Raw genomic sequence first — 46,605 nt, 5'->3', positions numbered from 1 at the left:
GGGGGGGGGGGGGGGGGGAGGTTATAACAAGCTCTATACCTAAAGAAAATATTCAAGTAACTTTCGTATCAAAAATTTAAAGCAAAGGGGATAAAATGGCGTTTGTTACAGAGCGTATTTCAAAAGAGGATATTGAAAAATATAGTTTATTGGAAATAATAAACAAAATACGCAAAAAATATGATGATGAAATTAGTCTATGGTTCCTAGAAAGACTAGATTGGTGTATAGATCGAGAAAATAACACTTGGCTAATTCGTATATCGCATGATTATTTAAGAGATATAGGAGATTATGCCTTAACTAAAACGATATGGCTATTGCATTATAAAAGTAACGATATAGAGCTGGACTTGAGGCGGATTTTTAATGATGAAACGATTGGCGATCCGTATAGAATTATTTATGAGCTTCACGATATAAAAACAGATGCCGAGAATACAATCAGCAATGAAATTATAGATATTTTGAAAAAAATTTTAAGCGTATATGGCGGTGGCGGAGTTGGACTAGAAAATTTTACTTTAAAAGAGAAATTAAAGGTAAGCTTTAATAGTCAATTTATAGCAAAGTAAGAATACGAGCCACAAGGCAAAACAAGCAAATGCCGAATTAAAGAAATAGTAGATGATTAAACCGCCTGCGATTAAGAAAACTATTTGCTTTATGCCGATCATCAATATGCAGTCGATTTAAAATTTTACCGTCGTAATAGGATAAATTTTAAAACCTCGTCCGCTTAAATCAGCGTCGGCTTTAGCTTGCGTGCCGAAAAGTCGGGCCTCTCGCCGCGAGCTAGAGCGATGAGCTCATCCGTCGCAATTAGATAAAAGCCCGCGAGATCTCTGCCGAAAAGCCTTTGGATTTCATCGCTTCTGCCGTCTAAAAAATCAAGCGCGAGCTTGGAATTTAGGAGCAAAAAATCGCTTCCGCTATCAAACGCGTCAAATAAAATTTCGCCCCCCAGCCGCAGCGCGCACTCCCGCTCCCGCTCGTATATCTGCGCTCCAAGCGGCGCGCCTTCGCAGCCAAAGTGCACGATCTGCGCGCCCAGTCTACTAGCTAGCTCCTCCGCGGCCTCGTCGTACCACACGGCGACGTTAAAGCCGCTAAAATTGTGCTTCGCGCCCGCTGCGTCAAATTCCGCCATGCTCTGTGCGCTTAAAATTTTATTGCTGCGCGCAGGCTTGTATTTTAAAATATCGCAAAACGCCCTGTATGCCGCGCGGTCGTCAAATTCCATCCCTACGGCGTCGCACTTCGTAAAATACGCCATCTGCGGCTCGATGATCTCTAAAACCCTCATACGCTCGCTCGGATGCGTCTGCATCAGGCGGTGCGCGAAGATAAAGGCGCTGTTGCCTAAAAACTCCTGCGAGCACGCGGGGATTTTCGTCGAGTAAAAATATGGCGCGAGGCTTTTGTAAAACTCGAAATCGGCGGCGTCCGCGATGCTTTCAAAGGCTTTAAATTTATCCAAAAATGCCCTCGGCTCGCAGCGCAGATCTTTAATCGCCTCTTTTTCGCTAAGAGGAGAGATGATTAGCTCGCTTCCAAAGTGCGCTATAAGCGTATCTAGCGGCTCTTTTACGCTTACCGTGGTGCTGCTGATTTTTACAAATTCCACTCCCTGTGCGCTGAAATAAGGATCGTGCGCGCAGATGTCGTCAAGCAGTGCCGCAAGATCGGCAAAGGGCGCGCTTTCATAAACATAGGGTTTGAAGTAGCTTGCGACGTCGCAGCGAGGATCAAAGCGAAAGAGCCTGATTAGCATTTTTCATCCTTTTTTTATGGCGAATGATACTAGAATTTGCCTTAATAATGAGTTTTTTAGGCTCAATTTTATAAAATTGCGCCTTAGATTAACGCAAAGGCCGGCTATGAAAATTTTATACACCCTAAATCACGCGCCGATAAATGCGCATTTTAGTAAAAACTCCAGCGATTTCGTCGTGCGCGAAGTGCCGCTTTACGAGCCTAGCAATGAGGGCGAGCACTGCATTTTGCTGCTACAAAAAAAGGGCATCAGCACGCACGAAGCGCTGCGGATTTTAAGCGAACATACGGGCGCTAAGATGCGCGAGTTCGGCTACGCGGGGCTTAAGGACAAACAGGGCCTTACGACGCAGCACGTTAGCATGCCCGCTAAATTTGAGCCTGCGCTGGGCGGATTTTCGCACGAAAGTCTTAAAATTTTAAGCGTGCAAAGGCACAAAAACAAGCTTAAAATCGGGCATCTAAAGGGCAACGACTTTTTCATCCGCCTAAAAAAGGTTCTACCGCCCGACGCCGTCAAGCTCGCAGCCGCGCTAGATACGCTAGGGCGCGAGGGCTTTGCGAACTACTTCGGCTATCAGCGCTTCGGCAAGTTCGGCGATAACGCAGCACAGGGCGAGGAGGTGCTGCGCGGACAGAGGCGGCTTAAAAACCCCAAAATGCGCGACTTTCTAATCAGCGCCTATCAGAGTGAGCTTTTTAATCGCTGGCTTAGCAAGCGGGTCGAAATTTCAAAATTTGCGGCGGAATTTAGCCTTGGCGAGTTTTCTAAAATTTACGGACTAAGCAAGGAGGAGGCGCGCGAGATCGCGGCTCAGCCGCAGTTTTTTAAGCTTTTAAGGGGCGAGATTTTAGGACATTTTCCGCACGGCGCGTTTTTTAGCTGCGACGATCTGGGCGCGGAGTGCGAGAGGTTTGCGAGGCGAGAAATCACGAGCGCAGGCCTTATCGTGGGGCGAGCTAAGCTGCGAGCTAGCGGGCTTGGCGGCAGATTTGAAGATGAAATTTTCGCGCCTGCTCGCGAGTTTGAGGCACAGATGAACGGCTCGCGCAGGTTTGCGTGGAGCTTTATGGAGCGCGTGCAGCACGCCTATGATACGCAAAATGCGCATTTTAGCTTTAGTTTTTATCTGCCGAAAGGCTCTTACGCGACGGTCGTTTTGGAAGAAATTTTGCACCGAGATATATTTGAGGGCGCCGCGACAGACGAGGATTGAGCCGCATCGCGCCGTGGATTATGGCTCACGTCGCGTCAAACCGCGCCGTAGAGTAGGGGGGGGTTCGCACCGCATCGCGGAGTGGGACTCCGTCACCCCGCGCCCCACGTTAAACCGCGCCGCGCCGCGCAGAATTTTGCGAAATATTAAAACCGACTGCGTGGATTTAAATTTATGCGGCAGATAAAATTTTATGAAATTTCGTGAAATTTTATCGCAGTAAGCGTGCCGTTTTGTCTAAGCCATAGAATTTAAAATTTTATTCTGCTCGGCCGTAGGTAAAATTTGCTAAATTTCACCTTTTTATAGTTGTCCAAATTTATTTTCGTCAATAACCAGCAAAATATTATTAAGCTTAAAATCGCTTAAGTCTTTTATCTACTATTGCCCATTTACAATATTTTCAAAAAAATTATTCTCTTCCCAAAAGTAGCATTCTAATATTTTTAAAATTCCATTTTCCAAAAGAACCATTGCTCCTCCAATGTTTTCATCAGAAAGCATCAAATTTACATTGCCGACAAAACCGTTGTTTTTGCTTTTTTCTAATATTTTTTTACACTCGAAATGGCAATAATATCCGGCTGTCGAAACCTCTCTTTTTGTAATTTCTGAATTTTCAAACTGCTTATAAAGCGCATAATCGCCTAAATCATCACTTATTAGCTTAATAATTTCAGCTTCGATATTTGCAATATCTGTAAAATTATCGAGGGATAAACATCGTTCCGATTTTTGGTTTTCCATTTTTTATAACTCCACGTACAGTAATTTCATAGCCTTTAATATTAACTTTATAGCCATTAGTAAAATTATTTGGCAACTTACCATTTGCCATATCTCTTTCAAGTTCTTTAATTATAGCATTATAAGCTTGTTGTTGATTGTCGTCAAAATTTATTTAAAAATCATCTAATTTATGCTATTTTTTGTTAAAGATGTGATTTAATTTATTAGCTTCTTTATCGTCGTCATCCTCCGGCGGCAATGGTGCAGAGGCGGGAGTTTATACTTGCTCACGCTGCAAAATTCTACTCCTTAAAATTCCGCAAGCCCTGAAATTTAAGCCAAAAAAGCTATAATTGCGCTCGGGTGTGGCGTGCGGTCGCTCCGCAAGGAGAGGAAAGTCCGAGCTGCGATAAGACAAGGTTGCGTCTAACGGACGCCGGGGGCAACCCTAGGGAAAGTACAACAGAAAGCAAACCGCCGCGCAAGCGGTAAGGGTGAAAGGGCGGGGTAAGAGCCCACCGCGCGCGTGGAGACACGGGCGGCAATGCAAACCCAACCTGCAGCAAGAACGGGTGGTTTCGTCTTATATTCGAACCGTTCGCTCGAACCGATTTGCAAAAATCGGTCTAGATAAATGACCGCTGTAACGGAACTCGGCTTATAACCACACCTCTTTTTACGCCGAATTTATTTACTTGGAATAAGGAAAAATTTTTGAAAAGCTTAATTTTATGCGGTACGTTTTGCGCCGTCGTTTTAGGGCTCGGAGGCTGCGCGAGTGCGGGTCCTGATAAGTCAGTAATCTTGCAAGGCGACGCTCACGATCGCGCCTGTGCGGAGGTTTATGAGCGCTACAAAGAGCTCGAAGCGGAGCTTTTAGCGGTCGAGGATCGATACGCAAACCCAAGCGTTGCAAACGATTATATACAGACTTACGACGAGTACGAGCGCACCATCGCTTACTACAATGAAAATTGCGCGACCGATAAATAGGCGGCGCAGACTGAGCGTGATTTAGTATAAACATGACTGCGGCGCAGCAGCGCAAAATGCTCAAAATTTTATAAAATCTCTAAAAACTATTGAAAATTTTATGCGAAACAAAAAGCATCTAAAATTTATTACGCACGTTTGGATCTAGCTATGCAAAGTCGCGGCGTGAAGCATAGCGTGGTGCCTATTCATGCCCGCATTTAGTTTGGCGCGTTAGCGCGTAATCATATGAGGGTGCCACATACTCGCGCATTGGCCAAGGAGCGCGCAATTTATTAATCGAATCGGCGCTAAGCCTTGAAGTCGCGAAGTCGCACCAAAAATTCCGTCGAGTGGAGTTGGTTGCTGTGCCCGTTTATGCGTCCACTAAAGCCTTGTAGCCTCAAAATCCGTCGCATAGATTTGATCGGCGCCTAGGCACTTGGATCGATCATAAAATCAGGTATCAAAAATCCTATTACTCAGTTTTGATCTGCTGCGCGATTTTCGAGGCGTATAAGGGTGGTAAAACGAGATCGTTAGGGTAGCTTTAAGGTGCAGTGCGATTTTTCCGCTTGCGTATGCGGTTTTGAGGCGCTTGGTAATTTCAGTTTACTCGCAGAGTTTTAAGATGTGCGGTTTTTCGAGACTATAGCAGCGAGATTTTTTGGGTTTTTAGCGCGAAGGTATTTGGCGAATTTGCAGTGCTATGGCTTTGATTTTTGTCGAGAAATTTTAGAATTTTACGATTTCGCAAGAGAATTTTGTGTGTTTTGGCGCCGCGTCGAACTTAAAATTTCATCTTGCCGCCGCGTAAGATTGCGCGTCTAATCTTTTCGTATTTTTAAATACGGCATCCGTTTTGAGATTCGCGTCCGTTTTTGAAATTTTACTCCGAATAAACGCCGAATTCACAAAATGAGTCGCCCGGTAGATAATGTTAAAAAGCCTGCAAGCCTGCAATGCAAAAGCTAAAGCCTCATGAGAGTTTGCCGATAATTTAGCCGCTCAGAATGCTACGACTTTAAAATTTCGCGAGTTAAATTTAAAATTTACGCCACTTGCTGCGGCTGATAAAATTTCGCGAGCTAAATTGCGCTGAAATTTTACGAACGGCGACAAAAAATATTCGGCGTAGAATTTTATTTGGCTTGTTTATACGGAGCAAGGGTTTGAGTTTGCAAGTAGCCGCGGTTTTTGCTTTACGCTCGCACCAACCGTCCAAAGCACCACCGCGTATTAGCGCGATGTTTATCTTGGCTACGCTTTAATGCGCGAGGTTTTGTGTCGCCGTAAAATACAAATTTATGAGCTTTCGGGATTGCAGATTAATTTTGCGTGCTTGCAGATAGTTTTTTAAATTTTGTCAAAATATGAAATTATATTCGCGCAACGCCCATAAATTTCTCAGCGCTAAACGGCTAATCCTGCTCGCAGCGCTGCTATTTGAAATTCATAGTATCCCGTAAGCCGCTTTTTAGAGTTTCGCCAAAATATGAAATTTAGCTCATGAATCATGAATTCTGCCTCTGAAATGTAGAATTTTGCCTGCAACCGCAAATTACGTACGCAATAATGCGGCGTCAAATTTTGTTTCGGTATAGCAGCGCTGAATTTCTTGGGCGAAAAGCGTATCGATTGATCTTGCTGCATCGTGACGAGGGTGTGAGTTTAATGCTTAAGCGGATTGAATTTGCTCGCGCGCCCATGAAATTTAGCCGATCAAATTTTATGCGCATCAGACAGCCTTTGAATTCTGCTCGCTCGAGTAACAAATCCATTAAGCTGAGTTTTAAATTCCGTCTATCTGCCTCAAATGGAAATTTTATCTGCAAAATAGGCGAAGTGCAAATTTAATTTGAATGCCACTCGCCTGCCTGCGAAATTTCGTCACGTTATAAGCTTGTTAAAGCACTCCAAGCCGCATTGTACGCTACGGTTTGCCCTCATTACAGCTCGCTAAAACGCTCAAAGTGGGCTTTTAGAGATTTTGCATTTTTGTTTAAAAGCTCCGCTTGTGCAGCGAGCTTATCCGCGTATGTTTGAAGCGCCGTCGCATACTTGGCATGCGTCTCAAAGTCCGATTTTAGCGCGTAAATTTCATCTTTTACCGATTTTATATTTTGCGCGAGCGCCTCGTCTTTTACGAAGGTGCGGATCGTGCCTAAAAGCGCCAGTAGCGTCGTGGGTGATGCCGCAAAAATGCCGATTTGCGCGCAGTATTCAAGCACCTGCGGCAGCTTCTCGCAGACGTAGACGAAAACCGCCTCACTCGGCACGAATAGCACCGCAAACTCCGTGCTAAGAGGCGGTATGATGTATTTTTCCGCGATATCTGCGGCATGCTTTTTCATATCAGCGGCGAGTTGCTTATCCGCACTAGCAAGCGCTGCGGCGTCGTTTGAGGCGGAGGCGGCGATAATTTTTTCATAGCTTTGAAGTGGGAATTTTGAGTCAATGCAAAGAATTTTTTCTTTTGCGATATGTAGCGCGCAATCTGCGATTCTGCCGTTTGGTAGGTGCTTTTGCAGCTCATAAAACGCGGCGTTTTGCCCGTAAATCATCGATAAAATTCTCTCTAATCGGTACTCGCCGAAGTTGCCGCGTAGTTTGACATTACCTAAAATCGAGTTTAGCCTTGCGATTTCGTCACGCACCTGAAGTGAAGTTTTATTTTGCTCGCTCATTCGCGCTAGATTTTCCGCTATGTCCTTAAAGCCACGATCCAGCGAGCTTAAATTCTCGCTAAGCGCGCTATTTTGGCGCTGCAAACCCTCGCCTAGGGATCTATTAAGATAATAGAGCTTATCGTTAAAGCCGTCGTTTAGGCTTTGATTTAGCTTGAAAAGCTCGGCGCTCGCTCTCGCACTTTGAGCCGTAAGTTTCTCGCCCAAAAACTCGCTAAGCGCGGAGTTTGCATCGCTTATGCGGCGGTTTTGCAGCACGAGCGCGATCAGCAGGGCAAGCACTAGCGCAGCAAAAAACGCAAACGCTGCGAGCAAAATCCCATCAGCGCCCATTTTCTTGCACACTTTGCGGATCTAAAATTTCATTTTTGTAGCGTAGATATTCGATATCGTTGTTAAGCGCACGATTTTCCTCAAGCAAAACTTCGTGCTTGGTACGAAGCGCGGCGATGTCGCGGCTGATGTAATAAATTTCGTTGCGGATGTAAATCGCCGGCACCGTCAGCAAAAACGCAAATCCGATCAGCAGATAAACGACTAAAAGCTGATAAAGCGTGAGATTTTTCTCCTTTTTTTTCTCGGCGTCGTAGTTGCGTAGTAGTTCGTCTTGTGCGCCAGCAAAACTGCCGTAGCTGCGCCCTGCAGCAAGGCTTGCATAATCATGCGCGCCCAGATCCGCGTAATTTTGATTTTGCGTGCCTGTAAAGCTTGCATCTGCAAACGCCGCGTAATCCGCCTTGCCGACAAAATTGGCACCTGTAAAATCGCCGTAACTCGCTCCACTGGAATTATCGCTGCCGCGAGCGGCTGAAAGATTTACGTCGCCGCGTCCTTTGAATTTTACTTTGTTGCTTTTATTAAATTTTGTTCCGCCGCTTTCGGAATTTAAATGGTTTTGGGTGCTTGTAAAGCCTGAACTTTCGAATCCCAAGCTAGTAAAATCGTCGTAACCGCCCGCTGCGCCCGCGTAGTTTCGTTTTACAGAAAGATCTGCGGCAAGCTTATCCTCTAGCTCCTCATCCGTCAGATCCTCCATAGCTCGTCTTTTCGCAAGCTCTATGCCCGCTAGATCAGATGTTCCTGCGAAGTCGTGCCCGTCATCGTCGTCGGCAAAATATTCATATTTATTCATCTAAAATCTCCATAAATTTAAAACCACGATCTTATCTTTACTCGCCGCCAAGGCGCCTGTGTCAGATAAAATTCTGCTCGAAGCCTGCAGCTAGCGTGTATCCAGCAAAGTGTGTACCCAGCAATGGGCCGTTAAGGTAAAATTTAAAAGCAAAGCTACGAGCAAAATTTTTCTTTGCAATTTTACCTCAGTAAATGGAATTTTATCTTAACTCGCCAAATTCTATCTCGGCCAGCAAAAGCAAAATTTTACTTTAGCAGGCTATTTTTGTTAATTTTGCTCACTCTTTGCACCGGCAGGCTCGTGGAATTTAGGTAAAGATCAATTCCGCCGTAGCGGGCAAAACTATGCTGCCTTTACTCATTTTTTTATACGCTGCCGGCTTGCAAAATTTATATCGGCAGCAGAGTTATCTGCTAAGTCCCGCTGTCTAGTTTAAAATTTTTACGTTGATAGTTTTCGCATTTACGGCGAAATTTCATTTACTTTATCCGCTATCTATCTGCAAAATTCTATATTGGCAAGCGGAATTTAACGGCTTTGTCTATTTTCGCCGCCTTTGCACCGCCTGCTTGGGAAATTCATTTTGACAGGTAAAAATCAAGTTCACTTTACTCGGCTTATCTTATAAAATTTTGTCAAATCGTCTGAAAAACCGCTTAAAATTTTACTGCGTCTTCGATGCGTCTTAAAACGCTAAGTGAAGGATATCACTTGCAAGATAGGCTCTATCGTCTAAAAGGTCAATGAAACTACTGCTCGCTTACAAAATTTCGTTAAAGCAAAGAACGAGATTTGGCATTATGCCGCTTGCTTTAGGCGCCAAATTTTAACTTTTGCTCGGTTTTATATCTATGTTGCCACTTAGTTTTTAAAATATGCAGCAACTAAATCTCATAAAATTATACGTTAAATATAGCGTAAAATTCAACGTTAAATTTTATGATTTAGACATTGCGCGTTCGAAATAACGCTGAAAATATCATAAATTCTAAAGCGAATCTTTGAAAGCTGAATTTCAAAATTCCGTAAAATTTTAAAATTTAATGCCTGCAAATCTATAAATTTTACAAAATTTCGTCAAAATTTAAAATTTATAGCAAGTAAAGGCGGTTATTTCAGTCGAAAAATTCTAAGCTTCGCGCTCGCTGCTCGCGAGTTTTGCGCAAGCTCTTGCGCGTCCGCTATTATAGGGTTTTTGGTTAGGATTTTGCCTAACGAATGCCCGCCGCCACATTCGCAGCGCATAAATTCTCTAGGACAGACGCAATCGCGCTCCCACACCCTAAATCGCTCCTTTACTATGCGGTCTTCAAGCGAATGGAATGAAATTATAGCGACAGTTACATTAGTTAGAATTGAATCGCGCGATTTTTGCTCAATGAACGCGAACAGGCGCTTTAGTTCGCCAAGCTCGTCGTTTACCTCGATGCGGATCGCCTGAAATGCTAGCGTAGCCGTGCTGATGCTGCGCCCTTTAACGGGCTTCGTTCCGATTAAATTTGCCAAAGCTTTGGCGCTTGTTAGTGGTGCGTTAGCCCGTGCAGTAGCTATTTTAGCAGCGATTGCGTTAGCGTTTGTTAGCTCGCCGTATTCGTGGAAAATGCGCGCCAGATCCGCTTGCGAGTAGCTGTTTACGACATACGCCGCATCTAGCGCTGCGCCTGCATCCATTCGCATATCCAGCGCGTCGCTTTTAGTGGAAAAGCCGCGGCAGTTTTTATCTAGCTGAAGCGACGAAACGCCGATGTCGGCTAATATCCCGCGAACTGCGCGGAGCTTTTGCTCGGGCAGAATTCCTAAAATTTCGCTAAATTTTGCTTTGTGGATTTCTATGCGATCTTTAAATTTACTGAGCCGCTCGCGCGAAAATTCTATCGCTTCGGCATCTCTGTCGCAAGCGATAAGCTTAAGGCGCGGATTAGCGGTCAAAATGCCCTCGCTATGCCCTCCGTAGCCTAACGTACAGTCGATAACATAGCCGTCCTCAATCTGCGAAAATGCGGTGATCGTTTGCGAAAAAAGTACCGGAATATGTGGAGCTTGCACTTAAATTTATCCTTTTGAAATTTCTAATCCTATATAATAGCGAAATTTTTTACAAAGGCGAGAGATGGACGAGTATTATTATGAAATTTTGCGCAAAATTTCGCTTTCGATGTTTAGAGATAGGCTTTTTGGGATCTTTCACGGCTCGATTTCAGCAAAAATTAAAGAAAATCAATTTTTGATCAACAAAAAAGACGCGATTTTTGATAGCCTGGATAGGGATGATTTTATAACGCTGTTTTCAAAAAAAGACTACCGCTGGCAGGATGCTAGCATCGATAGCGATATACATATAAATATTTACAAAAATATAAAAGAGGCGAAATTCGTAACCTACGCGACACCACCATATCTCGTCGCATATACGCTGGAGCATGATTTTATTTTGCCGCGAGATTACTTTGGGGTGAGCAAATTTAAGCGCATTGAAATTTACGATCCTAAGAACTACGACGATTGGCACGAGCGCGCGCCGTATGAAATTTGTAACTATATGATAAATGAAAATAGCGATATAATGGTGATCCGAGGCTATGGGGTTTTTGCCCATGCAAGGAGCGCGCAGCAAATGGCGAAAAAAATAGCGATTTTAGAAATGAGTTCGAAGCTACTTTTGCTAAGCTAAGATTAATGTATACCAAATCATTTACTAACGCGTTATAATTCGCCAAAAATGCCTATTTTTCAGCCTTTCATAAGGTTTTATCTGTATAATTACTAACAAAAAATTTCTTTAGTTAGCTATTTAAGGATTTAGATGATAGAATGGATGCAAAAGCATAAGAAGTCGCTTATACCGACGATCTGGATAAGCACGATAGCCTTCGTGGGCGCAGGCTTCGTCGGCTGGGGTGCATATGATATGAACGCTAACCGCGCAGGCTCAATCGCTAGAGTAGGGCAGATTTCCATAACCAATCAAGAATATAAGATAAAATCAACCGAGTTATACAATAGATTAAACGCTATGAGCGATGGGCAATTTACTCAAGAACAAGCCAAAAATATGCATCTAGATCAGATAGCAGTAGATCAGCTAATCGGCGAAGCGTATTTTCTAAATTTTGCTAAAGATTTAGGCATTCAGGCTAGTGATAAAGATGTGGCGGAATTTGTGTTAAACTCGCCGAATTTCCAAGAAAATGGCGCATTTAGTAAGGAACTTTACAACAACGTAGTAAAAAATTCCGGACTTACTAAAAAAGAATTTGAGCGCAATCTACAAAAGGTCCTAACTTTAGAAAAGCTCGGCAAAGCGCTAAAAATAACGCCTAGCCCTAAGATCGTAGAAGCATTTGCTGCATCGCAGCTGATGCAGGATAAGGTTTCTGCAGAGATAATCTACGCCGATGCTAACGTCACTTTTAACGATGACGAGCTAAAGAAATTTTGGGAAGGCGAGAAATCGCACTTTATGACCGAGAAAAAATATAATCTAGGGGCCTATTTCGTGGCGCCTAGTAAAGCCGACGTGAATGAGACGGAACTAAGTAAATTTTATGAAGAGCACAGAGGCGAGTATAGAAGCCTGGATGATAAACTATTGGATTTTGCAGAGGCTAAACCTAATGTCTTAAAAGATTACCGGATGGATCAGGTTAAAAAAGACGCTACAAAGGATTATCTGGAGATTAAAAAAGGCAAGCTTGATACTAATGAAACTATAGTTGCTACGGCTAGCAATTTTCCAATATCTGAGATTGAGGTTGCAAAGCCAGGAGATGTCATAAAGCCTTTCGAGTACAAAGGCGGATATTTGATTGCTAAACTAAACGGTGTAGAACAGCCTAGGCAGATGAGCTTTGAAGAAGCTAAGTCTTTGGCTTCTAAAGAATTTGAAACGAAGAAACGTAAAGAGCTACTTGAAAAAAGAGCCCAAGATGCGCTTAAAAATTTTAAAGGCGAAGATTTCGGCACCTTATCTCTAAGTAGTAAAAACAACACTAAGCTAAGCGATGACGAATTTTATAAATTTCTTATCGATATGTTTAATAAGCCTGCGAAAGAAGGGATAGTGATGTTTGATAATAAAGCCGTAGTGTATAAAATTTCACAGCAGAGCCTAGGTAGTAGTGAAGAGATAGATAAAGAAAAAACGATCGTAGCCGATAGAATAACCACGTTATTAAATTCTAATCTGCAAGATGATCTAACCAAAATGCTAGAAAAGCGCTATAAAACCGAAAGATATTTTAAAGGTAAAGACAGTGAGTGAGTATATTTTAGGTCTAGATATAGGCTCGACTAAAATTCGCGCGATAATCGCTAAAAATGACGGCATTTTTACGGTTTTAGGCGTTGGCGGAGCCGATACTTTAGGTATCAAAAAGGGTGTTATAACAAACATAGAGCAAGCTGCGGGCTCAATAAAACAGGCGGTAAAAGCGGCGGTAAAAGGCGCTGGCAGAAGCTACGATAAAGCCATTATATCGATCTCTGGCTCATATGCCAAAAGCGTTAAATCTCGCGGCGTCATAACCATGGAAAATGAGATCGGACTAGATGAAATCAAGCGCGCTATGCAGGTCGCAGAAGCCCAGGCTAATGTGCCTAGCGATAGCGTAATCTTGCATGTGCTTCCGTATGATTTCAGAGTTGATGAGCAGGAACACATCGAAGACCCCCTCGGTATGAGCGGCACGCGCCTAGAGGTATCTACGCATATCGTCATCGCGCCAGAAAGCTCAATTAAAAATTTGAAAAAATCCGTTGAGATGGCGGGAGTAAAGGTAGATAACATCGTCCTTTCAGGCTACGCATCATCCATATCTACGCTTAGTAAGGATGAAAAAGAGCTAGGTGTCGTACTGATCGATATGGGCGGCGCTACATGCGATATAGTCATCCACCTGGGGAATTCCTTGCGTTATAACGATGTTGTGATGTTTGGCTCCAATAACGTTACTAATGATCTATCGCGCGCTCTGCATACGCCGCTTCCGTATGCGGAAAACATAAAGATCACCTATAACGATCTGATTAATCAAGGCAATAGCGAAGTTGAGCTGCCTGCTTTGGGCGATAGCGAGTCGGAAAACCACATCATAAGCCTTGAGATCATCTCTCAAGTCATACTCGCTCGCGTTAAAGAGACCTTCGATATGATAGCCGATAAGATCGAAAGAAGCGGCTATAAAGACCGCATAGGCGCAGGTATAGTTATTACCGGCGGTATGGCGAAGCTAGACGACGTGCGCGATCTAGCGGCGATAGTTTTTGATAACACTTCCGTTAGGGTTGCAAGAGCAAAGAGCGTGGGCGGTCTACACGAGATTGCTGATGATATTTCAAATTCTTGCGCACTAGGACTTTGTATGTATGGCTTTGGCGAATTTACCCCTTACGAGATGGACTCTAACGGCAAACTCCGCTACAAAGACGAAGTTATAAACAAGGCTCCGAAACGAAATGTGAACGAATATTATGAAAAAGAGGTCAGCAAGGCGATAGAAAAAGAGGGCGTCAGAGCGGATAGCGGTGCGGCTAAGAAGGAGGATCTAAATATCCAACTTCCCAAAAAAGACGGACAAAATTTTTTCAATAAAATTTGGTCGTCTATGAAAAATTGGTTTTAAAATTTAAGCTAAGGAGATACTCGTGAAAGGATATAGTATGGAAGAAAGAAAGGGCATCTACGGTGCTAAGATGAAGGTGATCGGCGTCGGCGGCGGCGGATGCAATATGATCAATCATATGATTCGCGAGGGTTTTACTAAAACAGACGTCGAACTAATGGTGGCCAACACCGATGCGCAGGCTTTAGAAAAATCGATCGCAAATACTAGAATTTTACTCGGCGAAAGCACCACCAAAGGTCTTGGCTGCGGTATGGATCCGGTACTTGCTAAGATGGCTGCGGAGGAGAACTACGACGATCTTAAAGACCGCTTGGACTATTCCGACATCGTTTTCGTTGGCTCCGGCCTAGGCGGCGGTACCGGTACCGGTGCTGCGCCTATAGTCGCTAAAGCTGCGAAAGAGAAAAAAGCGCTAACTATCGGCGTCGTTACCACCCCTTTCGGTTTTGAGGGTAAAAAGCGTATGCGACTAGCGCAGGAGGGCCTTGAAGAGCTTAAAAAAGAGTGCGATTCCATAATCGTTATCCCAAATCAAAATTTATTGAAGATCATCGATAAAAAAACCGGTCTAAAAGATGCCTTTAAGATCGTAGATAATGTCCTATTCCAAGCCGTAAACGGTATGATCTCCGTGATCTTAGAATCCGGCGATAGCGATATTAACGTCGATTACGCCGACGTTAAAAAGGTAATGACTCACCGAGGCCTAGCGCTGATGGGTATCGGCGTTAGCGAAGGCGACGGCGCGGCGGAGGAAGCGCTAAAAAGCGCGATCCAATCTCCGCTTTTGGATAATACCTCCATTCACGGCGCTATGGGCGTGTTAGTGCATTTTAAGATGTCGCCTGATTGCTCCTTGCTTGAGATCGAATCCGCGATGAATATCATCGAAGATACCGTGGATAAGGACGCCGACGTTACCTGGGGCACCACCACCGATCCTAAGATGGAAAACAACCGCGTCGAAGTTACTCTCATCGCCACCGGCTTTGAAAGGAGCGTCGAGGAAAAAAAGCAGGTCGCCAGCGATAACGTAGCCGATCGCAGAAAGGCGCTTTTAGAGAGCATGGGTCGAAATTCTATCTTTTCTAGACAAAAGGTAAGTAGCGGCGATTTTAACGGAGACGAAACCTACGACGAGCTCGACGAGCCCGCATTCCTACGCAACCAGATGGACTAAATGCGTAGACGAGATAGGCAGCTAAGCGAAGATGAGGCGTTAAAAATCATCGACGAGAGCGAGTACGCTACGCTTAGCTGCATAGACGATAGCGGCGAAATTTTTAGCGTGCCTATCTCGCCCGTACGCGATGCAGACGTTATTTACATCCACGGCGCGCCTGCCGGCACAAAGGCAAAACTCTTTCAAAACGGACGCGCGGTAACGGCGGTTTTTGTTAGCTATAACCGCGTTCCTACCCCAAGCGACGAAGAATACCGATCTATCGCAAACGACGCTGCCGCTTTAGGCTCTAGAGTTTATACGACGGAGTACCGCAGCGCGATCGCCGTTTGCGAAGCAAGTGAAATAGAAGATGACGAGCGTAAAATTTACGCCCTGCGGATACTATGCGAAAAATACACCCCAAACTACATGTCGCGCGTGGAGTTCGCCTCCAGAGCATCATTAAAGCGCATGAAAATTTACGAACTCAAAATAAAATCCGTAACCGCAAAGGCTAAAATTTTATAATGCGTCCAAATTTGCGCTTCCTGCGCTATGCCTTACTTTGCAGGAATCTCTTCTTTTATATGTTTTTGTCCTTTTTGTCGACCGCCCTACTTTACCTGCGATCGACATTCGCTTGGGTTTAGTGCGGTACCTCTTTTCAACGCCGCTATTTGATTTCAGCTATGATGGGCTTTAAAGGAGCGAGATTGAAATTTTTTGTAACCGCCGTGAATACGGAGGTAGGAAAGACATTCGTTACGGCTTCGCTTCTGCGGGCGTTTTTACAAAGCGGTCGCACAGCAATCGCGTTAAAGCCCGTGCAGACGGGATGCGAGATGAGCGGCGGTAGGCTTGTCGCGCCGGATGTAAGCGAGTATGCTAAAGTAAGCGCAGATAGCGACATTGCGCCGATTTATGCGTTTAAATTTCCCGCTTCGCCGCATTACAGCGCGAGTTTGGAGCGCCGCGAGATCAAGACGGATGAAATTTTAAAATTTATCGACGCTCATTCAGCGCAGTGCGAAATCACGCTGATCGAAGGCGCGGGCGGTATTTTCGTGCCGCTAAACTCGCACGAGAGCTTTTTGGACGTGATGAGAGCGGTAGATGCGCCGATCGTTTTGGTCTGTAAAAACGAGCTGGGCGCGATAAACAGCGCACTTTGCAGCGTCTATGTCCTGCACTCGCACGGGCTTAAAATCGCGGCACTGGTTCTAAATTTTACCGACCAAAAGGACGAAATTTGCGTATCAAACGCAGCGTATCTGAAAAGCAAGCTCAAAGGCATACCCGTAATATCGCTACGCAAATCCCAAAAGGACGACTTTACAGCGGCAGCGCGCTCTTTTGAAAATTTTATCGCCTCGCTAAATTTTAAAGATCCGTCGCAGATGGACGCGAGTGCGGCAAATTTAAACGAAACCGCTGCGGTAGCCTTGGATACGGCGCAAAGCGGTCAGAAGGGTGCAAATTTAGATGGAAATTCTAAAAATAGCGATGCTCGCTGCGCTTTGGTCGCAGCGCAGGTCTGCGAACAAGACGGCGAAATTAAAAGCAGCCGCGTCGCGCCGCCGCTCATGAGCACTTCAAACACGGGCCCCATTGATCTAAACTTCGATGCGAAGCATCTTTGGCACCCCTACACTTCCGCGACGCACCCGCTTAAGGCGCACGGCGTGCTCCGCGCCGAAGGCAATAAAATTTACACGACGCAAGGCGCGCTGATCGACGGGATGAGCTCTTGGTGGTGCGCCGTTCAAGGATACGGCAGCGAGGCGCTAAATGCCGCGGCGACCGCGCAGATGAAGGAATTTTCTCATGTGATGTTCGGCGGGCTTACCCACGCGCCCGCGATAAATTTAGGCAAAAAGCTACTCTCGATGTTGCCGCAATTTGATCGCATCTTTTACGCGGACAGCGGCTCGGTAGCGGTCGAGGTCGCGCTAAAGGCCGCGATCTGCTATCAGCAAAACGTATCGCCTAAAAAGAATAAAATTTTAACTGTCAGAGGCGGGTATCATGGCGATACGTTCGGCGCGATGAGCGTTTGCGATCCGGTCACCGGCATGCATTCGCTATTTAGCGGTATCTTGGCGCGTCAAATTTTTGCACCGCGCCCGAGCTGCCGCTTCGACGCGCCGTTTGACCCATCTAGCACGGATGAAATTTCTAAAATTTTTAAAGAAAACAAAGATGAGATCGCAGCGATCATCATCGAGCCCGTCGTCCAGGGAGCCGGCGGGATGTGGTTTTACCATCCGAAATTTTTAGACCGTCTCCGCGAGCTGTGCGACGAAGCGGACGCGGTGCTCATCTTTGACGAGATCGCCACCGGCTTTTGGCGCACGGGCAGGGTATTTGCATACGAATACTGCGGCGCGGCGCCCGACATAATCTGCATAGGCAAGGCGCTAAGCGGCGGGTTTATGAGCTTTGCGGCTGTTTTGACGAACGAAAAGATCGCACACGGCGTGAGCAGAAACGGCGGCGTTTTGATGCACGGACCGACTTTTATGGCAAACCCTCTAGCTTGTGCCGTTTCGCTTAAAAATTTAGAAATTTTGTGCACGCAGGACACGGCGCAGAGGGTCGCGCAAATCCACTCCGACCTGCAAGAGGGCCTGAAGGAGTGCAGGAGCTTAGACGGCGTGGCGGACGTTCGCACCTTGGGCGCTATCGGCGTCGTAGAGATGAAGGAGGCGGTGGACGTAGAGGCGCTGCAGGAGTTTTTCGTAAAAAGGGGCGTTTGGATCAGACCGTTTGGCAAAAACATCTATCTCATGCCGCCGTTCATCACGCCCAGAAGCGATACGCAAGCGCTTTGCGAAGCGATACGCGATGCGGTAAAATTAAAAATTTATAAAGGATAAGATTGCAAATTTTAATCGTTTTTATCATATTTCTACTTTTGGTGGGCTATTTGGAATTTCGTAAAAAGACCGCTCTTGAGGGGTTTTTGGTCGCAGACAGAAAGGCTAGCGCTTTTGAGATTGCATTTTCGATAGTCGCTACCTGCGTGGGCGGCGCAGCTACGATCGGCGTGGTATCGAATATGCAAAAGTATGGATTTGCCGCGGTTTGGTGGCTTTTAAGCGGCGCGATCGGACTGATGATTTTAGCGATTTTTATTGCGAAAATTCTACGCGCGAGCAAAGCGCTGACATTCGCGCAGATTGCAGAAATTTTTATTGACAAAAGAGCCAGGCTCGTTAGCGCAGTCATCATTTGCGTAGCGTGGTGCGCTATCTTAGCGGCGCAGTTTAGCGCTAGCGCGCGCATACTCTCGACGTTTGATCTAAATTTCAACTCCTCACTGTTCATCGGAGGCGCGGTCATCATCGTTTATACGATTTTGGGCGGGCAAAGAGCGGTCATTAGAAGCGATGTATATCAATACGCTATCGTAATCGCGGCGTTTTTGGCGGTTTTGCTATGGCTAAATTTTAATTCGCCGCAAGTATTTGAAAATGTAAATTTTACGCTCAAAAATGACGCCTTCGGATACGATAAGATCGGATATTATCTGCTGGTTATCGGTACTAGCTACGTGATCGATCCGATGCTGTTTTCTAGAATTTTAAGCGCAAAGGACGAGCGCGCGGCGATCCTAGGCTCTATCTTCGGTGCTGTTGGAATCGCAATCAGCAGCATAATGATCGCTTTTATAGGTTTTGGCGCGATGAGCCTTGCAGCCGACGGCACGAGCGGCGAAAATCTGCTTAACGTAAGCCTTTTTAACGCGCTGCCTGCATCGTTGGGCTCGGTTTTGATGCTGGGGCTATTGGCGGCGATCATATCCTCTGCGGACACCTGCTTGATCACGGCTTCTAGCATCTTCGCGCACGATATTTTGCGAAGCGAGGATCTAAAAATTTACCGCATCGCTACGCTAGGCTTCGGCGCGATCGCGCTACTTTTAGCAAGCTTCGGCGGCGAAATTTTAAACTATCTCTTCGCGGCGAGCAACATCTTCGTAAGCGGCGTGGCGACGGCGCTATTTTTCGCCATCATCTTTCGCGGCAAGATCGATAAGGATCTCGTTTTGTGCGCTATGTGCTTAGGCGGCGCCTTGGGGCTAGCCGCCGCGATTAGCGGTATAAATGCCTTTGCCGTAGTGGGGATCATTACGGCGTGCATTTTATGCCTGGCGGCTAGGTTAAAATTTAACGCAGCCTCTTCAAGGCTCGATCCGAACTGCGTCTGCATACCCCAAACAAGCGAGTGCGAGAAAGAGTGAGCCCGCGGTGTGATAAAATTTCACGCGGGCGTATACGGCGCGTTTAATAAGATCGTTATCGCATAAGAGTGAAGGTACTAAAATTTATCCCGTTTTGCATTGCAAGATCGATGGTCTCTTTATGCACTGCAAACAAGATCATCTGCGTAGCGTCTAAATTTAAAAAGGGGCGAGAAATCTCCCGCCCCTGAAATTTTATATAGGATCTGAAATTTTATAGATGTGCGAGCTAGGGCTTACACATCTCTTAAAATTTAAAACATAATCTCAAACCCTGCATTGATAGCCCCGCCTCTTGTTTTGCCTATGTAGCCCTTGCCTCCTAGGCTAAGGATAAGGTTTTTGCTATCGTATTTATAGCCTGCTTCAAATACTCCGGTTGAACCTTTTAGGCTAGGCTTAGGAGCGTCAAGTCCCATGGTAGATGCTTTAGCATCTCCGCTAAACTCATACTCATATGCTCCTCCTACGTATAAGTTATGCTCGTCTTTTAAATTTATAGTATCTCTAAGACCCGCTCTTAGCCTATTAGATGTAACGCTATCAAAGTGATATCTCTCTCCCGAGCTTATAGAGGCATCTGCATCATCCGTGTAAGCATATAGCCATTTAGCGTAGATATCCAGCTTGTTTCTTTCGCTTAGATCAAAGATCTGACCTACTCCTATATGAGTAGCTATATAGGTTGAGCTGATATCAAACTTCTCATTATGAGCCAATACTCCTGGAGCTATGGCATAGGTCCAGTCGTTGCTATTGTAGTCGCTGCTTATCTTACCTACATGAAAGCTTGCATCTAAATAGGTGCCGCTAGTAAAGTTTTGCTTTAGCATCAAGCCTCCGCCTATATATTCGCTTATACCGTCTGCATGTAGACCGCTATCTAAGTAGCTATCGTAGTTTGCTCTTCCATATTCTACGAATACTCCGCTTAGTATCTCTCCTGCGGAATTCGGAGTTAAGCTAGCAAGTCCTGCCGCTACTCCATAGCCTTTGGAATTTACGTGTGAGCCCGTCTCATGTCTTAAAGAGTAAGCTTCGCTTATAGCAAAAGGAAATAGCTCTAAGTGGCCATCAGGTATTAGCTTATCTAGGTAGTTGGTAATCAACTCGCTTCCGCTCTTTAAGCTAGCTAAGCTTGCAGCTCTGGTTTCTGCAAAGGATTTGGTATTAGAATTTACGCGCGCGCTAGGAGCCGAGGAAGCATCAAATCCTAAATTTAAATAATTGCCGCTTTGATAAATTTTAGGGCTATAGCTTAGACTTACCCCTACATTTAGCGTTGCATGCATATTGGCTGCGTTAGGAGCTATAAGGCTGCCGCTTCCTTGCTTATTGATTAGATGAATCTCGCTGCTTGGACTTAACGGACCGCTTACTCCGCTTATATAAGCCGTGATATTGCTTACGTTGCTTAGATCGGTATTGGCAGTAGGGTCGCTTAGGGTAAGTACGCTATCGCCTGCTCTAATAGAGTTAGGAAGAAAGAAGTTTAGCCTGTCAAAACCGCTAATATTTTTAGCGCTTAAGGAATTTACTGCCGCAGGAGAGCTATTGCTAGCTCCTATGTTAAGGGTGTTGCCGCCACCGCTTGCGCTTATTACGCCTACATTATGACCGCTGATGAAATTTAACGTATTGTTTGCGCCTGCTGCGTGGATATTTCTACCGTTAAAATTCTTATCCTCCCCCGCTTTGCCTATATTTATGTTATTTCCGTTAAGACCGCCAGCACCTAGATACTTCTGCAGCTCATCCGCATCGAAATCCCCATTTATGCTCTCGTTAGTTTTAATAAGCTTTTGGATATAAAGCTCCCGCTCATCCTCGCTTATATGCATACCGCCTATGTTTCTGCTAAAGGTATTGGCATCTTTTATGACATAGTTTTTATTTAGTTGAGTTACGTAGCCCTTGTCTTTAAAGCGCGGATCATATCCGGTAAATTTACCGCCTCCGCTTTTATAGGCAAGTGTGTATTTCTTATTATCGCCATCTGGATAGCTTGCATTGTTTAAAGCGTTAAATTCGCTTGCGGAATTCACAAATATATCGGTACCGCTTAGATCAGTATTGCCAGAACCCGTCAAGCTTAAAGCTCTTTTGGTACTTGATGAAGCATCATTTTCAATCTCGCTAAGAGAAGCTAAATTGAATTCCAATTTATTGAAATTTGCAAAATTCCCTGCATTTAGGCCATTGCCTGAGTTTGAAGATAGGATATTTAAGCTGTTGCCCGAATTGCTAGCGTTTGCGCTAGATACGCCGTATATCGTGCCTGCTACGCTACCGCTTCTGAAATTTACTACGTTGTTGCTGCCACTAGTAGCTTCCGCCGCGTAGACGTTGCCAGCAACTTGCGTGTTGCCGTTTAAATTTACAGTGTTGGAGGAGGCGGTGCCGCTAGCCTTTCCGCCGTATACGCTTCCGCCTACGTTTACCGAGTTGAGAGTGATAGTGTTGGAAATCGCGCTGTTTCCCTTACCGCCTACCGCCATTGCTCCTACGCTGCCGTTATTTATAGTTACGATATTGGATTTGGCTTCTCCGTTGCTAGTATTGCCGCCGTAAATGCTATTGCGGATTATCGTAGCATTCGTAGTTACGCTATTATCGTGGATGTTTCCGCCGCCGCTACTGCTATAGTGATGCCCGCATTTACATACCCCACGTCTATTCCGCTTGCTTCGAAAGTTACGTGGTTATTATAAATTTCTTGCGGGGTAGCGGAATTTGAGTACCCGCCGTCGATCTCGCCTATGCTGCTTCCGCCTCTAATCTTAGTGTGGTTATCGTGGATGCTATTGCTTCCGTCGGTAGCATCGTCTCTGCCCGAGCTTATATTTTTGCCGCCTAGATTGCCTGCACCATCTTTTACGATTACGGTGTTGCCTTTATTACCGAATAGCTCAGTGGCGCCCGCAGCTTTGTTAGAATTTTGATTTTGCATTAGCTCGCTTTGATCGAAGTTGGGGTCTATCCAAGAGCGAGTTAGAGTGCCTTTTTGTATGATTAAATTCTTATTGTTTTCGACCTCGATCGTAGTGCCGGTGATTTGATAGTGGTCTTTGTCGGTAATCGTATAAATTTGATTATCTTGCACGGTTTGTGCGGCTCTGGTGATCGTGCCGCCGCCTGAATTATGTATCAGATAGTACTTTCCTTCGCCAAGATCTGATTTTATACCCTCTATCTTTGTGCCGTTTAAATTCGTATTGCCGCTAGTGGTTAGAGTAAGAGGCGCATCGGCTTGGGTAGTGGAATATAGATCGTGAAAATTTATAGAGCCGAAATTTTTAATGTCCTTGGCTTTTTTCACACCGCCGCCGACCCAATTTTCTATATGCAAAGTATTAGTTTTATCCGTAGGCTTATTGCTGCCGTAGATTGTACCGCTTATAGTGCCGCCTCTAAAATTTACGTTGCTATTCTCGACGCTGCCGCTTGTAGCGTAGCCTGCATAAACGTCTCCTGCTATCGTCGTTCTTTCTTTATTGATATAAACGACTGCGTTTTTGACACTTCCTGCACGTGCGCCATAGACATTGCCTCCGATGTGTACGCCTTTGTTGGAGTCTGATGCTCCTAGAGTAACTCTATCACCATCCGATTCGCCCGTGATGCCGCTTGCTGCAGCGACATCGCCTTTTACGGTACCTTTGTAGAGATCAACTACGCTTCGCGAGCTCGAGGCGCCGCCCAAAGAGCCTGTGACGCTGCCTACGATTGCATCGTCGTTATTGATCTCTACGCGATTTGCACTCATTACGCTAGCGCTATTTGCTTGGCCGCCTACTACTTGGTAATTTTGCGCTTTTAGTCTTGCATTTATAGTGACGGAGTTTGCGGTGGAATTTCCGCTTCCGCCCGCTGCGCCCCAAATTCTACCGTTTCCGTTTAGAGTGATAGTATTTGTGCTGCCATAATAAGGCACCGTTATATTGACGCTATTGTAGCTACTTTTTCCCGCGGAGGATTGAGCGCCGAATATATCGAAGTTCCCTCTAAACGTACCGCCTTTGATAGTTATTCTATTTGATACGGCATCACCGCCGCCGCTTACTATACCGCCCACGATTACATTCGTAACGGAGCCGTTGCCGATAGTGCCTCCGTCGATCGTTACGGCGTTGGAGGAGGCTTTTTTATCCGCTCCACTTCTGCCGCCGATGATATTGTAATGTCTATTTGAGCTACCGCCGAAGTTATCGGCATTTCCCGTAATTTCGGCGCCGTATTTTACAAAAACCTGATTTCGCGTCGCTTCGCCTTCGTTGCCCGTTTTAGACGCCGCTATGCCTTGTCCGCCCACGACCAAATTTACCTTAGAGCCATTTTCTAAGCTCACGTAATTATCCGATACACCCTTGGCCTCAGCACCTATTGCGATACCCACGTAAGCGTTTGTACCTCTAATCGTAAGTCTATTGTTGGAAGCAGAATTCAACTCGGTAAAGCCAGCGATCCCATCGCCGCTTCCTCCGCCGTAAATCACGCTGCTGGAGTAGTCCGTCCCGCCGCTTACAACGCCCGTAATCGTCGTAATATTGCCATTTGGGCTGGTGCTTCCGCTGCCGCTAGTATTGCCGCTAAATCCAGCCGAATAGAGGTTATTATGGGTATGGATAAGCGGCGGATTAGAATCTGCATTGCAAAGCGCTTGTGCGGGTGCTAGTGCGAGCACCGCTGCGAGGCTAAGCATAGAGGAGCAGATGGATTTTTTCATATATTGATCCTTTAAAATTCATAAAGTTTGCGATTATACATAAAAATAGATCAGTTTGCAATATGAAAATCACTGATCGGTTTTTGACAGAGGGGGCTGCGTTTGTAATTTCAAGTAGTAAAAATTTACTCTTTGTGCAGAATAAATTCTTGACTGCAAAATTTAACCCTTTTTTAGGGGGCATTTTGAGCGGATTGTAAGTGGTGAAAAAATCCCAGCAAGAGGATCTTTAGTAAAATTTGAAATAATAAAAATCTGAGCTAAGTTAATTCTGGCAATTCAAGCTGCGGTAAAATTTATGCAGGATAAATTTTAAACGAGCGGAATTTTATATAAGTGCCGTTTCGCCCGCGAAAAAGCTTTTTTGAAAAATTTAAACGAGTAAGATTGCGCGCTAAAATTTTACGTGATCCCTGCTGCAAGAGCTAAAGTATAGCGAGCAGGAGATAGAATTTACGCGATAAATCTTGCGTGATAAATTTTAAAATGAGCCGCAAATCCTACAAGAAGCTGTAAATTCCATCTAGCAAGAAATATCTTTTATCCGCAGCGCCGTGATAAAATGGATTAAAAGTTCCCTCGTATGCCTTTTCAAAAAAGCCTTCTTTGCTTAGCTTTATAAGCTCTGCATTGACGAAATCCAGTAGCTCTTTATTGCCTTTCTGAACGCCAATACCCATGAAATCGGGCTTGCCTAGAGTTTTAAGCGGCACTTCTACCTCGCTATCGACTACCGGATATGCCATTGCGATTAGATTATCGGTCGCGTAGGCGTCCACGTCGCCGTCTTTTAGCATGCGGTAGCACTCTCTGGCGATCTTACAAAATGTAAAATTTCCAAAACCTTCTTGTTTAAAAAATGCCTCGCCCGTACCGCCGCTTTCGAGTAAAATTCTCTTCTCTCGCAGATCGGCTAAGGATTTTATTCTATCGGCCTTGCGGGTTAAAACTCCAAGATTTACCGAAAAATACGGTGTTGAAAAATCGATCTGCTGCGCGCGTTCAGGCGTAATGGTAATCGTAGCGATGACGATATCTACGCGGTTGTTTACTAAAGCTGGAATTCTATCCTCGACCTTCATCGGCACAAGCTCGATTCTGCCGCCTTTTTCGCCGAAAAGATCATTTGCTATGGCCTGTGCCATTGTAACTTCAAAGCCCTCAAAAGTTCCATCGTTTAGCTCACTAAAAGGAGGCTGTCCGTCGTAAACACCGATGCGAACGACGCCTTTTGATCTGATCTGTTCCAGACTATCGGCAAAAGCAACGATAAATGGTAGCAACATTGCAAGAAGCAATTTCATGGCAAATCCTTAAATTTAATCTCTTTTCCGCCTTCAAACGAAGCGGGAAATTTTATTTATTAAAATTCTAAAAGCCGGACTTATAAATTTAAAGCAAGCTCTTAGAGCATATTATAAATTCCATCTAGCAGAAAATATTTCTTATCCGCTGTACCGCGATAAAATGGATCAAAACTCTGCTCGTAGGCCTTTTTGAAAAAGCCCTCTTTGCTTAGTTTAATGAGCTCTGCATTGACGAAATCAAGTAGTTCTTTATTGTCTTTCTGTACGCCGATGCCGATGAAATCGCTAGGGCCTAGGTTTTTAAACGGCACTTCTAAAGTATCATCGATGACGGAATATGCAAGCACGATGAGATTGTCGTTTATATAGCCATCCGCATCGCCATTTCGAATCATTTCGTAGCATTCCTTAGCCGAAGCGCAATGGCCTAAATTTTTAAATCCCTTGGTTTTGAAAAATTTCTCGGCTACTGTCGCGTCGCCTTCGAATACGATCTTTTTATCATGAAGCTGCGCGATATCGGTAAAAGCGTCGGCTTTGCGCGTTAATACGCCCAAATTTACGGAGAGATAGGGGAGGGAGAAATCGATTTTTCTTTTTCGTTCGTTGGTGATGCTAAATAGACCGATAACTAAATCAAGCTTGTTTGCCTCTAAAAATGGAATTCTATCATTTACGCTTAGTGGGATGAACTCGATTTTGCCCTCTTTTTTGCCGAAAATTTCTTTAGCAATAGCGTTTGCAAGATCGATCTCAAATCCTTCAAATTTGCCGCCATTAGACTCGCAAAGCGGCGGATGAGCATCTCGCACTCCGATGCGAATGACGCCGTTTTGTCTGATTTGATCTAGGCTATCGGCAAAAAGCGCCGCACAAAATAGAGCCGCTATAAAAAGTAGTTTCATTTTATGTCCTTAAAATGGGATTTCGCATATTATCCTCTTATAATAAATGATGTTTTAGTCGAAGGCGTTAGATAAAACACTGCTAAATTCCGTCCTAAAATATAGCATAGAGCCCATCTAGTAAGAAATATTTTTTATCTGCAGCGCCTTGATAAAATGGCTTGAAAGTTTCATCGTAAGAACGTTCGAAAAAGCCCTGCTTGCTAAGTGTAACAAGCTCTTTATTTATCAGATCAAGCAATTCGGTATTGCCTTTGCGCACCCCGATGCCTAAGAATTCCGGATTACCTAGATTTTGGATTGCTACTTCTAAGTTATCATCGATAATGGAATAAGCTAGCACGATGAGATTATCGTTAACGTAAGCATCGGCTTTGCCTTGCTTAAGCATATCATAGCATTCGGTAGTAATGGAGCAATGGATTAGATTGTGGATTTTATTTTTATACAAAAAATTTTCTGCCGTAGTCCCGCTACCCTCTACTAGGACCTTTTTGTTTAAAAGATCGTCTATACTTTTGATGCCGTCGCTTTTACGCGTCAAAACTCCCAAACTCATCGAAAAATATGGATAAGAAAAGTCGATTTGCCTTTTTCTATCTTGCGTTATAGTGATGGTCGCGACTGCAAGATCTACCTTATCGTTTTGTAATGCAGAGATCCTATCGCTGGCGTTTAAAGGGACGAACTCGACTCTACCGCGCTTATCGCCGAATATGCTCTTAGCTATAGCATCTGCAAGGTTGATTTCAAAGCCTTCGAAATTACCACTTTTTTCATCACTAAAAGGCGGCCTACCATCACGAACACCGATTTTAACGACTCCGGCAGATCTGATCTGCTCCAAACTGCCCGCAAAAACACTGCTGCAAAGTGCAAAAATAATGCAAAAAAGTAGCTTCATAAACTATCCTTTTCTTAAATTTAATATTATCCCTTAGATATTGCGTGATTTTACCCTAAAATAGTTAAACATAACTTCAATTACATAATACGGATTGCTAAATCGGCAGTAAGTGAATGAGATTAGAATTTAAGAAACGATAGATAAATTTTATGAAGTGAAATTTAGCCGTAGCGAAATGTGGCGCAGGAAAGTATAAGCTTTGATTAAAATTTATCTATCGTAATTTACGGTGCAGTTTTTGCTGTATCGGCATAGAATTTTAATTTGGAATTCATCCATCATACCTGCTTGCTTTTCGAGCTGGAATTTTTACGTCTTGCCTACGTGCCGCATATTTCGCAATAAAATTTTAAAATTTGCTTGGGTTGAAATGCTGTTTTGTGTTATAGAATTTTGCGGTATTTTAAAACTATTTTTCGCCGACTTCTACGATTTTGCTTAGCACGTATTGTTCTAGCTCGCGTCTAGGCACGTCATTTTTGAGCGCTTCGTTGTAGATATTCTCGACTATGCGGCTGTATTTTTCGTAAGGAAAGTAGAGGAAATGGTTCGCCCAAGCGCGTTTGATAAGCTCATGCGTTAGCTTTTTTCTAGCCCACGCTTTGAAGCAATCAAAGCCGATAAAAACCGCCGACGTCGCTATGATCGTAAATAAAATGGAGAAGTGAAAGTCGATCTTTTCAAACATCGCGTGCGTCAGCGTTATCAGAAACATAACGCAGACGAATGCGAAGCAGGCGAAGATCACGTAGGATTTGCCGTAGTTAAATTTAAAATTTAGCTTCGAAGGATCGACGAGCATGCCGTCGTTAAACTCGGCATTAGCTTCGAGCAGATCGCGGAAAAGCACGGGTTTATGCGAGACATGAAACATAATTTCTAAAAGCCTATCTTTAAAATTTGATTTATCCATCGGAGTTCCTTCGATTTTTGCGGCATTATATCTTAAATTAAATTGTTATAAGATAAAATGGTGCGAAATTTCAAGGAGCGATTATGTTTGAAATCAGCGGAATGAGCGGCGATGAGATAGTCTATATTAACGGCAAGCTTTGCAAGGCCAAAGAGGCCGCGATAAGCCCTTTTGATCGCGGTTTCGTGCTTGGAGACGGCATCTATGAAGTAGCGCCCGTGGTAAATTCTAAAATTTGCGACAGAGCGGATTTTTGGGAGCGCTTTGAGCGCAGCGCCGCGCAGATCGAGCTGAAAATTCCATATTCTCGCGAAAAATATGAGGAAATTTTATATGAGCTCATCGCGCAGGGCGGCGTGAGCGAGGGCGCTTTCTACACTCAGATCACAAGAGGCGCGGCGATGCGGGATTTTGATTACGTCCGCGGCATAGAGCCTAGCGTCTTTGCTTTCGTCTATCATACGCAAATTTTTGATAATCCGCTCGCAAAAGAGGGGATCGAGATCGTAAGCCTGCCCGAGATCCGCTGGCATAGGCGCGATATAAAATCGATCTCGCTTTTAGCTCAGTGCATCCTAAAGCACGAGGCTCACAAGGCGGGCGCTTATGAGTGCTTTTTGATCGAGGACGGGCTGGTTACTGAGTGTTCGAGCTCCAGCGCGTTTATCATCAAAGATGACGTTCTTATCACGCGGCCACTTTCAAACGACATACTGCCGGGCATCCGCCGCAAGGTGATCCTAGGCCTTGCCGAGCAGGCGGGGCTTCGTGTGGAACAGCGGGCGTTTGGAATGAGCGAGGTTTATGAGGCCGATGAAGCCTTCATCAGTGCGGCGACGCTGATGCTACTGCCGATCGTAAAAGCAGACGGCAGGCAGATCGGCGGCGGCACGGTCGGCAAATACGTACCGCGCCTGCGAGAGATGTATGCTGCGCGGCTAAAAGCCGAAGCGGGACTGTAATAGGGCGGTCGAATTTAGCCCGTTAAATTCAAACTTATGCGGGCTGATTAAATTTTGCTTTCTAGCTCCCCGGTTATGTGACTCAGCTCGCTTACTAATTCTAAAATCTCAGCCAGTTCGTATTGGTGAGCATATGTCGTTCCGGTAGTTGGAGGTATGCTAAATAGCTCTGTTTCGAAGCGGTTCGGCGCGCCGTTTAGAAATAGGTAAAATTTATTATCCATAAATGCCGCACTGATGCTAAATTTATAATAGTATCGCTTCAGCTCATTTAGTCGCTCCATCAACGTAGGCGTCAATAGATAGCGAGCTTCGACCTTGTCGCCGGTAAACACGCGAAATTCGCTATTAAAAACGACGTTGTCCATTAGCTCCTTCTCGCCTAAAATTTTTGTATTTAGCTCGCGGCTCGCCAAGATGGTTTTGGCATAAAATCTCTTGCCGAATTCGCATATCAGCACGCTGCCGTTAAAATCCATATACGCATCATATAAGCTCATTGCAAGCGAAGCTAGCTTCACATAGGTATTGTCTATGCCCAGATCGTAGTTCTTTTTGATTCTAATCGCCTCGCTAAGGCTAAATTTTACCCCATCCCATTCGCCTTTTATCTCATCTTCGCTGATAAAATCGGAGTTTGCAAAGATTCCCGCTCGCCTGAATTCCTTCGCGCTTATGCCGCGGCCTGGCGAATAAGTAAGCTGCGGATACGCCTGCGAGATCGCCGTGCGCACCAAAACTTTTTTGTAAAACAGTTTATATTCATAAGCGGCGTCCGCAATGCCGTCGTAAATGCAAGCAACATAAATAATCAAAAGCACCGCGTAGATAAGATAAACTTCGATCATCTTGTAATCCGTATCATCGTCTGTTTTAAATACCGCATCGATCGCAAACATCACAATAAATGGAAACAGATACAAAAATGCTATCTTGGCATAGATCATCACTACCTTGCAAATACACTTTTTTTGTTTGGCTCTACTTAGCGCTATCGCTCTTTCTAGCTGCATGCGTTTCCTTAAATTTTTTGATCCGAAATTCTATAAAATTCATTCTCTTGATAAAATTTTACCACGGCCTCGTCTGCGCTTGCGCTGCGCTGCAAATACCGCAGCAGGGGCTCTGAGCGCGTATATATCACCCCGAGCCCCGCAAGGCTCGTCGCACGCGAAAGCGCCACGTAGAGCTGCCCTTTGGCAAAGATCCTGTCGATGTCGCAGATGAGCTGCGGGATGCTCATGCCTTGGGATTTGTGGATTGTGATGGCGTATGCGAGCTTGAGCGGGAACTGATAATACCGCGCCAGTACGATCTGCTCGGCGTCCGCGCCGCTCGCGGCGATCTCGCTTAGTTCGTATGTTTGCAGCTGCACGCGGCTTAGCATGCCCGAGGGTTTTTTTACGACCACGCTTTCGATCTCGCCGCAGGAATCTTTTTCGATTTTTTCGACGACGCCTTGCTCGCCGTTAAAAAACTCGCCGCTTTTATTCGCGGTAAACAGCACCTTTGCGCCCTCTTTCAGCGTCAGACTTTGCGGCGTATTTAGCGAGGCGATCCATTTTTGAATTTTTTGCTCGCTCACGCCGCTTTGCAGCGCCTCATAAACGCCCTCAAAGCTGCTTTGCGGTGCATTAAGCTTGGCTAATCTGGCGCTATTTATCGCATCTACTTCGGCGTTTCGGCCCGAGATTATCGTGGCATCTGGTTCTGCTTGCGCGGCATCGATGAGCAAAGATCGCATCAGCTCCGCCGTCTGCTCGCTTGTGATGCCGAGCCGCAGCTCACAAAGCAGGCGGTATAGTGCCGCATCCGCGGTGCGCTTAGAGCCTATCATCTCGACGTAAAAAAACTCGCACTGCCTCCACGCGTACGATCCGAAGGCGTAATCCGAGTCGCTAAATAGGCTCGCGCGCGGCGCGCTCTCGCCCTCTTTGCGTACCGGCGGAAGCTGATAAAAATCGCCCGTAACGAGTAGCCGTCCGTTAAATTTAGAATTTGAAATTCTAAGATAGATCATCTCGAAAAGCTCGGCGCCGATCATCGAAATTTCATCGATTACGATGAGATCTGCGAGGGCTAAAATTTTTCGCAGCTCGCTTAGTTTGCCGCTTTGTTTGCGATCGAAGCTCTTTAGCTCCTCGTGGTTTTTGCAAATGCCGAAGCGGAAGAAGCTATGCACGGTCACGCCGCCGATCTCTACGGCGCTGATGCCGGTGCTGCCGAGCACGATGACGAGCTTGCCGCGAGCGCGGTAATCCTCGATGAGCTCTTTTATCACGTAGCTTTTGCCCACGCCTGCGCCGCCCGTGATGAAAATATTGCGATCTTTTAGCTTTTGGATGATGAAATTTATCAAGTTTTTTCCTGTTTTTTGGCAAAATTATAGCCAAAATTTTTTAAAAGGCATTGTTTGAAACGATTAGTATCTCTCATCTTCGCGGCTTTGGTTCTTGCAGGTTGCGGCGAAACCGTCGGCCCGCGCAAGTTTATCCCCGAAAATCCCGCGGTTTTAGATCTTGATTACGCTCAAAACAGCGAGCGGCTGCCCGCTCCTGCGTCGGTGCAAAACATAAGCGGAAGCGCGTTTAAGAGCCGCTATTTTAAAATTTGGTTTGACGATGCGCCGATTAAAGCCGAAATCGATACGTTTTGGGGGCTTAATTACGCCAAGGGGCGCCATTTTGACGCCGCAGGCAGGATATATAACGACGCGGTCTATCAGAGCATTCGCGCAAACGCCAATGAAGAGGCGTTCGGGCTAATCTCCGCGCCAGCTATAACGGTAAAAAATGCGTTGCTGCGAAATATCCCAAGCGATCTGCCGATTTTCGGCGATCCGAGCGAGCCGGGGGAGGGCGAGCCGTTTGATTATGCCGCAAATTCCGCCGTGAGCGTGGGCTATCCGCTGCTGCTGTCGCATTACAGCAGAGACGGCGCGTGGGCGTTCGTGCGCAACGACGGCGTGTGGGGCTGGATCAGAAGCGACGCGATAAAGCGCATCAGCCCGCAGCAGGCGGATATCTACGCAAATTCTAAATTTATAACGATCCTGCGCGAGGGCGCCGCCATTTATGACGAAAGCGGCGCTGAGCTTTTTAGGGCGCGCACTGGCACGATCCTGCCCTATGATTTTAGCGGAGAGCGCGATCTTGGCGGCACGCTCGGCGTGCGGAACGTATTTAGCGGCGAAATTTTAACCCAGTTTGGCGCCAAGAGATATTTAGTTAGCGCGGAGGATGCGAGGCTTTGGCCCGCGCCGCTTGATGAGCAAAACTCAAAGATCGTAGCCGCTAGCCTGCTCGGGCAGAAATACGGCTGGGGCGGGTATAAATTTCTTCGCGATTGCTCGCTTATGACGAAAGACTTTTTGGCAAATTTCGGGCTGTGGCTGCCGCGAAATTCCAAGGCGCAATCGGGCCGCGGCGAGCGTTTTTCGCTGGCAGGGATGAGCGCGGATGAAAAGCTTAGCTTTATCGGCAAAAACGGCGTAGCGTATAAAACCCTGCTGTATATGCCCGGCCATGTGATGCTTTATGTAGGGCGGGTGGACGGCGAGCCTGCGGTGCTGCACGATATCTGGGGGCTTCGCACGATGGACGGCGGGCGCGCGGTCATCGGGCGCACGGCGATTACGTCGCTTACTATCGGCTCGGATCGCGCGGACATCGCCGAGGATCGACTGTTGATCTCGCGTATCAGCGCGATGAGCGTGCTTTCGGGTGAGGATGACGGCGTTTTGGACGATCAGTTTGGCTCTGCGGATTTCGGTGCGAATTAAACGCTGTCTCGTAAAAAATAGAGAGCGGGCTATGGGCGATGGCCTCTGAAAAAAGCAACGACGAGAACCGGATGCATGTAAAAAGAGCGGACCGCGCGTTGCAAATATGAGTGCAAGCCGTCGCCGCTACAGAAAAACGATGTCTTGTTTGTGTATGCAGGCGCGAACTGCTCGTCGCTATCGAAAGCGGCGCGTTGCTTGCGTATATCTCTGCGAACTGCTCGCCGCTATGGATAGAAGCCCGCGAATATAAGCGCGCTCGCCGCCGTCTCTTGCAAATCGCTTCGTCTAAAACATCGTCTCTTGCGTATTTCTTACTAGCGATGCGTTTGCCGTTTCGTCGTGCCTACTAGGCGCATCGCTAAATTTTACATTTCGTGTCTTCATCGCCAATATACGCGCCCTTGCGCCGTCGGTAAAATTTTGCTTTAAAATTTCGTTTGAAATTTTAAAGGAGCTGTAGCGAGCCGGTAAAATTTCATTCGCTGTTAAAATTTCATTCGCTTGGCCCTTAAAATTTTAAGAAGCGCTTTTTCGCTAAATGTGCAGACGGCTCTAAACGCGCCCAGGCTTCAGAGCCGAAGCTATTTTTCGCCGCAAGCGGGAGCGTGCGTCATTTGCTGTCCAGGCCTAGGCCGTGCAGTATGTATCCAAACTCCGCGCCGCCTACGATGATGATTTGATTGTTCTCGTTGCAAAGCGAGGCTAATTTGCTTACTTTCTTCGGCAGCTCGACGACGTTTCCGCGCATATCTTTAACCGTCCTCGGCTCTCCCGCGGCGGCGTTTAGACAAAACGCTAGAAATAAAACGGCGACGAGCGCCAAATTTTTCCTTACGAGCATACTCTCTCCTTGGTGCCAAAATTTTATAAAACGTCTAGGGCTGCGGCATGCCTTAGGTTTTACTCTCCCCTTAGAAAAACAAAAAATATCTCGGCGTTTTGCGCTTATACTCTAAATACTCCTGTCCGTAGGCTTGCTCGCAGTAGCGCTCCTCGCCCAGGACCACGAGATGGTTGTATATGGCAAAGGGTACTATTGCTATGAGTAGCCACAGCGACGCCGAAGCGACGCAAACGCCAGCCATGCCGAGGAAATAAAAGAAATACATCGGATTGCGCGATAGGCGGTAGATGCCGCCTTGTGCGGCTCTGTCCGTAGGCGCTGCCGCATAGTCGTAAAACGCCTTGATGAAGCCCGCGAAAGCCGCTATATAGATCACCGCTTCGATCCAAAACCATGCGCTGCCCGTCTTAAGCGGCACGAACACCGACAAAATGAGCAGCACTACTTGCAGCAGCGAGCTTATGATCGCATTTCGCTTGTCCGCGAGCGTGTACCACGAGGTATCGGTGGCGCGCTTGCCGACCTTTTTGTAGATAAACATATACGCGAACTGTATCAGCACCATCGCAAATGAGGGTATCCAAGCGCCCGCTAGAACTGGCTCAAGCGTCGTAAAAAATGAAATTTCCATGACCGCCCCTTTGGCTTTAAATTTTATCTTGCAGCTTTGTTTTGCCCTTGTTTGCTTGCCGTTGCTTTGTCCTTTTTCACCCGCCGCGAGTTTAAATTTTACTCCGCCTCGCACTGCTTATTCGGCACGCTCTTTGCTCGGTACATTGTCCGCCGCAGATGTCGCTTGCTAAGGTAATGTGATAGTGACGCCGCTCATTCGGGTATCGACGCGCCGAGCACCGATGGGATCTGCACTTTATGCGGGCGGCATCCGCACTTCAACGCGCCAAAAATGCGATAGTGCCGCTTATTTTGACGATACGACGCCGCTCGCCAGTATGACTAGACGATTTGTATATCTGGTGTCGAGATAGGACAGGCAGTCTGCTCGGCACCGATGTGCGTCGCACGATGAAACATTCTGTACCGATGTACTCGCTGCCTACTACACGATGAAACTGTTCGGCACGGGTTGCCTGCTAGGTGTGGCGCTGATGCCGTTGCTTCGGTGCCGCGTGTTATTTACCCTCCGGGCTAAGTCCTTTTAAAATATAGCCAAATTCCGCGTCGCTTAGCTCGTAATTCATAAATTTTTTATAAAACGCCTTCGTTTCGGCCTTTATGTCGATATCCGCAAAAAGCTCCGGCTGGATGGTTTTCGCCGCCCATAAAATTTGAAGCACCGTATCCGCGCCGTATCGATCCCAGTTGAAAACCCCGCGCGGATTGCCGTAAACGCGCCCGTTTTTGACCGCATCCGTGCCGCTGTAGATCGGGCTGGATTTGATCTGAGCTACCGCATCTTCGTTGTGATCGCCGCCCACGATTATGATCTGCGGGTTGCTAGCGATGATCTCCTCGGCAGTGATGGTTTTCATCGGGCCTTTTGTGGCGGTGATCGCATTCGTTCCACCGGCTAGCTCTATCCACGAGTCGATCAGCGTGCCCTTGCCGTCGATCTTTAAAAGATCGGTTCCGCCTACGATGTGAAGGACGCGCGGGCGCTTATCGGGACTTAAATTTGCGGTGCGGCCGCTAACCAAAGCGATATTTTTATCGAGATTTGCGATCAGATCCTTCGCTCTTTGCGGTGCGTCGCCGCCTAGCATATCGCCGCACATCCTGATGCTGCGCCTCATCTGCTCGTAATCGCTAAAGCTCGCCTTTAAAACGGTAAAGCCCTGCTTAGCTAAATTTTCGCCTGCCAATGCGGTTGAGACGATGACTACGTCGGGGTTGCGGCTCATCAGCTCCTCTAAATTTACGTCGTTATTTTTTAGCAGCACGGGGATCTGCGCCAGGCGCGGATAAATTTTAAGAAACCATGCGTTTTTGCTGATGTTATCGGTGGTGGCGACGATCTTATCCGCTCCGCCCAGAGCCAGTAAAATTTGATTGTTCGAGTGCCAGAGTGCCGCGATACGCTCAACTTTTGCGGGGATTTTGACCTCAGCTCCGTCCATATCCTTGATAGTTCTAAGCTCTGCCGTGCTCGCAAAAAGCGCACTTGCTAAAAGCAGTAGTAAAAATTTTTTCATTTTTTCTCCTAAAAGGTATTGAAATATACGCTGCGATATTACATAAAATCTCATTAAAATTGCGTAAATTTTAACCGCCGCCGTTGCGATCATTTATTATTTTTCAAAGTAAATTTTTATATAATCCATTTTAAATTTAGCATTTTTGAAGGAGAGAAAATGGATGAAATTTTGTATTTAATAGGCGCCGCCGCCGGGGTTTTAATCGCGCTTTTTATCATCGTGCCTCTGTTTTTCAGGCGCATAGTGGAGACGAATGAAGTGCATATCGTCCAGAGTGCGCGCAAGACGACGAGCTACGGCAAAGATACCGGTAACGGTAACAGCTATTATGAATTCCCAAGCTGGGTGCCGGTGCTGGGCGTTACGAAGATCGTTTTGCCGGTCTCGGTCTTTAGTATCAAGATCGAGGATTATGAGGCGTATGATCTGGGCAGGCTTCCTTTCGTCGTCGATATTACGGCGTTTTTTAGGATCGTGGATTCAAATTTAGCCGCACAACGCGTCAATAATTTTCAAGACCTGAATAATCAGCTTACAAACATCATTCAAGGCTCGATTCGTTCGATCCTTTCGAGCCGCGTGCTTGAGGACATCTTGCAGATCCGCTCCGAGCTCGGAGATGATTTTACCAAGGCGGTAAAGACGCAGCTGCAAAACTGGGGTATCGAGCCCGTTAAAAATATCGAGCTGATGGATATCCGAGATAGCAGCGGCAGCAAGGTTATCTTTAACATCATGGAGAAGAAAAAATCCCAGATCGAAAAGGAAAGCCGCGTCGAGGTCGCAAACAACACCAAGCTCGCCCAGATCGCCGAGATCGAAGCCGCGCAAGCAACCGAAGTGCGCCAGCAGGAGGCCAATAAGATGGTAGGTCTTAAAACCGTCGAAAACGAGCGAGAGGTTGCGATCTCAAAGGAGCAGGCCGAGCAGCTCATCAAGGATCAGCAAAAGATCACGCAGGAAAAGGCGATGGAGGTCGTGCGGGTAAACGACGTCAAGCAGGCCGAGATCAAAAAGCAAGTGGAGATCGTAAAGGCCGAGCAGGAGCAGCGCAAGATCGAGATCGACGCCGAAGCGCGCAAAAACGCCAAAATCCGCGACGCCGAAGCGATCAAGGAAAATCAAATTTTAGTAGCGCAGGGCGATAAAGAGAAGCAGTTTCTCGCCGCTGCGGCGCTTTTGGAGATGAAGGACAAAGAAGCGCAGGGTACGCTAAAGATAGGCTCTGCAGAGGCTGAGGCGCTTAGGCTAAAAGAGCTCGCGCCCGTAAACGCACAGATCGAGCTCGCGCGCGAGATCGGCGAAAATCAGGGATACCAGACCTATCTCATTTCGATCAAACAGATCGAAGCGAACCGCGACATCGGTCTGGAGCAGGCCAAGGCGCTAAGCGCGGCGGATCTTAAGATCATCGCAAACGAAGGCAGCGTGGGCGAGGGGATGAGTAAATTCGGCGAAATTTTAAGCGCCAAGGGCGGCACGCAGCTAGCCGCGATGCTCGAAGCGCTAAATCAAAGCGAGGTCGGCAAAAAGGTGCTGGATAAAATTTCGGGCGCCAAGGAGGAGGATAAATCCGAGTAATATTCGCGGTCTCGGGCGAGTAAAACTTTAAATTTATACGCTAACGGCGCTGCGGAGGAGGGTAAATTTGAGTAATAGCTGGTGGCGAGATTATTGCACTCTTGATAGGAGCAAAATTCTGGGGAGTAAATTTTGAATGATAGCTAGCGGCACAGCGCGGGCGAGCAAATTTGAGCGGTCTGCCCGTCCGGGCGGTTTACCTACCCGCATCGGATAAAATTTAAGGCGCTAGCGGAATTTTAAAGATTGTGAAATTTCAAATACTCGCGAAATTTCGAATTTCGCTGGAATTTAAAACGTCGTGAAATTTTAAAATGCCGTGGAATTTTAAATATTGCGGAATTTAAACGCCACATTTCAAACGCTCGTAAAATTTCAGGCTCTCGTGCGCGAGTATTTAAAGGCGGCGCAGTATTGCAAGACATCCGCAGAGTGCCGAAATTACGGGTAAATTTTAAAAAATTCGCAAAGCAAGATTTAAAATTTAGGCGCGGGTGCATAGCGTTCACGCGAATTGCACTTAGTAGTTGTAGGTTTGCCGCCGAATGCTTGAACTTTAGCGCCTAGCGGTCAAATTTTGCCGCCCGCGAGGCTTAATTTATTCGGTTCGGATGAAATTTAAGAAGTGCGAGCTGTTGGCGGCAGCGCAAAATTTAACCCATCCGCATAAAATTTTAAGGAGCGTACGATGGCAAACGCCGTAAATTCCGCGCAGTACCAAGCGCGCATCAGGCAGACGGAAACTCTTTTCGAGGGGCAAAATTTTACCGGGCGCCAAACGATAAATTTAAGCGGCGGATATGAGATCGTAAAAGACGCATATAGGCTCGGCGCGACAAGCTTTAGCGGCGGCGAATACACGCTGTTTGATACTCGCAAAACGCAGATAAAAAGCTGGCGCTGTATAGACGATAGGGCGGAATTTTTTAGCCTGATCCGCCACGCAGACGGCAAATTTTACCTCGTTTTTCGCCAGGATCTATACGGCTATAGCGTGCTTGATCTAGCCTCAGCGCAGATTATGCGCTTCGTGCCGGACGCCTGGCTAGATGGCAAGGAGAGCTTCATTTGGGACGGCGCGCACTATCTGCGGGGTTGGGACGCGCTGGCGGTGGACGGCTGCTACTGGGCGGCTCCAAACGGCGTGCATTTGGTGAGCTTTGCCGAGCCGATGAGCGAAGAGCAGAGATATGTAGACGTTTTAGACTGCATACAGGGCGGTTACGACATCTACGAGCAGGCTGATTTTGCGGGCTTTGAGGGGAATGAACTGAGCCTGAAATGCTTTCGCGCGGACGCCTTGCGATATGAAAAAGTAAAAATTTCGCGCGAGCAATACCGCGAATGGATGCCCGAAGCAAAACGGCTATAAGCTTTAAATTTGCTAAATTTCGCGCCTAAATTTAAACGCTTGCAAGCGGTAAATTTTAACGACGAGCCGCAAAAAGCGGAATTCGGCGAGACCAAAGGGGCTGAAATAAGGAATACGGATGTTTTTTGAATACATTTTAATCGGCGCCTGCGTAGGCTTTATCAGCGGATTTTTCGGCATCGGCGGCGGCACGGTCGTGGTGCCCGTGATGATGCTCTTCGGCTACGACGTCAAGTACGCCATCGGCATCAGCATCATGCAGATGATCTTCAGCTCGATTTTCGGCTCGTTCGTAAATTTTAAAAGCAAAATGCTCGACGTCGCGCCGGCGCTGGTGCTGGGGCTCGGGGGCTTTTGCGGCGCGCTTAGTAGCGGCTTTATCGTAAGCTATTTTTCGTCGAAATTCCTTCTGGGCACGCTTATTTTAGTGCAGATCATAAATTTAATCAAACTATTCAAAACCCCGACCGAGCCCACCGGCGAGCCCAACGAATCTAAAATTTTGCTCTTTATCGTGGGGCTGTTCGTCGGCGCCGTGGCGATCAGCGTGGGTATCGGCGGCGCGGTATTCGTGATGCCTATTTTGATCAGCTTTTTAAACTACGACATCAAAAAGGCCGTCAGTACGGGGCTATTTTTCGTGATATTTTCCTCAAGCGCGGGCTTTCTGAGCCTTTCCGCGCACGGGCTCGTATACTATAAGATCGGCGCGTTACTCGGCGTCGGCTCGCTAGCGGGCGTTTACGCGGGCGTCAAAACCTCGCACAAGATCGGCAAAAAGGCTCAAAAGCGCTGGATGATCGCACTTATCGTCACGATACTTTGTATAACGGTAGATAAATTTTTAGACTTAGGACTTTTGGCACGGCTTGGATTTTGGGTTTCGGATCTTTTGGCTAGTTTTTAAGATTTCTAAATTTAGTCAAACATCGGCGTTTAAAACCGCTCTTTGGAGCGAAATTTACCGACTAAATTTGAGGATTTTAACGCAAAATAGCTTTTTGCTTGCGTATTTTTGATCACGGCTAAAATTTGGGTAGTAAAATTTGACCCTGAATTTGACGGATTTGCAGACGAAATGAAAATTTAACTCGCTAAATCTCCAAATTTGTCCGACTTTCTACTTTAAATTTTGCTCTCGTTTTCGGCGTTTTTAGCAAGTGCTCCTTTAAATTTGTATTTAAAATAAAACGTCCATGCAAGCGGGCAAAGGATATTTAAAACCATTGTAGTGTAATTTCCTTGCGTATTAAAAACTATCCATATCGAGGCGGAAAAACTAATCAGATAAACGACCGTGTATGCGATCGGTAGGAAACTTTTTAACTCAATCGTTATTACTAGAACATAAGCGCAAATCGCAACTAAAGATGCGATAAAAAAGCCGACGAATACCCCTTCTTTTTGGCGGTCTATATGAGCGTCAAAATAGCCGTAAATACAGCCTATAAGTATAAAAATAGCGAGCACCAGCCAGATAAATTTGAGCCAGCGCGCAAAAGAAGCCCTAAATAGCATATAGGAGCAAAATACTAAAAAATACGCATTTATGATAAAGTGGTAAAACATTAAAAAGAAGCCGTCGCCCAGGAAACCCCAGTCGTAACCGAGGCCAAATATTGCGTTATTTATCAGCCAAAACGCGCCGGATCTAGCCGCTAAAAACGCAGCCGTAAGTAAAATCGGATGTAGCAAGACCCTGCCCGCGAAAATATCTGTGCAGACGCATTTGAAAAAAATTACGATTTTTGGCATTTTGGCTCCTAGATTTGCGCTTTGATGCAAAGTAAAATTTACTCCGTTAAATTTTACGCTCGGATTTTACTGCGTTTGTTTAAATAAATTCGTCAAACTTAAAGGCGTGCTAGCTTGGCGCAGCGCTGCTACGAGCGTAAATTTTACTTTGAAAATATACAGCGCGCGATTGAGAGGATGGTGGGGTTTTTGGGGGCTGGTCTGCTTGCAGTTGCGAGGTAGTGCCGAAGCAAAGGAAGGCGACGCTTCGTAAGTAGAACCCCTTCCGCTCCCAAAAGTAAAGCTTAAAATTTAAGAATGTCTGAAAGCCTGAATTTGGTAGATAGCCGCTCTTGCGAGTGAAATTTTAAAAATTCATTCAAATTTTGAGCTAGTTAAATTTTATAAACTGGGCCGCGCTGTATTTATAAGCAAGGCTCGCCGCCGTTAAAGCGAAATTTCAATGGTGATTTGTCTTTTAAGCGCTCAAATTTTGATAAAATTCGGCTCAGCGAAATCGGCAGAAAAGAGATCAAAATAAAGGAGAAAAAATGGCGATAGACGGAGTGAAAATTATCGACAGCGACGACGGATACGATATCTATTTGACTATCACAGAGCGCTACAAGGACGGCGAAAATGTTGAAACGATACTGCGGGAGGTTCTAAATCAGGCGGAAAATTTCTGCACCGATGAGCTTTATAGCGAGATTTATTGGACAGCCCTGGCGTATTCGCTTTGGAAGATCGGATTTTTAAGTGACGAAATCCGCGAAAAAGCCCTTGCTATCATAAAAGGCGGTGCAAGCCAGATGTGGAATAAGGTCTTTGAAAAATCTCAAAAGAGCCGCCAAAAAGCGCTTGACAAATTGGCCGTTCAACTAAAAAGCGAAAACCCTAGACCGCTTAAACGGCCCAAAATTTCGAAGCAAAAAACGCCGTATTTTGAGGAGGGCGACGTTTTGTCTATCCGGATGCAGCAGGGATACGGCGTTTGCTTTGTCTCGGCGGTAGATCAAACCCCCAGAAAGCTCGAGTACCACCTAGCCTGCACCAGACTGCTGCAAAAAGAGCCGCCCGGTATGGATGATTTTTTAAAAAGCAAGATCGCGAGCTCGAAAAACGGCGGCTTTCTTAGAGCGGACCGCTGGTTTAATCATAAGGATTTAAAGGAGCTGCTGCCTTATCTAAAAAAGATTGGAAAGGTAAAATTAGCCCCGTTTAAATTGGGCGAATTATCTCCTGCGAAAGAATTGGAAGATTTTTATAATAAAATCACGGCAGATCCAAAAATATGGGGCTTTAGGCTAATAGATACAGCCCGTTTCGTAGAAGCGGTGATTGAGGATATAAATGAATAAAAGCGCCGCGCGGGAAATTTTAAAATTTGACCCCGGCGAAATTTTATAAATTTAGCCCTTTGCGGTGAAATTTTATAAATTTAATTCTCCGCGCGTGCTTTTCTTTCTGAAATTTCATCGCTGCTTGCACTATTTAAAATTTCATCATTGCTTGCGGCGTTTTTTGCGAGCGATTTTTGAAATTCGTATTTGAAATAAAACGCCCACGCGAGCGGACAAAGGATTATTAAAATGACGGCTACGACTTCGGCGGATTGCGCATGAAATATTACAAATAAGGCACCTATGTAGTTAAGAACATAAGCAAAACCCCAAAATACCGCGTTTGAGCGGTCGTTTGATATCTCGGTTGCGACCGAATAGATGCAAATGCAAATTAGCGAGGCAATTAAAAAGGCTTCAAGGACGCCTAGTTTTTGGTAGTTTACGTCCGAAGCAAAATAACCCAGTGCGCAAGATGCCAAGATTATCGCGAGTAAAATTTTGCGTAAAATTTTAAGCGATTTGACTTCGGGCGAAGCGTAGATAATATGCGCGCAAAGAGCTATAAAATAGGCACCTGCGACAAAATCAAAAAATATGTAATAAGCGAATTCTCCAAATATCCCCAAATCATAGCCGCTTCCTAAAATTTTTTCATCTATGACATATAGCGTGCCGAATTTCGCCGCTAAAAATACAGCCGTAAGAAGGATCGGATGCAGCAATACTCTACCTGTAAGCATATCCGTGCAAATGCGCCCGAGGAAATTTATCAATCTTTTCAAGCTAGGCTCCTTTGAGATTTCGCCTCTTGTGGCGTCTTTCGTGAAATTTTCGCCGTTTGGTTTAAATTCGATCTTAAATCGGGATAAATTTTAGCTTGAGAGCTTTTAAAAATCGCTTAGCGGCAATGGTGTAAATTTGCGCACCCGGGAGCGGGTTGCGTATTTTAAAATTTGCGCCGTTAAAATCATTTTCCTATCGCAAGCTGTTTGCGGGCGGGCGCATATTGTAAAAGGCGCAGACGAAATAGGGCAAAATAGACTCATTCGTCCGCTTGTAACATTTAAAATTTTATCGATTTTTAGTTGCGCAGCTGCTTTATCCGCGGCGATGTGTTTGCGCACAGCGAGGTTTGTGTGCGGCCGGCTAGCCTGCGGTATGGATTTGCACGCAGCAGGGTTTACGCAGCAGGCAGCGGGTGGATAAATTTTAGTTTAGATAGTTAGCGAGGGTGCGCCCCTTTTCGCAGCGAATGCGAAGCGGGGCGCAAATTTTATAAATTTTCGGCAGATCGCCGAGTTCAAAGCGTAAAAATTACGCGCCTAAAACTACAGCCGACAAAAGCCCCCATAAAATGGCCTCTATCGCTAGCACCGAGTGAAGTACGGCCTTATTCATCGCTTCTCCTTTGTTTTTAATTCTATTTATTGCTCGGCTCGGGCCGCTAGGGGCGTACCCGATCGATCTATGAGCGGGATTATATAAGATGATTGTGTTCTTAATGTGTCTTTTGCAATTTAGGACAAAATTTCTCCGTCCGTTGCAAAGCGCGAGCGAGCGGCGGCAGATTTCAGGCAAAATTCGGCCGTCTGTGTTAAAGCGCGGCAAATTTAAGCGAGCCTGCCGCCCGCCGTAATGCGCGGCAAAGTCGTAATGCGCGGCAAAGTCGCAGCGCGCGGTAAATTTAAAGCAGAATTTCGACTTTGTCGCGGCGCGCGACACACCCGCGCTTTTTTACGTCGTCAAAGCTTGTATCATCAAAGCTTGCATCGGCGCGACTTGCGCCCGTGGGGTGAAATTTTACGGCGAGCCACGAATTGCAAGACGCAGCTCATCCGCGCCGTCTTGATCTGAAATTTAAAGCGGAATTTTAACGCGCGCTTCGGTTCCGACGCCCGGTTCGCTTTCGTATTCGATCTGTCCGCCTAAAATATCGAGCGCTCTGCGTACGATGCTAAGCCCAAGCCCGCTACCAAGCTGTTTGTGCGATTCCTCGCACTGATAAAATCGGTCAAAAATTTTATCCAGCTTCTCGCGCGCGATGCCGATGCCCTCGTCTTTTACGATCACCTGCGCAAAGCCATCGCAAACGCGGCAACGGACGAAAATTTTACCGCTCGGGCGCGAGTACTTAAGCGCGTTTTCGATTAAATTTCTCCAAATTTGATTTAGCAGCCCCGCGTTTGATCGCACGCTAAGCGGCGATAAATCTAGCTCGAACTCGTGCCCTTCGTAGCTTTGGCTCAGCGATATGATGCATTGCCGCAGCTGCTCGTCGATACGTACCGCTTCATCTAGGCGCACCGCCGCGCCGCTATCAAGTCTCGTTAGCTTTAGCATATCGGTGCAGAGCTTGCTTAAGCGGTTTGCTTCCGCGCCGATGGAGGCTGCGTATCGCACCGCGCGCTCCTCGCTCACGCCGCTCTCTATCATCTCGCTTAACGCGGCGATTGAGGAGATCGGCGTTTTCATCTCGTGCGAGACGTTTGAGACGAACTCCTTTTGTAGCTGCTCGTGCTTTTGCAGCTTTTGCGCCATTTTATTGACGTTTACTACGAGCTCGTCGAGCTCGTGCATATAAACGTAATCGGTGCGATGTCCGTGTAGCTTGCGCTCGGCGCGCGCCTCAAAATCGCCGTTTGCGATCGCGGTGATCGCGCCTAGTAGCCGCTTGATCGGGCGAAATAAAATTTTAAGCCCGAAGTAAAGCAGGGTAAAATTTAACGCCATCGTGATTAAGCAGATGATCGCGCACAGCGCCACTCCGTCCCAAAACCCGCCGATCTTGCCGCCGATGCCTATGTAAAAAAGCATGCAAACCGCAAAGCAGACGATGAAATTTATCACGCCGAATGCGAGCGAAGAGTAAAACGCGATGAAGCTTTTGAGGCTGATGAGGTATTTTTTCACGCTCGCTCCTTTTTTACCGCTTTGTAGCCAAGCCCGCGCACAGTGATTATCTCAAAGTCCTTGGAGTTTTCAAATTTCGCCCGCAGCTTTTTGACGTGCGTATCGACGACGCGCTCGTCGCTGTCCGTTTCGTAACCCCAAATTTCGCTCATTATCTCAAATCTCGTAAAAATTCTGCCCGCGTAGCTTAGCAGCAAAAACAAAAGACGAAATTCCTTCGGCGCTAGGCTTATACGCTCGCCTTCGGTGCGGACGCTAAGCGTATCATAGTCAAGCTCGCTTCCGCCGATGAGAAGCCGCTTTTCGTTCGCGATCTTTGCGCGCCTTAGCAGCGCATGCACGCGCAGCACGAGCTCTTTTAAATTTATCGGCTTGCTCATATAATCGTCCGCGCCGCTTTTAAAGCCCGTCTGCATATCCTCGATCTCGCTTTTTGCCGTTATAATCAGTATCGGCTGGCTCTTGCCGTCGCGCCTAACGTACCTGCTAAGCTCAAAACCGTCCATCTTAGGCATCATCACGTCCGAGATGATCAGATCGAAGTGCGCCTCATCCAGTGCCTCTGCCGCCTGTTTGCCGTCGAAGGCGCAGCTCACGCTAAAGCCCTCATCAAGCAGTTTTTCCCTTATCGCCGAGCTCAAAGCCTCGTCGTCTTCGACCAGTAAAATATTAAGCATAATCGCTCCCGTTTTGCTAAATTCATGCGCTTAAATTTATACATAAAATTTTAAGAAACAATGAGATATTATACGTAAATTTTTTCAAGGAGTAAAGAATGAATTTCAAAAAAACCATATCGGCTGCCGTTATTGCAGCTTCGGTGCTGGCGCTATTTAGCGGATGCGCGAAAGAGAGCTCTCGCGTAGTGCAAACCCCTACGGTAGCGACCCTAAACACCAACTACTCGGGCGAGCGGATCGCCGTGTCGGTAGGGCGCTTTAACAATCAGTCCTCTTACAACAACGGCGTGTTCTCCGACGGCGAGGACAGACTGGGCAACCAAGCGCAGACGATCCTTATTTCAAATTTACAACAAAGCGGGCGCTTCTCGGTGCTTGATCGTACAAATATGCGCGCCATCAAAGAGGAAAGCGCAATCTCCAAAAGCGCACAAAATTTAAAAGGCGCCAGATATGTTATCACCGGCGACGTGACTGAGTTTGGCCGCAAGACGACCGGAGATCATCAGCTGTTTGGAATTTTAGGTAAGGGAAAGACCCAAACCGCGTATTCTAAAGTAAATTTAAACATCGTTGACGTCAGAACGTCCGAGGTGGTCTTTTCGACCCAGGGCGCGGGCGAATACGAGCTATCAAACCGCGAAGTGCTAGGTTTCGGCGGCACTGCGGGCTACGACTCGACGCTAAACGGCAAGGTGCTAAGCCTAGCGATCATCGAAGCGGTCAATAATCTCGTAAACGGCCTTGAAAACGGCGCGTTTAAAGTGAGATAAGGATTAAATTTGAAAGCGAGTAGCGCTCTTGCTCTTGCTGCTGCGGCCGTGATCTTTTGCGGCTGCGGCGGCGGGAGCCGGAATCAAATTTATTACTGGGACGGCAGCTACACGGACTCGACCTATCAGTATCTAAAGCAGGAAGGCGACGTAGGCGGGC

37 protein-coding genes and 1 other RNA gene are annotated in these 46,605 nt (G+C 46.3%); 18 read left to right on the top strand and 20 right to left on the bottom strand.

Annotated elements, in window-relative coordinates; all coding sequences use genetic code 11:
• Nucleotides 1–95: 95 nt before the first annotated feature.
• Entirely contained in the window at nucleotides 96–575 is a 480-nt protein-coding gene (locus tag Q0393_RS08420) for a hypothetical protein (RefSeq protein WP_298979438.1), read from the top strand.
• A gap of 164 nt (nucleotides 576–739) precedes the next feature.
• Here Q0393_RS08420 and Q0393_RS08415 read toward each other — a convergent pair whose 3' ends face one another.
• Nucleotides 740–1,774 carry a hypothetical protein gene (locus Q0393_RS08415; protein WP_298979436.1) on the bottom strand — a complete coding sequence of 345 codons (1,035 nt, stop codon included), beginning with the start codon at nucleotides 1,772–1,774 and terminating at the stop codon, nucleotides 740–742.
• A 106-nt stretch (nucleotides 1,775–1,880) separates the two neighbouring features.
• Here Q0393_RS08415 and truD point away from each other — a divergent pair, with 106 nt between their 5' ends.
• Nucleotides 1,881–2,993, top strand: a complete 1,113-nt coding sequence (gene truD, locus Q0393_RS08410; protein ID WP_298979434.1) for a tRNA pseudouridine(13) synthase TruD — start codon at nucleotides 1,881–1,883, stop codon at nucleotides 2,991–2,993.
• Between the two features lie 381 nt (nucleotides 2,994–3,374).
• On the opposite strand, the gene Q0393_RS08405 is transcribed toward truD, so the two are convergent.
• Complete coding sequence (locus Q0393_RS08405) at nucleotides 3,375–3,740, bottom strand: hypothetical protein (RefSeq protein WP_298042132.1); 366 nt, start codon at nucleotides 3,738–3,740, stop codon at nucleotides 3,375–3,377.
• Nucleotides 3,741–4,082: 342 nt separating this feature from the next.
• On the opposite strand from Q0393_RS08405, the gene rnpB reads away from it, so the two are divergent.
• Both rnpB and Q0393_RS08395 read left to right on the top strand, forming a co-directional pair.
• Nucleotides 4,083–4,399, top strand: an RNA gene (rnpB, locus tag Q0393_RS08400) — RNase P RNA component class A.
• Between the two features lie 37 nt (nucleotides 4,400–4,436).
• Complete coding sequence (locus tag Q0393_RS08395) at nucleotides 4,437–4,715, top strand: hypothetical protein (protein ID WP_298979406.1); 279 nt, start codon at nucleotides 4,437–4,439, stop codon at nucleotides 4,713–4,715.
• 1,928 nt (nucleotides 4,716–6,643) lie between these two features.
• Here Q0393_RS08395 and Q0393_RS08390 read toward each other — a convergent pair.
• From Q0393_RS08390 to rsmH, 3 genes are all read right to left on the bottom strand, one after another.
• Entirely contained in the window at nucleotides 6,644–7,714 is a 1,071-nt protein-coding gene (locus tag Q0393_RS08390; protein ID WP_298979404.1) for a DNA recombination protein RmuC, read from the bottom strand.
• Nucleotides 7,704–8,513, bottom strand: a complete 810-nt coding sequence (locus tag Q0393_RS10775; RefSeq protein WP_315004584.1) for a hypothetical protein — start codon at nucleotides 8,511–8,513, stop codon at nucleotides 7,704–7,706. The genes Q0393_RS08390 and Q0393_RS10775 overlap by 11 nt, the downstream gene beginning before the upstream one ends.
• Before the next feature lie 1,113 nt (nucleotides 8,514–9,626).
• Nucleotides 9,627–10,562: a 16S rRNA (cytosine(1402)-N(4))-methyltransferase RsmH gene (gene rsmH, locus Q0393_RS08380; protein WP_298784358.1), complete on the bottom strand. Its 936-nt coding sequence runs from the start codon at nucleotides 10,560–10,562 to the stop codon at nucleotides 9,627–9,629.
• A gap of 64 nt (nucleotides 10,563–10,626) precedes the next feature.
• Between rsmH and Q0393_RS08375 the strand changes: the two genes are divergently transcribed.
• The 7 genes from Q0393_RS08375 to Q0393_RS08345 all read left to right on the top strand — a co-directional run bounded on the left by Q0393_RS08375 (nucleotide 10,627) and on the right by Q0393_RS08345 (nucleotide 19,548).
• Nucleotides 10,627–11,187: a class II aldolase and adducin N-terminal domain-containing protein gene (locus tag Q0393_RS08375; protein WP_295152874.1), complete on the top strand. Its 561-nt coding sequence runs from the start codon at nucleotides 10,627–10,629 to the stop codon at nucleotides 11,185–11,187.
• 132 nt (nucleotides 11,188–11,319) lie between these two features.
• The gene (locus Q0393_RS08370) at nucleotides 11,320–12,777 is read left to right on the top strand and encodes a peptidylprolyl isomerase (protein WP_298979402.1); all 1,458 of its coding nucleotides are present in this window, start codon (nucleotides 11,320–11,322) and stop codon (nucleotides 12,775–12,777) included.
• Nucleotides 12,770–14,137 carry a cell division protein FtsA gene (ftsA, locus tag Q0393_RS08365; protein WP_298062956.1) on the top strand — a complete coding sequence of 456 codons (1,368 nt, stop codon included), beginning with the start codon at nucleotides 12,770–12,772 and terminating at the stop codon, nucleotides 14,135–14,137. Before Q0393_RS08370 ends, ftsA begins: the two co-directional genes overlap by 8 nt.
• 22 nt (nucleotides 14,138–14,159) lie before the next feature.
• Nucleotides 14,160–15,320 (top strand): cell division protein FtsZ, encoded by a 1,161-nt coding sequence (ftsZ, locus tag Q0393_RS08360; protein ID WP_298979399.1) that lies wholly within the window; start codon nucleotides 14,160–14,162, stop codon nucleotides 15,318–15,320.
• Nucleotides 15,321–15,833 carry a pyridoxamine 5'-phosphate oxidase family protein gene (locus tag Q0393_RS08355; RefSeq protein ID WP_297915907.1) on the top strand — a complete coding sequence of 171 codons (513 nt, stop codon included), beginning with the start codon at nucleotides 15,321–15,323 and terminating at the stop codon, nucleotides 15,831–15,833.
• 185 nt (nucleotides 15,834–16,018) lie between these two features.
• Nucleotides 16,019–18,181 (top strand): adenosylmethionine--8-amino-7-oxononanoate transaminase, encoded by a 2,163-nt coding sequence (bioA, locus tag Q0393_RS08350; protein ID WP_298979395.1) that lies wholly within the window; start codon nucleotides 16,019–16,021, stop codon nucleotides 18,179–18,181.
• A 2-nt stretch (nucleotides 18,182–18,183) separates the two neighbouring features.
• Nucleotides 18,184–19,548, top strand: coding sequence for a sodium:solute symporter (locus tag Q0393_RS08345; protein WP_298979392.1), 1,365 nt, complete (start codon nucleotides 18,184–18,186; stop codon nucleotides 19,546–19,548).
• Nucleotides 19,549–19,802: 254 nt separating this feature from the next.
• Here Q0393_RS08345 and Q0393_RS08340 read toward each other — a convergent pair whose 3' ends face one another.
• The 6 genes from Q0393_RS08340 to Q0393_RS08315 all read right to left on the bottom strand — a co-directional run bounded on the left by Q0393_RS08340 (nucleotide 19,803) and on the right by Q0393_RS08315 (nucleotide 28,306).
• Complete coding sequence (locus Q0393_RS08340; protein WP_298979389.1) at nucleotides 19,803–22,046, bottom strand: autotransporter outer membrane beta-barrel domain-containing protein; 2,244 nt, start codon at nucleotides 22,044–22,046, stop codon at nucleotides 19,803–19,805.
• Between the two features lie 104 nt (nucleotides 22,047–22,150).
• Nucleotides 22,151–24,274: a hypothetical protein gene (locus Q0393_RS08335; protein WP_298979385.1), complete on the bottom strand. Its 2,124-nt coding sequence runs from the start codon at nucleotides 24,272–24,274 to the stop codon at nucleotides 22,151–22,153.
• A 500-nt stretch (nucleotides 24,275–24,774) separates the two neighbouring features.
• Complete coding sequence (locus Q0393_RS08330) at nucleotides 24,775–25,578, bottom strand: transporter substrate-binding domain-containing protein (protein WP_005870746.1); 804 nt, start codon at nucleotides 25,576–25,578, stop codon at nucleotides 24,775–24,777.
• A 101-nt stretch (nucleotides 25,579–25,679) separates the two neighbouring features.
• Nucleotides 25,680–26,486 (bottom strand): transporter substrate-binding domain-containing protein, encoded by an 807-nt coding sequence (locus Q0393_RS08325; protein ID WP_297904974.1) that lies wholly within the window; start codon nucleotides 26,484–26,486, stop codon nucleotides 25,680–25,682.
• A gap of 94 nt (nucleotides 26,487–26,580) precedes the next feature.
• On the bottom strand, nucleotides 26,581–27,390 hold the full coding sequence (locus tag Q0393_RS08320) for a transporter substrate-binding domain-containing protein (RefSeq protein ID WP_298979383.1): 810 nt from the start codon (nucleotides 27,388–27,390) through the stop codon (nucleotides 26,581–26,583).
• A 412-nt stretch (nucleotides 27,391–27,802) separates the two neighbouring features.
• A complete protein-coding gene (locus Q0393_RS08315; RefSeq protein ID WP_297904971.1) occupies nucleotides 27,803–28,306 on the bottom strand; it encodes a hypothetical protein in 504 nt (167 codons plus the stop codon).
• Nucleotides 28,307–28,389: 83 nt separating this feature from the next.
• On the opposite strand from Q0393_RS08315, the gene Q0393_RS08310 reads away from it, so the two are divergent.
• A complete protein-coding gene (locus Q0393_RS08310; RefSeq protein ID WP_298979380.1) occupies nucleotides 28,390–29,268 on the top strand; it encodes an aminotransferase class IV in 879 nt (292 codons plus the stop codon).
• Between the two features lie 47 nt (nucleotides 29,269–29,315).
• Here Q0393_RS08310 and Q0393_RS08305 read toward each other — a convergent pair whose 3' ends face one another.
• Both Q0393_RS08305 and Q0393_RS08300 read right to left on the bottom strand, forming a co-directional pair.
• Complete coding sequence (locus Q0393_RS08305) at nucleotides 29,316–30,281, bottom strand: DUF3137 domain-containing protein (protein WP_298979378.1); 966 nt, start codon at nucleotides 30,279–30,281, stop codon at nucleotides 29,316–29,318.
• Between the two features lie 8 nt (nucleotides 30,282–30,289).
• Nucleotides 30,290–31,627 (bottom strand): AAA family ATPase, encoded by a 1,338-nt coding sequence (locus Q0393_RS08300; RefSeq protein ID WP_298979377.1) that lies wholly within the window; start codon nucleotides 31,625–31,627, stop codon nucleotides 30,290–30,292.
• Between the two features lie 54 nt (nucleotides 31,628–31,681).
• Between Q0393_RS08300 and Q0393_RS08295 the strand changes: the two genes are divergently transcribed.
• Nucleotides 31,682–33,049, top strand: coding sequence for an SH3 domain-containing C40 family peptidase (locus Q0393_RS08295; RefSeq protein WP_298979376.1), 1,368 nt, complete (start codon nucleotides 31,682–31,684; stop codon nucleotides 33,047–33,049).
• 613 nt (nucleotides 33,050–33,662) lie between these two features.
• Here Q0393_RS08295 and Q0393_RS08290 read toward each other — a convergent pair.
• The 3 genes from Q0393_RS08290 to Q0393_RS08280 all read right to left on the bottom strand — a co-directional run bounded on the left by Q0393_RS08290 (nucleotide 33,663) and on the right by Q0393_RS08280 (nucleotide 36,046).
• Nucleotides 33,663–33,893 carry a hypothetical protein gene (locus Q0393_RS08290; RefSeq protein ID WP_298979374.1) on the bottom strand — a complete coding sequence of 77 codons (231 nt, stop codon included), beginning with the start codon at nucleotides 33,891–33,893 and terminating at the stop codon, nucleotides 33,663–33,665.
• A 70-nt stretch (nucleotides 33,894–33,963) separates the two neighbouring features.
• Entirely contained in the window at nucleotides 33,964–34,527 is a 564-nt protein-coding gene (locus Q0393_RS08285; protein WP_298979371.1) for an isoprenylcysteine carboxylmethyltransferase family protein, read from the bottom strand.
• A 499-nt stretch (nucleotides 34,528–35,026) separates the two neighbouring features.
• Entirely contained in the window at nucleotides 35,027–36,046 is a 1,020-nt protein-coding gene (locus Q0393_RS08280) for an ABC transporter substrate-binding protein (protein ID WP_298979369.1), read from the bottom strand.
• 159 nt (nucleotides 36,047–36,205) lie between these two features.
• Here Q0393_RS08280 and Q0393_RS08275 point away from each other — a divergent pair, with 159 nt between their 5' ends.
• The 3 genes from Q0393_RS08275 (at nucleotide 36,206) to Q0393_RS08265 (ending at nucleotide 39,909) form a co-directional block, all read left to right on the top strand.
• Entirely contained in the window at nucleotides 36,206–37,630 is a 1,425-nt protein-coding gene (locus tag Q0393_RS08275; protein ID WP_298979367.1) for an SPFH domain-containing protein, read from the top strand.
• A 688-nt stretch (nucleotides 37,631–38,318) separates the two neighbouring features.
• Nucleotides 38,319–39,002, top strand: a complete 684-nt coding sequence (locus tag Q0393_RS08270) for a hypothetical protein (protein ID WP_298979365.1) — start codon at nucleotides 38,319–38,321, stop codon at nucleotides 39,000–39,002.
• A gap of 118 nt (nucleotides 39,003–39,120) precedes the next feature.
• On the top strand, nucleotides 39,121–39,909 hold the full coding sequence (locus Q0393_RS08265; protein ID WP_298979364.1) for a sulfite exporter TauE/SafE family protein: 789 nt from the start codon (nucleotides 39,121–39,123) through the stop codon (nucleotides 39,907–39,909).
• Between the two features lie 218 nt (nucleotides 39,910–40,127).
• Here Q0393_RS08265 and Q0393_RS08260 read toward each other — a convergent pair whose 3' ends face one another.
• Nucleotides 40,128–40,757 (bottom strand): hypothetical protein, encoded by a 630-nt coding sequence (locus Q0393_RS08260; RefSeq protein WP_298979362.1) that lies wholly within the window; start codon nucleotides 40,755–40,757, stop codon nucleotides 40,128–40,130.
• Between the two features lie 530 nt (nucleotides 40,758–41,287).
• Here Q0393_RS08260 and Q0393_RS08255 point away from each other — a divergent pair.
• On the top strand, nucleotides 41,288–42,097 hold the full coding sequence (locus tag Q0393_RS08255; protein ID WP_298979361.1) for a hypothetical protein: 810 nt from the start codon (nucleotides 41,288–41,290) through the stop codon (nucleotides 42,095–42,097).
• 80 nt (nucleotides 42,098–42,177) lie between these two features.
• Here Q0393_RS08255 and Q0393_RS08250 read toward each other — a convergent pair whose 3' ends face one another.
• The 3 genes from Q0393_RS08250 to Q0393_RS08240 all read right to left on the bottom strand — a co-directional run bounded on the left by Q0393_RS08250 (nucleotide 42,178) and on the right by Q0393_RS08240 (nucleotide 45,669).
• A complete protein-coding gene (locus Q0393_RS08250; RefSeq protein ID WP_298979359.1) occupies nucleotides 42,178–42,864 on the bottom strand; it encodes a hypothetical protein in 687 nt (228 codons plus the stop codon).
• Between the two features lie 1,075 nt (nucleotides 42,865–43,939).
• A complete protein-coding gene (locus tag Q0393_RS08245; RefSeq protein ID WP_298979358.1) occupies nucleotides 43,940–44,992 on the bottom strand; it encodes a HAMP domain-containing sensor histidine kinase in 1,053 nt (350 codons plus the stop codon).
• Nucleotides 44,989–45,669 (bottom strand): response regulator transcription factor, encoded by a 681-nt coding sequence (locus tag Q0393_RS08240; protein ID WP_298703168.1) that lies wholly within the window; start codon nucleotides 45,667–45,669, stop codon nucleotides 44,989–44,991. Before Q0393_RS08240 ends, Q0393_RS08245 begins: the two co-directional genes overlap by 4 nt.
• Nucleotides 45,670–45,767: 98 nt before the next feature.
• Here Q0393_RS08240 and Q0393_RS08235 point away from each other — a divergent pair, with 98 nt between their 5' ends.
• Complete coding sequence (locus tag Q0393_RS08235) at nucleotides 45,768–46,445, top strand: CsgG/HfaB family protein (RefSeq protein WP_298979357.1); 678 nt, start codon at nucleotides 45,768–45,770, stop codon at nucleotides 46,443–46,445.
• Nucleotides 46,446–46,605 lie beyond the last annotated feature (160 nt).

Origin of the sequence: uncultured Campylobacter sp., assembly GCF_938015785.1 — a bacterium.
Lineage (GTDB): Bacteria > Campylobacterota > Campylobacteria > Campylobacterales > Campylobacteraceae > Campylobacter_B.
This window is presented reverse-complemented; position numbering and strand designations above follow the sequence as displayed.

Excerpts from the sequence above, each read along its gene's own strand:
- Q0393_RS08260 (WP_298979362.1), bottom strand. The coding sequence starts at position 40,757 with ATGCCAAAAATCGTAATTTTTTTCAAATGCGTCTGCACAGATATTTTC.
- Q0393_RS10775 (WP_315004584.1), bottom strand. The coding sequence starts at position 8,513 with ATGAATAAATATGAATATTTTGCCGACGACGATGACGGGCACGACTTC.
- Q0393_RS08280 (WP_298979369.1), bottom strand. The coding sequence starts at position 36,046 with ATGAAAAAATTTTTACTACTGCTTTTAGCAAGTGCGCTTTTTGCGAGC.
- Q0393_RS08290 (WP_298979374.1), bottom strand. The coding sequence starts at position 33,893 with ATGCTCGTAAGGAAAAATTTGGCGCTCGTCGCCGTTTTATTTCTAGCG.
- Q0393_RS08375 (WP_295152874.1), top strand. The coding sequence starts at position 10,627 with ATGGACGAGTATTATTATGAAATTTTGCGCAAAATTTCGCTTTCGATG.
- Q0393_RS08315 (WP_297904971.1), bottom strand. The coding sequence starts at position 28,306 with ATGGATAAATCAAATTTTAAAGATAGGCTTTTAGAAATTATGTTTCAT.
- Q0393_RS08255 (WP_298979361.1), top strand. The coding sequence starts at position 41,288 with ATGGCGATAGACGGAGTGAAAATTATCGACAGCGACGACGGATACGAT.
- Q0393_RS08390 (WP_298979404.1), bottom strand. The coding sequence starts at position 7,714 with ATGGGCGCTGATGGGATTTTGCTCGCAGCGTTTGCGTTTTTTGCTGCG.
- Q0393_RS08265 (WP_298979364.1), top strand. The coding sequence starts at position 39,121 with ATGTTTTTTGAATACATTTTAATCGGCGCCTGCGTAGGCTTTATCAGC.
- Q0393_RS08340 (WP_298979389.1), bottom strand. The coding sequence starts at position 22,046 with ATGGCGGTAGGCGGTAAGGGAAACAGCGCGATTTCCAACACTATCACT.
- Q0393_RS08275 (WP_298979367.1), top strand. The coding sequence starts at position 36,206 with ATGGATGAAATTTTGTATTTAATAGGCGCCGCCGCCGGGGTTTTAATC.
- Q0393_RS08420 (WP_298979438.1), top strand. The coding sequence starts at position 96 with ATGGCGTTTGTTACAGAGCGTATTTCAAAAGAGGATATTGAAAAATAT.
- Q0393_RS08335 (WP_298979385.1), bottom strand. The coding sequence starts at position 24,274 with ATGAAAAAATCCATCTGCTCCTCTATGCTTAGCCTCGCAGCGGTGCTC.
- Q0393_RS08270 (WP_298979365.1), top strand. The coding sequence starts at position 38,319 with ATGGCAAACGCCGTAAATTCCGCGCAGTACCAAGCGCGCATCAGGCAG.
- Q0393_RS08415 (WP_298979436.1), bottom strand. The coding sequence starts at position 1,774 with ATGCTAATCAGGCTCTTTCGCTTTGATCCTCGCTGCGACGTCGCAAGC.
- Q0393_RS08240 (WP_298703168.1), bottom strand. The coding sequence starts at position 45,669 with ATGCTTAATATTTTACTGGTCGAAGACGACGAGGCTTTGAGCTCGGCG.
- Q0393_RS08325 (WP_297904974.1), bottom strand. The coding sequence starts at position 26,486 with ATGAAACTACTTTTTATAGCGGCTCTATTTTGTGCGGCGCTTTTTGCC.
- Q0393_RS08355 (WP_297915907.1), top strand. The coding sequence starts at position 15,321 with ATGCGTAGACGAGATAGGCAGCTAAGCGAAGATGAGGCGTTAAAAATC.
- Q0393_RS08320 (WP_298979383.1), bottom strand. The coding sequence starts at position 27,390 with ATGAAGCTACTTTTTTGCATTATTTTTGCACTTTGCAGCAGTGTTTTT.
- Q0393_RS08370 (WP_298979402.1), top strand. The coding sequence starts at position 11,320 with ATGATAGAATGGATGCAAAAGCATAAGAAGTCGCTTATACCGACGATC.
- Q0393_RS08285 (WP_298979371.1), bottom strand. The coding sequence starts at position 34,527 with ATGGAAATTTCATTTTTTACGACGCTTGAGCCAGTTCTAGCGGGCGCT.
- Q0393_RS08310 (WP_298979380.1), top strand. The coding sequence starts at position 28,390 with ATGTTTGAAATCAGCGGAATGAGCGGCGATGAGATAGTCTATATTAAC.
- Q0393_RS08330 (WP_005870746.1), bottom strand. The coding sequence starts at position 25,578 with ATGAAATTGCTTCTTGCAATGTTGCTACCATTTATCGTTGCTTTTGCC.
- Q0393_RS08235 (WP_298979357.1), top strand. The coding sequence starts at position 45,768 with ATGAATTTCAAAAAAACCATATCGGCTGCCGTTATTGCAGCTTCGGTG.
- Q0393_RS08305 (WP_298979378.1), bottom strand. The coding sequence starts at position 30,281 with ATGCAGCTAGAAAGAGCGATAGCGCTAAGTAGAGCCAAACAAAAAAAG.
- truD (WP_298979434.1), top strand. The coding sequence starts at position 1,881 with ATGAAAATTTTATACACCCTAAATCACGCGCCGATAAATGCGCATTTT.
- Q0393_RS08405 (WP_298042132.1), bottom strand. The coding sequence starts at position 3,740 with ATGGAAAACCAAAAATCGGAACGATGTTTATCCCTCGATAATTTTACA.